The organism is Nonomuraea sp. NPDC026600 (genome assembly GCF_040638335.1).
Classification (GTDB): Bacteria; Actinomycetota; Actinomycetes; order Streptosporangiales; family Streptosporangiaceae; genus Nonomuraea.
Genome location: NZ_JBEZYD010000036.1, coordinates 56,139 through 113,809 on the forward strand (window position 1 = coordinate 56,139; position 57,671 = coordinate 113,809).

Here is a 57,671-nt window from a genome sequence, read left to right on the forward strand (position 1 = left end):
ATCTGCCGCAGGGCCCGCGATCCGGCGGGGTCGCGCGGCGTGAAGAAGTGCCAGAAGGCGGGCGGCGGTATGAGCCGCGTCCCGGCGGCCACCGGGTCGGGCTCGTTGTCCGTCCAGCCGTCGTTCTTCAGTTCGGCCTGCCAGTAGAGCTCACCCGTTTCGGCGTCGCGGGCGAGCACCGGGCGGTAACGGCCGACACCGCCGCTGAGCACCAGCCGCTTCTCGGCGCCCGGTACGTCGAGCAGACCCCAGATGGCGGTGATTCCAGCCCTGTCGAGCACGCCGTGGACGCCGTCGATACGGTGATAGCGGACCTGTCCGGTCGCCCTGTCCTCGGCGACCCGCAGGCCCACATGCGTGCCATCGCTGCCCAGCGGTGACCCCTTGACGCCGTACGGCAGCGGCGCCAGAGACGAGGACTCGAAGTCCCAACACTCGTCCTCGCCGAGCAGGGACAGGTCGAAGAACTCCGGCAGGTCGTCCTCGGCGAGCTCGCCGGTCGCCAGGTCGACGCGGTGGACCTGTGATTCCAGACCGTCATTGGTGTGCCACCAGAAGTCTCGGCCGTCGTGGAACATATGGCCGTTCGGGCCGACCCGCTCCTCGCGCGGGTCGAGGACTCGGTGGCCCATGAACCGCCGACCGCTCGGCGCCATGAACGTGTATCCGGGCCGAGCCGGTTCGTAGTAGAGCGACTCCCACATCCGAGGCCGTACGTTGAAGATCTCGTTCGGTGTGTCCGACCAGTAGTGCTGCTGCCTGCCGTTGACGTAGTGCAGGACGAGGAACTGTCCGTCGGAGAAGTAGACCTCGGGTGTGTAGTGGAATTGGGCGGCTTCGCTCGGCACCCGCAGCCGGTGCTCCGCGATACGGCCGCCGGGCCCTATCGCGATGGCCTTCTTGCGGTCGTGGACGGTCAGGATGGGCCAACTCGCCCGGCACCAGAAGTTTTGGCCCTTGAGTTCAGCGGCGGCCTCGTCCAGGGCGGCCCAGCCCAGCTCGTCCAGGATGCCCGCGCGCAGCGTCCGGGTCAGCGGCGTCACCATGTCGAGCTCCGCGATCCGGGCAGGCAGGTCGAGCGTCTCTTTCAGCATGTCCGCCCGGATGTTGTCCTCCATCCAGCGGAGCGCGAGGGTCGCGTCCGCCAGGCCGCCCGACCGTGCGCCCCGGACCTCGGTGTCGACGATCGCGTGCAGGACGGGCCGGAGGGCTTTCTCCCCCCACAGCCTGCGGAACTCGTCCCCTTCATGAGGCACGGACCGGACCAGCACCGGCCCGAACCGTTCGTCATCGATCAGCGCCTGCGGATCGACATGAGCAGACCCCTGCCAGTTCCTCAGCGACGCCTTCAGTCCGGGGTCCGCCACCGGGATTCCCGTGTCCAGGCAGCGGACCAGCGCGATGGCGTCGATGCGGCAGTAATCCTCGGGCGCGCCGGTGCCGAACCGTACCGGCGTCCCCGCTGCCCGGATACGGTCCGCCAGCAGGGGCAGCAGCCGTAGCAACTCCTCGGGAACCGGAGGGGAGGAGACCCCGCTGTACCGGCCGAGCATCGCGGACAGCCACTTCCCCGCATCACCGGTGAGCTCGTCAAGCGCCCCGGTCTCTTCGAGCAGGCCGCACCACCAGGTGTCCATCGCTGAGGGCGGCACCTCGGTCAGCCGCCACAGCAGCCGTTTCTTCAGCGCTACGGAAGCGGCGACCGCGGGCACCAGCAGCTTGCGCTGCGTCGTCCAGAAACCGTCCGCCGACCGCCACAGAGCCGGCGTGTCCACGAGGCTCTCCAGCAGCAGCCGGTGCTCGGTGACGACGTCCAGCCCCGCGGCCGTGGCGAGCTCGCCGATCTGCTTGAGCATCTCGGGCCATGGCGCGAGCCCGCCCGTCGTCCGCCGTACGGCCAGCTCCCGCAGCTCGCTGTACGCCGCCACGAGGTCGGTCCCCTGGGACAGCTCGCCGACGTACGCCTTGATGTCCTTGGCCGACAAGGCTCCGGCCAGCGCGAACTCCAGGAACACCGCGCGCCGCCGGGCCGGATCGATGCCCTTGGTGGCGTGCCGGTCGGCGGCCCGCGCCCTGCCGAACAGCATCGCGCCCTGTTTGTCCCGCCCGGCAGCGACGAACATCCGGCCGACCTCTTCCCAGAACACCGGCAGGTGGTCATCGGGGAGCGTCGCCGCGATCCGCTGGAACTCCTCCAGCGCCGGACCCGGCCGGGGGCCGACCAGCCGTCCGGCCCGCGCCATCTCGACGCCCGCGGACAGCGCGACCCCGGTGTGTGCGAGGTCATGGACCATCGCCCAAGCCGGATAGCGGAGCGGGTCGGGGCGGTGCCCGGCCGCCACCGGATCCCCGGCGTCCGGCCCGGTATACCCGGCGTCGGCCAGGAGCCGGTCCTGGACGGGCGCCATGGTCCACCCCGTCAGCCGGACCATGGGCCGTGCGCCCAGCAACGGATGGCTGTAGCGGCGGGCGGTGATCTCCTCCCCACCCGGCGTCCCGGCCGGCGCCAGCCCCGCCGTCAGCGCCGACGACACATCGGTGGCCGCCGCCGCGGCGTACGCGCTGAATCCGCCCCGCACCTCAAAGCCGTTGGCAACGGCGCGCGGCCGGGCGTCGGTGTGCCCGTCTCCGTACGCGTCGATACCGGTGGCCTCGGGATCACTTTCCTCCCGCCGACGATGAACCCAACGGCTCAATTGCTCGACCCCCTGGGTGGCCCCATGCTCCTCCAGAAGCCGCCGCCACGGCCCGAGATCGTCCAGCAGGACGGGGTGTACCAGCGTCACGAGCGACCCGATCGGCGGCTCGTACAGCACGCCGTCCGCCTCCTGTATGCGCACCCGCCCGTCCTCGGACACCTCCTCCAACAGCCCGACCCGCTCATCGACATACACCACCAGCTGCTGCAAGCTGGTCCGCCAGCTGGGATCCGGCCACACCCGCGCGAGGAGCCCGGCGGGGACCGGTATCCCGCTCACCAACCACGACTCCACGGTGGCCCGGCACTCCTTCTCGTGCCGAGCCAGCTGCTCCTGCAGCGCCGCGAACTGCTCACCGACCGGACTTCTCCGTACGGCACTGGGGACGGATTTCAAGACCTGGCCATTGGTCTTCCGGCATCTCAGGTCCGTCCCGTCCAATGCCAACTCATGGCCGTGAATCGCGGGCACCCACGCGAGTGGAGTTGTCATGCCGTCGACTATGGCAGCATTCACCGACAATCAACTGGGACGCCCGATGCCGCGTCAACTCGGAGGTCAACTAGTGCCGGCTCCGTGGCGCACGGTGATTCTCACAAATGAGTATGTTCTCAAGACCAGAGACCCCGCCGGGCAATGTCCGGTTTGCGCAACCGGCGGCCAACGCGCTCTACACAGAGAACGCCCTGGTCCTGGAGCTGGATGACCTGGACAGGCGCTCGGGAACCCAGAGCACCGACTCCTACCGCCTGGCGCAGACTCGGGCCCGAACGCAGTCGGAAGGGACGGGTTAAGGGCTGGAGACCGGTGGCATGCCATGACCATCGATCATGCACGCCTAGACGAGGCCTCACGCGGTTATGATGGCGCCGAAATGCCGCCCGGGGGACGTTCCATCGGTGTGGCCGTAGTGGGTGACTGCCATCCGTGGCGCCTCGGTGACCGGGTGCCCGGGCGGCAGTGGTTCGCCCGTCAGTGTCAAAGACGGGAGCGAGTCGGCCGTCCAATCGATGTGCGGCGATCCGTCATCCCCGATCTGCAGGTGCGGTGTGAGATCAATGTTGGCCACTAGCTCGCCTCGCTCGAACAGCGCCAATTCGACTGATCCGCAGTCCCCATCACCATCCTGGAGGACTGCTTTGAGACGAGCAGCGAGATGACGATCACAGACCCAGCGCAGGACATCGAGATCGCCGGTGACCACCGTGTCCGTTACGACGTCCCCATGCAGGGGATCGGACTCGTATTCGATCTCCAGCAGGTACCAGCTGAACCGGCCGTGGGCGGCCCGATCGTGACCCCTTTCCGCAGGTGGTTCTCCGTCCCAGCGGATCTCGGTGCGTAATGCCTGAAACCGCCTCGACCACTCCATGGCCTGCGGGTCCTCCTGCCATCGCAACGCGGTGGCGAGCAACCCCACGGCTAGGGAATCGGCCGGATCGATCGAGACTGCCTGCCGCGCTGCGGCGACCATCTCCTCCAGCAGTCGGCGTCCTTCGGAATCGGAGGCCGGCAGCGGAGGCTGGTAGATCGAGTGCTCGATGAGGTGGCATGTCCAGTCAGCTTCCCGGACCGCCAACAGGCCGACCGCAGCCGACGCGTCCGCCGGATCGGTCCGCAACACATGCTCCAGCAGTCGCACGGCCTCGTCGTGCCGGGCTTGGATCGCCGTCTCCCAGATCTCCTCGGGTTCTTCCTCTTCGTCATCGACCTCGTCGATCCAGTCACCGTCATACGGGTCGTGGGCCCGCATCTCGCGCACCTGCCACAGCAACAGCGCGGCCAGCAGCCTAGCTGTGCCGCGATCGTCGGGGTCCAGTTCCCACGCACGCCGGAGCCAGGACTCGGCCGGTGATCGCCATCCCGAGCGGGGGCCGTCAAAGAGATCGGCGCTGTTCCACTCGGGGATGAAGCAGTGCAGCCATCCCAATTGAGCAGCGGCTGCCGCGTGACCGTCATCAGCGGCAGCACAGAGTAGCTCGCGATATTCGTCGATACGTCCTTGGCTCTTGAGATGTCCGGCCTGGTTGATGACGGCTTGAATGTCCTGATCCAGCGGCATGCCAGGATAGTAATGATCGGCTTCGGATCACGCGACGAGAACGACCTGGTCGCTCGCGCCAGACTTGCAGGAGTTTGCTCTGGACGCCGGCCGCCACAAGCTCCGGGTGGCGCTCAAGATGCTGCACGCGGCCGGTGGCGACGGCAGCCGAGATAGTGCCGATGGCAGCATGCTGTACTACTCGGCCGACGGCGACATCCTGGAGATCCTTTGGGCCAGGTCAGGTTGACTCAGTGGGGCGGAAGACGGCTTTTCCTTCCCATAGGCGGGAGAAGAGTGCACCCTGGTTCAGCCGTTCTTCGTCATCGTCGTCCTTGATGAACACCTCGTCCACCAGGATGGCGCGCAGGATCTCCTGGACGTCCTTGTTGTCTCCCTGGTCGTACTCGCCTATGTCGAAGTGGTGCTCCGCTTGCACGATGGCGTCCACATAGTGCTCGTCCTGGATGACCAGGCGCCCCGTGATCCAGTCCGCCGTCAGGGTGTGGTCGTTGTAGTAGCCATAGACGATGTCCGCTTCAAGTTCGCCGCGGACATACATCTCCCCGTCGGTGTACACCGCGTGGGCGTCCAGGTCGCCGACGGCAACGCACGAGGCGGGGCGCGAGTCCGCCAGGCAGCCCTCGACACTCACAGAGCCGGTGACCACGAAGGAGCGCATCACCTGAAGGTTTCCCTTGACCACGAGATCTCCGTGGTGGAAGAAGGGCGCACGCAGTTCCTGCTCGCCCACCAGGGTCCAGGTCGTGGCGGTGTCGCCGAGGGCTCTGCGGCACAGCTCCAGCATCCACGGCCAATGGGTGGGGCCACAGCTGCGGTTCAGCTCTGTGGTGAAGTGCTGGTAACTGTCGTACGTCTGCTCCACGAACCGTTGCAGGCTGGGGCTGTCTTCGCCCTCGGCGCGTAGTTCCGTCGCGGCTTGGCGTACGGCGTCCATGTCGATGGGCAGGGGTCCGCCCTCGGTGAGGGGGTAGCGGACGTGTGCGGGTGCCCCTGCCGCTTCCAGCATGGGCACGATCTGCGACCGGGCGTGTCGTTGATGGTCGTTGTACTGGTCCAGGCGCAGTGCGATGCCCAGCGGTGTCTGTCCGAGTTGGTTGACGGCAGCGGTGTCGGCGCCGTGCCGGAGCAGGAGTTCCACCAGTTGGGGCCGGGCCGAGCTCACGGTGGCGTGCAGGGGTGTGTTGCCGAGTTCGTCGGTGACCGCTGTCGGCGCGCCGTGGTCGAGCAGGAACGCGTAGACCGGGGCAGCGGTGGTGCTGTGGTGCGCGTACGAACCGCCCATGACGTCCCCGCAGGGTCCGTCCAGCCGGGCGCCGTGCTCGACCAGGAGCTCCAGCATCGCCACCGACCGGTCGACGGCGGCCTCCGGCGCGGTGTCATTGAGCAGGACGGCCCGGCCGGCGGGCGTGACGCCGTTCCGGTCGCGGGCGTGCACATCCGCACCCGACTCCAGCAGAGCACGCACCACCTCCAGCGCGGGCAGCGGGTCCCTGTCGTTGTAAGGGGCCTGGACCGCCCGGTGCAACGGGGTGGCGCCCTGCTCATCACGCGCTGACACATGGGCGCCTTCGGCCAGCAGGGTGCGGATCCTCGCGATCTGCTTGAGGGGCTGAGCGCCGTGCGCAGGGTTGACCGCGTCGAAGAGAGCATCGTCTGTTCCAGACATGACACCGGACCGTAGCCTATGCCTACGACGCCCACGGCCTCAGCCGCAGGCGACGACATCGAGCTCGCATGCGCCGTCAGCCCACCGGAGGCGTGGGTAGTTGTCCTTGTAGTAGAGCGTGTGCGCGGGCACACCTGAGATGTTCAACGCCGGGTCGGCCAGATCGGCTCGATCCGGCAGCAAGGCGCACATCAACCGATGCCATGAATCGGCGGCTGAATGTCAGTGTGGCAGCCGTACGTGCTCCAAGCCGTCAGGTGTCGAAGCGGCGGCGGGCACCCTCGATGTGACCGAAGTACTGGTGGGTCCAGCCGCAGATCAGATCGACCGTTGCTCGCAGGGCTTGGCCCGGCTCGGTGAGGGTGTACTCGACCCGCGGCGGCACGGTGGGGTACACCTTTCGCTCGGCCAGGCCGTTGCGCTCCAGCATACGCAGGTTCTGGGTGAGCATCTTGTGGCTGATGCCCTCGACCTCGTCCCGCAGCTCGCTGAAGCGCAGGGTGCGCTCACCGAGGACCTCGATGATCAGCAACGCCCACTTGTTGGCGACATCCGAGAAGATCTCCCGCGCCAAGGAGTCCGCGCGCCTCAGGTCCGCTTCGTCGGACGAGCCTCTGAGCTGCTTGGTCACCATCAGGTTCCCCAGTCACTGAAAAGTGCGTTCTTCCACGTCAGCGAACACTCTCCTATGGTTCCTGAGTAACTGCAAGAGAGTCAGATAGCTCTTGGCCGCTGAGCGCTGAAGTGGCCCATGACGGCGCTCAGTCGCCTGCGCGCTCACCCGACCAGATGAAAGACTGAGTAGGAGATCTCGTGGCTGTTTCGCTGATCAACCCTGATAGGCATGTCCAGGTCCCGATCTATCATCACGTCGCGGTGGCGACGGGGAGCAGGCAGGTTCATATTGCGGGACAGGTCGCCTGGGAAGAGAACGGCGAGCTTGTGGCACCGGGCGACCTCGCCGGACAGGTTGCCCAGGTCTACCGCAACATCGCCAAGGCGCTCGACGCGGCAGGGGCGACGTTCCACGACGTCGTCCGCTTCACGTGGTACGCCGCAGGCTGGAAGAGAGAAATGTACGACGCCTTCAACGCGGGCATTGAACAGGCGGCCCGCGAGTTCGATATCGCTACGCCGCCGGCGGCGCTGATCGGGGTCGACATCCTCTTTGATCCCGACATTCTCATTGAGGCTGAAGTCACCGCAATCATCGATTAGAGATGGTCGGCGTGGTGGAGGTGATCTCTCCGGGTCATCGCCACCATGGCGGCGGGCTTGCCCTGCGGGAAGTCGCATCTCTTCGCAGGGAAGGCCCCAGGAAAATGAAGTCGGTCATGAGATTGCGAAAGCAAAGATTACGGTGGATCACTTGGGTGGTGCCGATGCTGTCGCTCCTGGCGGTGGCCGGGTGCACCGAGGCGGCATCGCCGAAGTCGGCGGCCAGGACGGCGACCGTCGATTGCGACCGGATCGCAGGTAACGGCCGGACGTTCTATGAGAGCAATCCGACGTACCCGGATCCCCGGGGCGGCGGTGCGGCCTTGTCGCCGACCCCGCCGGAGGAGCAGGGGTTGGATTCCACCATGTTGCGTACGGGGCTGACCAAGCTCGGGAACAACGCGTCGTTGTTCAGCGCGCTGGTCATCCGGCACGACCGTCTCGTGGCCGAGCGGTACTACCACGGTAGTGACGCGCAGCGGAGCAATAACGTCCACTCGGCGTCGAAGAGTATTCTGCAGGCGCTGGTCCACATCGCTGTGGCGAAGGGCTACATCGGAAGCCTGGACGACCCGGTGGCCGACTATCTGCCGGAGTACTTCGGCAATGCGTCGCCGGACAAGAAAAAGATCACCATCCGCCACATGTTGACCATGACATCGGGTCTCGACTGGACGGAGGATTCGACCGAAAGCCAGGTCGAGAAGGCGTCGGACTGGGTCAAGGCGATTCTCGGCCGTTCGCTCGTGTCCGTCCCCGGCACGGCGTTCAACTACAGCACCGGCAATACGCACGTGGTCTCGGCCGTGCTGCAGAAGGCCACTCGCATGAGCACCTGCCAGTTCGCTCACCAGTACCTGTTCGGACCGATGGGCATCACGGCCGAGCATTGGGGCCGTGACCCGCGAGGCATCTTCTCCGGCGGGTACAACGTCTACCTGACGCCACGGGAGCTGGCCAAGTTCGGCCTGCTCTACCTGCACGACGGCAAGTGGGGTGGCCAGTCGCTCGTGCCCCATAGTGCGGTGCGGGCGGCGCAGGCCCGGACCTCACAGGTCGACGACTTGGCCTATTCCGAGGGTTGGTGGATGGACACCATCTCCGGACGCTCGATGTACTTCGCCTGGGGATACGGCGGGCAGTTCGTCTACGTGATCCCCAGCGCGGACATCGTGCTCGTGACCAGCGAGAACACCAGCGAGAACACCAGCAACAAGGAGATCGACTCAAGGGCGTTCATCCGCGACTACCTGCTGCCCTCCATGACCGGACCCTGATCTCGGCGCCCCCCGTAGCACGCAGCGCCGACTTGACGACCGGCCACTCAGCAGCGATCACGGAGAACATGGCCGAATCTCGCAACATCCCCGTTTCGCCGGGCGCCCAACTGCGCAACACGCCCTCGAAGCGCGCGCCGAGGCGCTCAATGGCCCGACGTGACGTCGCATTCAACCTACTGGTAGGTCTGCGGATCCACGCTGCGCCACTTGCCGTCGTCGGGGTTGGCTACTCCGCCGATGTACATCTTCTGGTACGAGGAATAGTCGCTGTTTCTGGCGCTGACTTTGAACGGCTTGCCGTGATCGTCGATGCTCTGACCGATCAGTTTGCCGTTGCTGAGAACATCGAGCGCGATCGAGAACTCACAGTAGTGCTTCTGTGTTTTCGCGATCACCTGAAAAGTGATCTCTTCATCGCGCTTGAGGGAGATCGTCTTCTGCTGGAAGTAATCTCCACCCCACTCCAAGTCGTTGATCAGCGTCTTGCCTCGGGGGTCTGGTTTGTCGAGGTCAAGGCCGATTTTTACGCTTTCCTCATTACCCGCGCTCGGGCTCTCGAACAATGTGCCGGTGAGCGGCGGACCGCAGCGCGGGACCGCCTTCATGCCGACGATGCGCACGGGCCGATCCACGTTGCCGTGAACGACGATCTTGAGGTTGGTGCTGCTCGGGTCGACTCCACCTTGTTGCCGAAACCATCGATGTTGGGCACCTGAATATTCCGGCAGGGCATTGAGCTGGGCAAGCTGATCGTCTGAGAGGGTCACCGCCTGGGGAAAGATCCAGTTGTTGTGCAGGTCCGAATGTTCCACCTGGACGAGATCGACGGACACCGGCGGCCCCGCGGGGCGTGTCGGGGTCGGCGAGGGCGTACGAGACTCCGGCGTGGCACTTGGGCGGGCTGACGGGGTGAACGGCTGTTGTATCGCCCAGATCAGCACGCCGACAAGCACCGGGGTGGCAATGGCAGTTCCGGCCCATTTTGCGGCAGGCCGATTCCACCAACGCCGCTGCTTAATCGGATGTCGGATTCGTGGGTATTTCGAATGGTTTGCCAACTCGGCACCGGCTCTCATCGGGATTCCGGGTCCATATTGAGTGCCGCTTTGCTCATATGCAATCGGATTCGACAAGAACGCCGCCGTCATTGCTGGGGCAGGGCGGGCCGACCACCCCGATGCCCGTCGTCATCGGGACGGACTCAGCCCAAACAGGGCACCGCTAGGCTTTCGACGGGCCACAGCGCGTGGGGAGGTCAGCCTTGGATCGCACGGGAACGAACCTTCCCGCCGTCGGTGAGTACAACCAGACGGTCGTTCTCGACGCCATTCGCCGGCGCCCCGAGGGGATCACCCGGTCCGAGCTCGCCGCCCTGACCGGCCTGAGCGGGATGACGGTGACGAAGGTCTGCCGGCGTCTTCTCGATGCCGGTCTCGTCGACGAGCACGGCACGCGTACGAGCGGCCCCGGCAAGCCGCCGGCGGTCGTCAAGCTGAACCCGAGCGGTGGTTTCGCGATCGGGGTGCACATCGATCCCGCAGCGGTGACGTACGTGCTCGTCGACCTGTCCGGCACGGTTCGGGACCACTCGCGCACCGGCACACCGACCGCGGGCGACCCGAGCGCGGTCATCGACGAGATGGCGAACGCGATCGAAGCGCTCATCGTGGGTTCCGCCGTCGACAGGTCGCGGATTCTCGGGATCGGCATCGCGTCGCCCGGCCCGGTGAACGTCGACGAAGGTGTGCTCCTGAACCCGCCGATGATGCCCAACTGGTATCGGGTGGCCCTGCGGCGCTCGCTCGCCGAGGCGACCGGGCTGCCCGTGCTGCTGGAGAAGGACGCGACGGCCGCGGTCGTCGCCGAGCTGTGGTTCGCGGTCCCGGGCAGCAGCCGCGACTTCGCGTTCATGTACTACGGCACCGGTCTCGGCACCGGCCTGTCGGTAGCGGGTGAGGTCGTTCGTGGCGTCAGCTCCAATGCGGGCGATGCCGGTCACATCACCGTCGATCCCGACGGTCCGGTGTGCGCGTGCGGGCGACGCGGCTGCGTCGGGTACATCACCGTTCCGCGCGCGCTCGTCGAACGCGCGGTGCTCGACGGCGTGCTCTCGGCGGCCGAGGCCGGCGACCTCGACGACACGGTCGATGTGGACGCGGCGTTCAGCAGGCTGGCGGCCCTCGCCGCGGCCGGGAGGCCCGAGGCGAGGGCGATTCTGATCGACGTCGCGCGTTCCCTGGCGCGCGCGATCGTCGTGATCGTGAACCTGCTCGACATCGACGAGGTCATCTTCGGCGGGCCGTTCTGGGCGCGCATCTCCCCGGTGATCCTCGACGCGCTGCCGGACGCGGTGCGCGATGATCCCGCACTCGTCCCGCCGCACCCCATCCGGTTCGCCCAGTCCGCGATCCCCGTCGATGTCGCCGCCGTCGGAGCCGCGACTCTCGTGCTCGACAACACCTTCTCGCCCCGGCCGTCGGCCCTGCTGCTCACGGCGGAGTGACCGCGCCCCTTTGGCCTCACAACGTGTTGACGAGCAATTTGAAAATATGATTTGCTAACCCGCCATGGCGCTCGGTGCTCGAACCGACACCATCGCCGGCCCGTCCAGCGCCGTCGCCAGTCGTTCTCTGGAAAGAAAATATGAGCAACACAGTCACGCGCATCCGCCTCGCGGGCGCCGTCGTCGCCGCAGCCGCCGTACTCGCCGCGTGCTCGTCGCCCGCTCCGTCGGGTGGCACGTCCGCGGCCTCCTGCGAGCCCGCGAAGGGCAAAGTCACCCTCCAGTACTGGAACACCGTTCCGGGCATGGACCAGGTCGTCGCCCTGTGGAACACGAAGAACCCGAACATCCAGGTTCAGATGAAGAACATCTCCAACGACCAGTACGGCACCATCGGCAACGCCCTCAAGGCGGGCAAGGCGCCGGAGCTCGCTCAGGTCGGTTACGACGAGCTCCCCAACATGCGCACCCAGGACGCCTTCGTGGACGCCTCGGCCTGCTCGGCGGCCACCGCGGCCAAGTCGAAGTTCGTGCCGTGGACCTGGTCGCAGTCCAGCTTCGGCGGCACCGGCGTGTTCGCCTTCCCGCAGGACACCGGCCCGATGGCCCTCTACGTGCGCAGCGACCTCTTCAAGAAGCACGGCCTCGCGATCCCGAAGACCTGGGACGAGTACGCGGCGGATGCGAAGAAGCTGCACGACGCGGACCCCAAGCTCAGCATCACGTTCTTCGACCCGAACAACGCCGAGTGGTTCAACGGACTCCTCTGGCAGAACAACGCCGAGATGTACGGCTACTCCGGCGACAAGTGGCACGTCACCGTGGAGTCCGACCAGAGCAAGCAGGTCGCCGCGTACTGGCAGAAGCTGATCGACGCCAAGCTCGTTCGCACCGACCTCGCCCACGGCTCGACCCCGATGTACGCCGCTTACCAGCAGAACCAGATCGCCAGCTACGTCGGCGCCGCCTGGGGCTACAGCATGTTCCGCGACAACCTGCCCGACCAGGCCGGCAAGTGGTCGATCGTCCCGATGCCGACGTGGGGTTCGAGCGCCGCATCCGGCGACTGGGGCGGATCCACCGTCGCGTTCATGAAGGGCAACACGCACCTGTACGAGTCGGTCATGTTCAACTCCTGGCTGAACACCGACCCGGAAGCCCTCGCACTGGAGAACAAGCTGGGCGGCCTCTACCCGGCGGCCACCGCCGGTTCGGAGCTGCCCGCACTCTCGCAGGGCGTCCCGTACTACAACAACGAGAAGATCTTCGACGTCTTCGCCGACTCGTCCAAGAACATCGACACCAGCTTCACCTGGGGCCCCACCCAGAAGACGGTGAACCTGGCGCTTCAGGACGCGATGGCCAAGGCGGCAGGCGGCAGCGGCACGCTCACCGACGCGATCACGGCCGCCCAGGCGGCCGCGCTGAAGTCGATGAAGGATCAAGCGATCCCCGCGGTGGCGGGCAACTGACCGCGGCATGACTGACATCGCAACCCGCGCAGTGACACGGGCCGGGAGCCGTCGTCGTCCCAACGGCGGCGGCCCCCGGGCGGGCACCATCGTCGCGTTCCTGGCCCCGTTCTTCCTCCCGTTCGTGCTGTTCTACCTGGTGCCGATCGCGTACGCGATCTGGCAGAGCTTCCTCGTCGTGCGCCGTACCGGCGGCCAGTACGGCACGTCGTACACGACCTTCGGCGGTTTCGAGCAGTACGGGCAGGTGTTCCAGAACACCGAGTTCTGGGCCAGCATCGGGCGCATCGCGCTGTTCGGCGTCGTGCAGGTGCCGGTCATGCTGTTCGTCGCGTTGATCATGGCGCTGCTGCTCGACACGCCCCTGCTGAAGCTCAAGGCGTTCTTCCGCGTCGCGGCGTTCATGCCGTACGCCGTGCCCGGCGTCATCGCCGCGATCATGTGGTCGTTCCTCTACTCGCCGCAGCTCAGCCCCCTGGTCGACCTGCTGAAAGGCCTCGGCCTCCAGCCTGACTTCCTCGGCCCGGGAGCAGTGCTGTGGTCGGCGGCGAACGTCTCCACCTGGCTCTGGACCGGCTACAACATGCTGATCATGTTCTCGGCGCTGCAGGCGATCCCGCAGGAGCTCTACGAAGCCGCCAAGCTCGACGGTGCGAGCAACTGGGCGATCGCGTGGCGGATCAAAGTCCCGATCATCGCCCCGTCGATCATCCTCACCACGGTGTTCTCGATCATCGGCACGCTGCAGCTCTACGCCGAGCCGGCCGTGCTGCGCCAGATCTCCTCGAACATCTCCAGCACGTTCACCCCGAACATGCTCGCGTACGCGGTGGCCTCCGGAAACAACTACCAACTGGCAGCGGCGATCTCCGTGGTCATCGCCGTCATCACCTTCGTCTTGAGCTTCGGGTTCATGCGACTGACCGCGAAGAGGGCCGGACTGTGAGCGACCAGAGCCTGATCCGCGAAAGCCGCGTCAGCCGCACGGCCGCCATGGCGCTGATGTTCCTGCTGGCGATCTACTTCCTGCTGCCGGTCTACTTTCTGATCGTCGCGGCGACGAAACCGCAGGGCGACCTCGCCTCCACCTTCGGGCTGGCGTTCTCGCACTTCGACCTGTTCGAGAACCTGGGCACCCTGTTCGGCCGCAGCGACGGCATCTTCGGGCGGTGGGCGCTGAACAGCGTGATCTACGCGGTGCTGGGCGCGGCCGTCGGCACTTTGATCTCCGCGCTGTGCGGCTACGCGCTCGCCAAGTTCAAGTTCCGGGGCCGGGAGTTCCTGTTCTCGGTCGTCCTCGGCGGTGTCCTCGTTCCCACCACGGCGCTCGCGCTCCCGCTGTTCCTGCTGTTCTCGGCGACCGGGCTCGTCAACACCTACCTCGCGGTGTTCCTGCCCAGCATCGTCAGCCCGTTCGGCGTCTACCTCGCCCGCGTCTTCACCGCCGCCGCCGTCCCCGAGGAGATCATCGAGTCGGCGCGCCTGGACGGTGCGGGAGAGTTCCGCACGTTCTTCTCGGTGGCGTTCAGGCTGATGACGCCGTCGCTGGTGACCATTTTCCTGTTCCAGTTCGTCGGCATCTGGAATAACTTCTTCCTGCCGATGGTGATGCTGCAGAAGGAGTCGCTCTTTCCGATCACGCTCGGCCTCTACCAGTGGAACGGTCAGACCGCCCGGGTCTCGCTCCTTCAGGGATCCGTGATCACCGGCTCGCTGGTCTCGATCGTGCCGGTGATCATCCTGTTCATCCTCCTCCAGCGGTTCTGGCGCACCGGGCTCGCCTCCGGCTCCCTCAAGTAGAAGGTCTCTCTTCCTATGCAGAACTCCGCCGTCTTCGTGCCCCATTTCCATTGGGACCGGGAATGGTACGAGCCTTTCCAGGTGTTCCGGCACCGCCTTGTCGCCGCCCTCGACACCGTGCTGGAGACGGCCGAGGCGGACGTGGACTTCCGGTTCACCGTCGACGGGCAGATGGCCGCGATCGAGGACTACCTGGAGATGCGACCGGAGAACCGCTATCGCGTCATGGCCCTGGTCGCCCGTGGTCAGCTCGCCATCGGGCCGTGGCTCATCCTGCTCGACGAGTTCCTCTGCTCCGGCGAGACCATCGTGCGCAACCTGCGGATGGGATGGGCGGCCGCGGCGGAGCTCGGCGGCTCGATGCCCATCGGCTACCTGCCGGACATGTTCGGCCACGTCGCGCAGATGCCCCAGATCCTGGCTCGCGCCGGGATCGAGCACGCGGCGCTGTGGCGCGGTGTTCCCGGCTCCGTCGACGGCCACGCCTTCCGCTGGCGCGCTCCTGACGGCTCCGAAGTGCGTACCGAATTCCTCTTCGACGGCTACGACAACGGCCTCGACGTCCTGCTGGTGCCCGACCAGATCGGGCGCGCGCTCGGCGAGTACGCGCAGATGACGGCCGAGCGGTGGGGCGACGACCCGGTGCTCGCGATGGCCGGCACCGACCACAACCCGCCCGACCCGCGCCTCGCGGCCTGGCTGCGGCGCGCGTCCAGCGACGAGCGCGCCATCACCATCGCGACGCTCGAGGAGTACATCCGCGAGCACGTGCGCGACGAGGTCGCCGCCGTGGTCACCGGTGAGCTGCGCAGCCACGTGCGCGGCAACATCCTCCCGGGCGTGCTCTCCGTGCGGCTCGGGCTCAAGCAGCGGATGTCCGTCGCCGAGCGCACCATCGACCACGCCGAGCGGGTGAACGCCCTGTGGTCCCAGCGCGACGACTCGCCGTTCCTCTCGCTCGCGTGGCACAAGATCATCGAGTCGAGCGCGCACGACTCGGTCGTCGGCTCCGGCACTGACGAGACCTCCGATCAGGTCGAAGCGCGCCTCGCCGAAGCCACGCACATCGCGCGGGCGGTCCGGGACGCGGCCCTCGCCGAGCCCGCCGCCCTGGTGCCGAGCGACGGCTACCTGGCCGCCAACCCGCTGCCGTTTCCGCGTACGGCATTGGTCGAGGTGGATGTCGTGGCCCCGCCCCAGGGAACCGTCCTGGTCGCGACCGCCGCCGACGGCTCGGCGCATCCCGTGCAACTGACCTCGGCGGCCCCGACCGTGCTCAGCGACGAGCGCATGGACGCCGCGCAGCTCGAACGAGTGCTGCGCCGCATCCACCGCCGCGAGCTCTTCGGCCGCCTGATCGACCACTACGAACTCACCCCGGGGTCACTCGTCTTCCACCTCGCCGAGGTGCCCGCCAGCGGCCCGTTCGACCTGCTGATCCTGCGCCGGGAGGTCGCCGCCGCGGCCGCCGCGCATCCGGGGGAGTGGACGGTGCTGACGCTGGCGGAGGCTCGGGCGACCGCGCTCGTGCCCGTGAACGTGCCCGCCTCCGGGCTGGCGAGTTTCCGGGTCGAACCGAGCGACCGGGCCGCCGTGCGGCCGGCGACGTTCGCACCCGCGACGGCGACGGCCCGCACGCTTTCGAACGGGCTGGTCGAGGTCGTGATCGCCGCCGACGGAACCCTGGACGTGACCGGGACCGACGGCACCGTGCTGTGCGGAGTCGGCCGCCTCGTCGACGGCGGTGACCGCGGCGACAGCTACAACTACGCCCCACCGGCCCAGGACGTGCTCGCGTCGGAGCCGGCGGAGGTGGCCATCGAACTCCTCGAGAACGGCCCGCTGCGTTCGAGGGTGCGTGTCACCCGCGTCTACGCATGGCCTGCCGCGCTCTCCTCCGACCGCGACCTGCGCAGCGGCCAGACCGTGCCGACCCCGGTGGAGACGCTCGTGGAGGTGCGTGCGGGTGAGCCGTTCGTGCGCGTCTCCACGTCGTTCCTGAACCAGTCCGCCGACCACCGGCTCCGCTTCCACGTGCCGCTGCCCGAGCCGGTGGCCGGGTCCGCCTCCGCCGGGCAGTTCGCCGTCACCGAGCGTGGGCTCACCGCCGAGGGCGGCTGGGGTGAATACCCGATCCCGACCTTCCCCGCGAGCTCGTTCGTGTCGGCCGGCGCCGCCAACGTCCTGCTCGACCACGCCACCGAGTACGAACTCGTCGACGACGGCGCCGAACTCGCCATCACCCTGCTGCGCGCGATCGGCTCGATCAGCGTCAACATCCATCCACTCCGTGACGAGCCCGCGGCGACCGAGATCCCCGCACCGGGCGCCCAGGATCTCGGCGTACGCATCGGGAACCGTCTGGCCGTCGTACCCTCGGCGACCGGCTGGCAGGGCGCGAACGCGGTCGCCCTCGCCGAGGACTTCCGCAACGACGTGCTGGTCACTCGCGGGACCGCGCCCGCCGAAGGCCAACTGCCGCCCGACGCGATCGGCGTGCGGGTCGACGGTGCGGACGTCCTCGTCTCGAGCATCCGTCGCGTCGCCGACGACGATCGCGGTCCCGGCATCGAGGTGCGGCTGGCCGCGATGAGCGACACGGGATCGACCGCCTATGTGACCGGCGCCTTCACCGAAGCCACCACGGTCGACCTGCTCGGCCGGCCGCTGTCGGCGACACCGGTCGCGGACGTACTCGAACTCGCCCTCGGCCCGTGGGAGATCCGAACGATCGTGGTCCGATAACGCTGCCGCGCTCTAGAGTGGGCGTGACTAGGAGCTCGTGGTTGGCGGGTGACATGGCGCGTCCGGTGGCACGCAAGGCGAACTCTCCCCTGAAGCCAGTACCGATGTGGGGGCAGCTCGGCTACTCAAGGTATGTGTACCGGGGCGGCCATGGCCCGGATGCCGTCGAAACGCCTACCGCGCTGCCGATGCTCCTCGCACCGCTGGCGCAGGATCCTGAATTCACGCATCAGGGTGTGTCACAGTGCGGCCGTTGTGGCGTACTGGTCACGGTGAAGAAGCGGCGTACCCCTTCCAAGCTTTCGCGTCTTGCGGCGAAGAAATATTGGGTCGCCGGTTTTTCGGGTGGCCTGTTGCTCTCGATCATGGGAGTCATGGTGTTCTTCGCGCAGATGCGGGGCGCCACGGACGGGACGCCCGGCATGCTGACAACGGCGTTCACCCTGTCGGGGCTGTTTTTCCTTTGGCTGCTGACCGGCGTCATTGGCGAAATAGTAAGAGATTGGGGTTTTGCCTGCGAAGCAGGAAATTCAGGAGATGTCGACTGCACTCATGTCGCAAGGATGGTGGATGCCCCTAAGGGGAGCTGACGTCAACCGCCGAAGCCGCTGGACCGCTCCGGCGCCAGGTCAAGGCCGCCGCGGCGGCGAAGGTAAGGGCCGCGCAGCCGATCTGGGCGAGGGCTGTGGGGGCGGATGAGAACGGCACGTCTCCGAGGTTGCCGAGGGCCGCTGCGGGCAGGAACAGCAGCAGCGCCGCCCGTCGCCCCACGGCCGATCGGCACGCGTATCCGGCCGCCAATGCCACCACGACGAGCCATGGCACGGGTTTCCAGGTCACGATGTCGTGGTAGACCATCACATTCACCCAGAGCACTATGGCCTGGCCAGCGGTCAGTCCTACCAGCGCGAGCGGTCCCCACAGTAGGAAGGCGCGCCAGGGGATGAGCGTGATCGCACGGTGCGCCGTGGGGAAGAAGGCGATGACGACCGCGGACACCTCGGCCAGCAGGACGGGGCCGGGGTTCGGGAACATCAGCACGTCCTGCTCCAGCAAGTACGGGTGACCGGCCTTATAGAGATAGAGCGAGAACGCGACTGCGCCTGCCATGGCGATCCAACGACGGCCGAGGAGCACGGCCAGCACGGGCAGGGCCGCGACGACGACCGTCTCGGCTACGAACGGGATCCAAGTCGGCCGTTGCAGCACGCCCGCGAGGCCGCGATTGCGCAGGGACTCGGCGGCCAGCACGAACTCGGTCGACAGCGCGCTGGCCAGTATCAGGAACGGCCACAGCGCCAGGGCGAGGGCCAGACCGGCCCGCCAGGCGGGCGCGGAGACCAGGCCGAAGGCCCGCCGCCCGTGTACGCGCAGCGCGCCCCACAGCAGATCGGCCGTGTCGGACGGATCCGGGCGGGTTTGGCCAGGCCGTGCCCCGGCCAGCAGCACGCTGATCATCTCCTCCTCGTGCCGCGCTCGGTGGTCGCGTGGGTAGCAGGTCAGGAGGCGGCGATAACGGGCTTCCAGCGGGCTCATGCCGTGCCTCCCGAGCCGGCGGCACGCAGGCGTACGGTGGCCGCTCGCGCATGTCGGCGCATCCGCTCGGCCTCCGCCGCCAGCCTGGCCATGCCGTCGCCGGTCAGCCGGTAGTAGCGCCGGATCCTGCCGTCCACGATCTCCTCCCGGTCCTCGGCGATGAGTCCTTCCGCCTGGAGGCGGTCGAAAGCGGCGTACAGGGTGCCGGCGCGCAGGCGGACCTGACCGTCGGAGATGCGCTCCACGTCGGTGATGACGCCGTACCCATGCTGTGGACCGGCGGCGAGCGCGGTCAGGATCAGGAAGCTGGGCTCCTGCATTTGCCTCATGTGATCAATATATACTGATCATCTTTATATCAGAGGCTCTCGAGTGGCCACAGCTCCCATAACCGGACGGTCTTGTCCTCGCCGGCCGTCGCGAGCAGGGATCCGTCGGGGCTGAAGGCCGCGGTGGTGGCCCGCCGGCCGTGCGCTGTCCGTAGGATCTCGCGGGCTTCTGGGCCGGCGCCTACGTCCCAGAGCACGACGTCGGGTCCGGGACCGGCGGTGGCGAGCAGGGTGCCGTCAGGGCTGAGCGCGACGTGTCCGGATTTCTCGGGCACCGTCACGAGGGCGGCGCCGGAGCCGGCGTCCCAGATGTAGGTGACGTGGTGGCCCGCGGTGGCCAGTCGGGCGCCGTCGGTGCTGAACGCGACGTCACGCGCCCCGAAGACCCACGGAGGGCCGGGGACCGGTTCGTACAGCCTCTGGAGCGCCACGCCGGTCCGGGCGTCCCAGATCTCGGCCTCCCAGCGCCGGTCCTGTGACCATCCGCCGGAGGTGGCGGTGGCCAGGCAGGTCCCGTCGGGGCTGAACGCGATGCCGGTCGGGGCGGCCGGGTGGGCGATGCGCAGGAGTTCGGCGCCGTTCGCCGCGTCCCAGATCCGGGTGGTGCTTCCGTTGCCGCTCGACGCTATGTTGGCGCCGTCAGGGCTGAAGGCCACCGCCCGCACGCCGCCGTCGTGGGTGATCTCCAGGAGTTCGGCGCCGGTGGAGGCGTCGACGATCCAGATCTTCCCGGCGGTGAGATCCCTGGTCCTGAGGTCGAGGCGTTCTCCGGTGATGGCGAGCCGCCGGCCGTCGGGGCTGATCGCGGCCGTCCAGCCCATGCTGGACAGGCGGCCGAGGGCGGCGGTCAGACCGCTGCCGTGGCGGAAGACGCGCTGGGGCCGGCCGGTCAGGTCCGCCAGCGTGGTCTTACCTTTCCCGGTCCACGCCAGGCCGGCGCCGTCCGGACCGAACGTGACGCCCGAGACCATTCGGGCGGTCTCGATCGTTCGCAAGAGCACTGGGCTGAGCTCCAGGTCCATGCGGCGGGGCACGGGGAGGCGGGCGCCGATGACAGGCTGGGCCGCCGGGATGCGGGCGCCGATGACGGGCTGGGCCGCGCCGGTGGGCGAGGGTGCGTGGCGGGCGGCGAGGCGCGTGTGGCGGGTGGCGAGGTGGTCGTGGAACTCGGCGTGCCGGAACTGGTAGAGCGGGCCGACCGCGCGCAGCAGCCCGAGGCGGTGGGCGTCGTCCAGGAACGCCATCAGCCGGCGTGGCAGCCGACGCCCGCGTGCCAGGCTAAAGGTGGCCAGAACGTAGACCGGCCACGCGTGCTGCTTGCCCGACACGGCTCCGTACGCCGCTCCGGCCGTGGCCAGGACCAGGATTCCCACCGCCACCTCGCTCGGGGACGCGCCCGCCGCCCCGATCGCGACCGCGCCGATGAGCGCGCCGAGGAACCCCCCGACGAGCAGCCGCACGAGGTTGAGCCTCCGGTCCGCACGCCAGCTCGTGAGCGGCGTGCTGGCCCGTCCGTCCACGGCCGGCGCCTCGGCCCACCGCACCACGGCGTCTGTCAGAGAGGTGAGCAGGAACGCGGGTCCGAACAGCAGCACCACGACGACCGTGGCGGTCAGCGCGTCCGTGAGTGGCTTGCCGGTGATGAGGTCGAACACCGCATACCCGGCGGCGAGTACCAGCGCCGTCCAGATCACTATTCCGAGCGTGAGGGAGAGCGTTGACAGCAGCCGGCTGAGCAGCGAGAAGGTTCGCCGTCTGAGACGGAGGTCGACGTAACCCGGCTGGTCGTACGCCCACGTCCCGTGGTCGCTGTGGCTGGCCCCCTCCCGGTAGGCGATCACGATCCCCATGCCGCCGACGACGAACCACCAGCTGAAGTCCTTGAGCAGGACCGTCGCCAGGATCAGGCCCCACGCCCCGCTCACCAGCAGCAGCGCGAGCATGACCCCGGGGCCGGGGGGCGGCCGGCGGAGGGTCGTGGCCGCGAGCCGCCACCAGGCGAAGTCTCTGACTCCTATGCTCTTGCCGCCCACCTGCACGCTGTCGGTCTCGACGGGGGTGCGATCGAGCAGCCCGGCCAGGTGGCTGAGCCATTGGGTGACCTGTTCGGGCTGGTAGAGGCGGTGCGGCCGGAACAGGTCGGCGTCGGACCCCTGCGCGGGCGGCCGAGCCTCGATGAGGGCGGGGATGAGCCGGTCGAACAAGTGGGCGCGCAGCGCGGCCGCGGTGGCGAAGCGGGCGGGATTCAGCAGCGGGGACGGGTCGGTGGCCGGGGTGGCGGCGTAGACGGTACGCAGCAGCCACAATCCCAGAGGGCTGGAGACCGTCTCCGACAGCGGCGTCACCTGCCCGTCCCGCAGCCGGTCGAGAAGGCGCTGCCAGCCAGGATGAGGCACGGTCCGGGCGAGGATCTTGTTGAGATAGCCGGCGGCGGCCGCGGCCGACAGGGGCTCGGCCTTGACCACGGCCGCGCGGTCCAGCGCCTGCGCCGCATCGGCGTACTCGGCGGTGCGGCTGGTGATGACGAGCCGCGTCTCCGCGGGCAGTGCCTGGTTGAGCTCGGTCAGCACCGCCGGCAACGAGGCGGTGGGCATCTCGTCGAGCCCGTCCAGGACCGGCACGATCTTGCCGTCGCGGAAGAGCAGGCGCACCGTGTCGGTGCCGAACGCGCGCAGCGCCGGATAGCCCTGCTCCATCCGATCGGCCAGCCAGTCGTCGAAGTGCGCGAACTCCTTGACGTCCCAGCTGTTCATCGACAGCAGCACCGGCACCGGCTCCTGGGCGCCGGAGTCCCGTACCAGTTCGCGGACGAGCTGGATCGCCAGCGTCGTCTTGCCCGCTCCCGCGCCGCCCAGCACCACCAGGCGGCGGCCTGATCCCCGGAAGCGGCCGGCCAGACCTTCGATCTGGTCGCTCGATCCCGACCAGGTCACCTCTCCGCCGACGGCGACGCCATCAGGACCGTCGAGGAAGCGCGGCTCGTCGATCATGTTCCACCGGACGGGCATCGGGTCCGTCTCCAGCGCCAGCACCCGAACCGCCTCGTTGTGCCACTGGTCCTTCACCATGGTCCGGAGGGCCGTGAGCGCGGGCTCCAGCTGTGCGACTTGGCCGGTGTCCCGCTCGCGCAGCGCGGGTAGCACGATGACCAGGCCGAACAGGCCGGTCAGCAGCCAGTTGAGCGGGCTCCACCACCACGCGTCCACTTCGACGGTGCTGGTCGCCATGTTCCCCACCAGGCTGATCGCGACGCTCGCCGCCGCGATCGTGACCGGTGGCACCTTCCGACGACCCCTGCCCCTGGCGCGCATGCGCTCAGCATCGTGGTTGCGGCACGCCGGGTTCAACACCCAGGAGCGAGGTTAGGCCGGACATATCGGGGCAGGACCCGCAATATGTCCGGTGGGGGATGGTTCTCCCGGTGGCCGGTGGTTCGGCAGCTCAAGGGAGAGGACGGCAGGGGCGACGCCGTGCGCTCCGCCCGTACCGACGCGCTGACTCCCCGCATCCAGGAGGCGGACAAGGTCGCGCGGTCGGTCTGTCCCTATTGCGCGGTCGGTTGCGGGCAGCTCGTGTACGTCAAGGACGGCCGGGTCACGCAGATCGAGGGGGACCCCGACTCGCCCATCTCGCGTGGGCGGCTGTGTCCCAAGGGGTCGGCGAGCAAGCAGCTCGTCACGCATCCCGGCCGCCAGACCCAGGTGCTGTACCGGAGGCCGCACGGCACCGGTTGGGAGCGGCTCGACCTCAGCACCGCGATGGAGATGATCGCCGACCGGGTGGTGCGGACCCGGCGGGAGACGTGGCAGCAGACCCATGAGGGCAAGGTCGTGCGCCGCACGATGGGCATCGCCGGGTTGGGCGGGGCGACGCTCGACGACGAAGAGAACTACCTGATGAAGAAGCTGTACACGGCCCTCGGCGCGATCCAGGTGGAGAACCAGGCGCGTATTTGACACTCCTCCACCGTCCCCGGTCTGGGGATCAGCTTCGGGCGTGGTGGCGCGACCACCTTCCAGCAGGACCTGGCGGGTGCGGACTGCATCGTCATCCAGGGCTCCAACATGGCCGAATGCCATCCGGTGGGGTTCCAGTGGGTGGTGGAGGCCAGGGCGCGGGGGGCGAAGGTGTTTCACGTGGATCCGCGCTTCACCCGGACCAGCGCGCTGGCCGACCGCCACCTGCCGATCCGCGCGGGCAGCGACATCGTGCTGCTCGGGGCGCTGATCAGCCACGTGCTCCGCAATGAGCTGGACTTCCGCGAGTACGTGCTGGCCTACACCAACGCCGCCACGATCGTGTCCGAGGACTTTCGGGACACCGAGGACCTCGACGGGCTGTTCTCCGGCTTCGACCCGGAGACGCGTACGTACGACCCGAGTAGCTGGGCGTACGAGGGGACGGGCGAGCAGGCGCCGGGCGAGCACCTGGAGGGCGGCCGGCACCACGCCGCAGCCGCCGGGGCGGACACCTACGGCTCCGGCGGTGCCGCCGCGCATCCCAGCGCGGCGACGGATCCGACGCTGCGCCATCCGCGCTGCGTCTACCAGATCCTCCGGCGGCACTTCGCCCGCTATACGCCGGAGCTGGTCGAGCGGCTGTGCGGCATCTCGCGCCAGGACTTCGCCGAGCTCGCCGACGCGATCACCGCGAACTCCGGCCGGGAGCGCACCACGGCCTGGGTGTACTCGGTCGGCTGGACCCAGCACACGGTGGGCGCGCAGTACATCCGCACCGCCTCGATCCTCCAACTGCTGCTGGGCAACATGGGCCGGCCCGGTGGCGGCATCCTGGCGCTGCGCGGGCACGCCAGCATCCAGGGCTCGACCGACATCCCGACGCTGTTCAACCTCCTGCCCGGGTACCTGGCCATGCCCCACGCCCACCGGCACGAGGGTCTGGACGACTATCTGGCCCGTGAGGGCGGCGAGAAGGGCTTCTGGGGCCACCGGCGCTCCTACCTGGTGAGCCTGCTCAAGGCGTGGTGGGGGGAGGCGGCGACCGAGGAGAACGACTTCTGCTTCGACCACCTGCCGCGCCTCACCGGCGACCACGGTCACTACACCACCGTGATGGGTCAGATCGACGGGACGGTGAAGGGCTACTTCGTGATCGGGGAGAACCCCGCCGTAGGCTCCTCCGGCGGCCGGGCGCAGCGCCTCGGCCTGGCCAACCTCGACTGGCTGGTGGTACGCGACCTGACACTGGTGGAGACGGCCACCTTCTGGCAGGACGGTCCGGAACTGGAGACCGGGGAAATGCGTACCGAGGACATCGCCACCGAGGTGTTCTTCCTGCCTGCCGCGAGCCACGTGGAGAAGGAAGGGACGTTCACCAACACCCAGCGGCTGCTGCAGTGGCGGGAGAAGGCGCTCGACCCGCCGGGCGAGTGCCGCAGCGACCTGTGGTTCTACTACCACCTCGGCAGGCTGGTCAGGCGACGGCTGTCCGGCGACGAGATCGACCGGCCGCTGCGCGAGCTGACCTGGGACTATCCCGAGCTGGGGGAGCACCGGGATCCTTCGGCGTCGGCGGTGCTCCGCGAGATCAACGGGGTCGGCCCGGACGGGCGGGCGCTGTCGGCCTACACCCAGCTCAAGCCGGACGGGTCCACGAGCTGCGGCTGCTGGATCTACTGCGGGGTCTACGCCGACGAGGTCAACCAGGCGGCCCGGCGCCGGCCGGGGCGGGAGCAGTCCCCCGTGGCACCCGAATGGGGCTGGGCCTGGCCGGCCAACCGGCGGATCCTCTACAACCGGGCCTCCGCCGACCCGCAGGGCCGCCCGTGGAGCGAGCGCAAGGCCTACGTCTGGTGGGACGCCGAACGCGGTGAGTGGACCGGCCACGACGTGCCCGACTTCGAGAAGGGCAAGCCGCCGGACTACGTGCCGCCCGAAGGCGCCAAGGCCGAGGCGGCGCTGGCCGGGATCGACCCGTTCATCATGCAGTCCGACGGGAAGGGCTGGCTGTACGCGCCGGCGGGGCTGGCCGACGGCCCGCTGCCCGCGCACTACGAGCCGCACGAGTCGCCGGTCGGCAACCCGCTGTACGCCCAGCAGGCCAACCCCGCCCGCGAGATCTACGCGCGGCCGGAGAGCCCCTACAACCCGCCGGAGTCGCCGCGCTTCCCCTATGTGCTGACCACGTACCGGCTCACCGAGCACCACACGGCGGGCGGCATGAGCCGGCCGCTGGCCTACCTGGCCGAGCTGCAGCCGGAGTTGTTCTGCGAGGTGTCCCCGCGGCTCGCCGCCGAGGTGGGGCTGGTCAACGGCGGCTGGGCGACGATCGTCACCACCCGCACCGTGATCGAGGCCAGGGTGCTGGTCACCGGCCGGGTCCGGCCGCTGCGCATCCAGGGCAGGGTGATCCATCAGATCGGCCTGCCGTACCACTGGGGCTGGGGCGGTGGCGGCCTGGTGACCGGCGACGTCGCCAACGACCTGCTGCCGCTGGTGCTCGACCCGAACGTGCACATTCAGGAGAGCAAGGCCATGACCTGCGACGTCCGGCCCGGCAGGCGGCCGAGAGGCCGGGCGATGCTCGATCTGCTGGAGGGTTACCGCCATGGCTGAGCGGATGGGCTTCTTCACCGACACGAGCGTCTGCATCGGCTGCAAGGCCTGCGAGGTGGCCTGCAAGGAGTGGAACCAGCTGCCCGACGACGGGTTCGTGTTCGAGGCGACGTCGTACGACAACACCGGGGCGCTCGGGGCGAGCACCTGGCGGCACGTGGCCTTCATCGAGCAGTCGCGTCCGGTGCGGGCGCCTGACGACGGCGCTGATGAGGGCATCGAGCGGTGGCTGATGTCGTCGGACGTGTGCAAGCACTGCACGCACGCCGCCTGCCTGGACGTCTGCCCGACCGGTGCGTTGTTCCGCACGGAGTTCGGCACGGTGGTGATCCAGGAGGACATCTGCAACGGCTGCGGCTACTGCGTCTCGGCCTGCCCGTACGGCGTGATCGACCGCAGGGAGGGCGACGGACGGGCGTGGAAGTGCACCATGTGCTACGACCGGCAACGCGGCGGCCTCGAACCGGCGTGCGCCAAGGCGTGCCCGACCGACTCGATCCAGTTCGGCCCGCTCGACGAGCTCCGCGAGCGGGCAGAGGAGCGGGTGGAACGGCTGCGCGCCGACGGGCACACCGAGGCCCGGCTGTACGGCGAGAGCCCGGACGACGGGGTGGGCGGCGCGGGCGCGTTCTTCCTCCTGCTGGACGAGCCCGAGGTGTACGGGCTGCCGCCCGATCCCGTGGTGACCACCCGCGACCTGCCGTACATGTGGCGCTGGGCGGGGGCGGCGGCGCTGTCCCTGGCCGGGGCGGTGGCGGTGGCCTTCGCGGGGTCGCGTAGGGGAGTGCGGCGGTGACGCGGGAGCGGGCGATGGTGCCGGAGGCGGAGTTCCGGTCCTACTACGGGCGGCCGGTGCTCAAGGCCCCCGTCTGGCACGAACCCCATATGCCGGCATATCTCTACTCGGGGGGTCTGTCGGGGGCTTCGTCGGTGATGGCGGTCATGGCCGGATTCACCGGGCACGACCGGCTGGCGCGCACCGCCCGGGTCGCGGCGGCGGTCGGCGCTGCCGCCGGCACCGGGTTCCTCATCGCCGAACTGGGCAGGCCTGAACGTTTCCTCAACATGTTCCGGGTGTTCAAGCCCACCTCTGCGATGAGCCTGGGCTCCTGGCTCCTGGCCGCCCAGGGCGGGCTGTCGGCGGTCGCCGCCGCGACCGAGCTGACCGGGATCCTGCCCGCCGTGGGAGACGCGGCAGTCCTCGCCACGGGCCTGACCGGCCCGCTGACCGCCACCTACACCGCCGTCGTGGTCGCCGACACCGCCGTACCCGCCTGGCACGAGGCCTATCGGGAGCTGCCGTTCCTGTTCGCCGGGAGCGCGCTGGCCAGCGCCGGGGCGGTGGGCATGCTGGCGACCCCTCGGGCGGAGGCGGGGCCTGCTCGGGTGGTGGCGGTGGTCGGGGCCGCCGTGGAGAGTGTCGCGGGCGTGGTGATGGAACGGCGGCTCGGGCTGGCCGGGGAGCCGTACCGGGTGGGGAAGGCGGGGCGCCTGATGCTTTCGGCCCGCGTGCTGACGGCCGGTGGCGGGCTGCTCGCCGTGGTCTCCGGGCGCAGCCGTGCCCTCACCGCGCTTTCCGGTCTCGCGCTGACGGCGGGTGCGCTGTGCACCCGGTTCGGCATCCTGGAGGCGGGAAGAGCGTCGGCCGCCGACCCGAAGTACACCGTCGTTCCGCAGCGGCAGCGCCTCAACACCTGAGGTGGCAGTTGCCCGGCGAGACCGCGGCGGCGAAGGACGGGCCGGGGCAGTCGGCGAGAAACGCGTCCCTCTGGGCGATGGCTTCCGTCAGTGGATGTCGGGGTGGTCGGGTGGGGAGCACCTGATGTTAGCGATCGCGTGGCGGCGGATGATGCGTGCAGCAAGGCACGCCCGTTTCGACCCCCCACGATAGGAAGGCTTGTCCATGCGACCTCCCCGCCGGTTACGGCGATGGCGGCTGGGCCTGATGGCGTTTGTGGCCGCCCTCGTCACGATCATGCTGGCCAGCGCTCCGGCGCTTGCCGGGCCGCCTATTGTGGCGCCACCGCCGGTCAAGCCGACGCTCAAGCCCGTCCCGACGTTCCCCACGCCCCCTCCGACCATCGACCCGACACCCACACCCACGCCGACACCTACGCCGACCAAGCGGAAGTTCAAAATGGCGGTGGTCGGCGACAGCTACACGAGTGGTGAGGGCGCGAGCCATGACAGCGTCTACGTTGGGTACCCGGGCCCCGAGGACTGGCGGCATCAGTCCGGCTACGCGCCGGCTCACCTGGCATGGGCCTATCTGGAGCAGGGCCGCTATCCCTTCGGAACGTACACGATTCGGCCCGTCGAGATCCGCTCCACCTGGGCTTCCGACGAGCTGCACTTCAACGCGTCGTCGGGGGCCGAGACCAAACATCTCATGAGCCAGCATTGCGAAAACAACAATTGCACCGTGGTGCGTAACCCGCCCCAGATCAATGGCGTTCCCGCGGACTCCGACATCGTCTATTTCGGGCTCGGCGGCAACGACGCCGGCTTCGGGTCGATGCTGTCGACCGCGATCGCGGCCCACTACGTAGGCGGCATGGATGAGGACATCCACGACCCGGAGGCATACAAGCACCAGGCGCGCGATGTCCGGCTTGAGGTGAAAAAGCTGACGAAGCGGATGCCGCAGGTCTCGGCGAACGTCGAACAGGCCCTGGTGGACACGAGCGCGAAGGCGACCAAGGCGGAGATCGTCGTGGCGCTCTACCCGTTGGCCCTCAAGGCGTCCGGCAACGCCGACACGAAGCAGATCACCGGCGCCGCCCTGGACGAGATGTATCCGTTCGCGGTCGCGGTGAACAAGGCGATCACAGACGCGGTCGAGCGGTTCCGCGTCAGGTTTCCGAACATCAAGGTCCACGTGTTCAACCCGAACGCGCCGGGACCGAACATCCCCAGCGCGGTGGCCGGTCATGAGCTCGGCCAGCCGGATGCGTACTTCAACGGGCTGAAGACCCGGTACACGCTCTTGGGGGTGAACAAGGTCTTCAAGCTCAACCAGGAGAGCTTCCACCCCAACGAGCCGGGCGCCGTGGCGATCGGCAAGGCGCTGGCGGGCTTCATGGCCCGCGAGTTCCCCGACCTCTTCCCGGACGGGCCCGACTTCACTCACGTCAACACCAATCCGCAGGCCTGGGTGGAGGACCCGGAGGGCGAGCGGGCGTTCGAAGAATGGGCACACGCTCACCCGGAGGAGATGTGTGACGGGACCGACGTGGACAGCGTCTGCCATTACATCGGCCCGAACGGTACGACCAACTTCCCGGTGACCGTGGTGACCGATCCGATCCCGTGGCCGGCGATTCCGGGGGCACCGGTGGTGAGCGGCGGCAGCGGCGGCGGATATGGCAGTGATCCGGGGTACAGCTGGATTCCCGCCACGTACACCTACCCGACCGGCGAGACGAGCGGAACGGGCGGCACGGGCGGTTCGGGCGGCACAGGCGGTTCGGGCGGCACAGGCGGTACCGGTGGCACGGGCGGCACCGGCGGTACCGGTGGCACGGGCGGCACCGGCGGTACCGGTGGCACCGGCGAATCGGGTGGCACGGGCGAATCGGGTGGCACCGGCGGGGCCACGAACACCCCCAACAGCGATCCTTGCGCTCCCATAACAGCGGTTCCGACCGATACGGCCATGCAGGCCTCGACGTCCGTGGTGAGCGGGGGCGGCCTGCGAGCGCCCATCACGCTCATCTGGATTCAGTTCGGGAAGATCGTGCCCAAGGCGGACCCCTGCATGCCCAACATCAACGTCAACGACGACGTCACCGAGATAACAGACGAGGAGTGGGCCTAGACCACAGCCGGAGCCGCCGGGCGGGCGCATGCCGTCCGGCCGCTCCAGCCGTCATCCGATCGCGGGGAGGTCGCCCTGACCCGCCAGCCGTCTGGCCAGCGCCACCCGGGAACGCACGTCGAACTTGCTGAAAATGCGCGCGACATGGGTTTCCACCGTCTTCTGACTGACCTGGAGCCGCTCGGCCACCTCCCGGTTGGTCAACCCTTGACTGACGAGTTCGGCCACCTGCCGCTCCCGCGCTGTCAGCGCTGTTTCCCGCGCCGCGTGCCGGGGGCCGCGTGCGGCGAGTTGCCGCTCCACCCGGGCCAGCCGGCCGGCAAGCCAGTCCGCGCCCGATTCCTTGTAAGCGGCCTTGGCCCGGCCGATTTCGGCGCGGCACGGCGCCACGTCTCCCATGCGGCCGTAGACGGTGGCGAGAAGCTGATGCGCCAGGCCGCGTTCGACGACGGCGCCGCTCTCGCCGAACCGCTCGGCGGCGATCTGGGCGGCGGCCGCGGCTCCAGCCAGGTCGTCGTGGCCGGACAATGCGCGGGCGCGGGCGTCGTACGCGGTGCCGAGGTGGTAGGCGAGTCCGTCGGCGGTCTCGACCGCTGCCGCCGACCGGGCGAGCGCGGTAGCGACGTCGCCCTCGGCTCCGGCGCGGATCGACTGCACCGCCAGCCGTTCCACCTCGGTGTCGCGGGTAAGGACCGATGGCAGTGGATGACCCGGCTCGGCACGGCCCGCGGCGAGGCGGACCCGGGCCACGGACACGTACGCCATCGCCTGCCACCACGGCGACCCGGGACCGGCGGCGACGATCTGGTCGGCGAGCGTCATGGCGGGACGAACGCCGTCCCGCCACAGCACCGGCAACAGCATGACGCACCGGGCCATCGCCAGCGTCTCGCTGCTCTGGACGTACTCGGATGCCGCGACGGCGTGCTCCGCGATGTCGATGGCCTCCGTCAGGCGGCCGGCCCTGGCCTCGTGGCGGGCTTGGACGATCAAGAGGTACGGCATCGCGTAGCTGCGGCCGGACATCGTCGCGAGGTCGATGCCCCGGGCCAGGTGGCGCGCGGCGTCGGCGGGCCGCTGGAAGCTGATCTCGCTCCAGGCCAACGGCGCGACGAGTTCGACATGCGGCACCAGAGTGGTGTCCGATGCGCTGTCCATCAGCCACCCGGCACGCCTGCTGTGCGTTCGTGCCGCGGTGATGTCGCCGTCCTGCAGGCACGCCACGGCCAGCAGGGCGTACGCCGCGGCGGCGAGCGCCGGATCGGTGGTTTTCGAGACGAGCCCGAGGGCTTCGAGCGCATGCTGGCGGGCACCGTCAGGATCGGCCCGCAACATCGCCACGGCGGCCAACTCCGCCAGGAGTTGCGCCCGCACCCGCCGGTCCTGCCCGGCCCGGTGGGTCTGTGCGCTCACCAGGGCCCGGGCCTCGTCCAACTGGCCGAGCATGCGGGATATCACGGAGGAGAAGGCCACCGCCGCCGAGGCCACGTCGTGCGGCAGGTGGATGACCTCATGGAGGATGCGCCGGCTTTCCGCCAAGGAGCCCATCACACCGGTGCCTCGCGCCAGCCCGGTGAGCAGCCCGCCGCGATACGGCACGAGGTCGTCGCGTTCGGGCAGCACGCGCAGCGCCTCGCGGAGCAGCCGCACCGCGGTCGCCGGCGCCGAGTTCAGATACGCGATGCCCGCGTCGGCCAGCGTCCTGGCGGCCTGCTCGTCACCGTGCTCGGCGCACCGCTCGGTGTGGTGGGCGAGCAACGCCAGCGATCCGTCGTTGCGGCGCAAGTAGTCGGCGACCCGGGCATGGGCGGCGACGCGCCAGCTCGCTCCACACGTGTCGTACGCGGCGGCGCGTACCAGCGGATGGCGGAACGCGAACCGCGCGCCCGCCAACGTGCCGAGACCCTGCCCGCACAGCTCGTCCACGGCGGCAGCGGCGGTCTCGGCGCCGAGCTCGGCGACATGGGAGATGACGACGAGCGATGCCAGCTCGCCGGCGACCGCGGCCGCGTGGGCCGCCCGCCGGCCGGTCGGGGTGAGCTGGTCCAGCTCACTGCGCAGCACCGCCAGCAGTGTCTGCTCAAGGGCGAGTGTCGCCCCGGGCCGGCCGTCGGCCAGTTCCGCCAGGGTCGTGTCGCCGGCGTCCAGCAACGCGCGCAGGAACAGGGGATTGCCACCGCTGACCCGGTACATCAACCGCCGCCGGCGCGGGTCCACATCGGACGGCATCAGTGACGCCGCCGCGTCCTCGTCGAGCGGAGCCACACTCAGCCGGGTGACGCTCGGATCATGCCGGGCGACGGCATCGCACACCACCGGCGGGATCACGCTCGACCGGCAGGCGATCGCGAGCAGGAACCCGGCGGCCGGCGGGCGGCGGAGCAGGAACTCGGTCAGTTCGAGTGACGGCGTGTCCGCCCAGTGCAGGTCGTCGAGTGCCAGAACGGCGCCGCGGCCGGCGGCCAGGTGGGTCAGGAGCGCTCGGATGCCGCGATAGGTGTGGTAGCGATCCAGCTGCCCCTGATCGGCCTCGCCTGCCGACAGCAGAGTACGCAGCGCCGCCTCCGCGAGATCATCGGCGCCGGGAGTGCCGTCGGACAGCCGGGTGAAGGCATCCACGTACATGCCGAACGGGACGAGCCGCTCGAACTCGGTGGCACTGCCGGCGAGCACGGTCCGCCCGGCCGCGTGCGCTCGCTTGACCAGGTGCTCCAGCAGCCGGGTCTTGCCCACCCCCGGCTCACCGTCGATGAGGACCAAGCGGCATCCCGCATCGGTGACGGCCGCCTCGATCCGGGCCAGCTCACCGGCCCGCCCGACCAGCTCAGGCCACAGCGGCCGGACAGATCCCACCCTCGCCTCGGTCACGCGTCCTCCGGTCACCTTGAGTGCCGGTGCGCAAGCCGGCGATCACGCCAGGATCGGTCGCACGGTCAACAGACAGATGATCTTACAGATACACGCCGATGTCCATGGAGGGTCTACTCGCCCTGCAACGACCCAGGTGAATGGCGGGAAAGTTCGCCGCTCGGCCGCCCTGTCGTCGCGGCTGGCGCCTGGCAGGGCGACACGTTCGTCGCCGAGCTTTATGTCATCACCACCCCGCACCGGGTTCGGCTGGTGGTCGACGCCGACGCGAGGACAGCGGTGGCGACGTGGAGCACCGTGCCCCTGACCAGCCCCAGTCTGGCGTTGCATGTGCGGTCGCCGCTGATGACACGGCCCGACGTCGCGTAGGTGATGTTGGCTACGGGATGTCTTGTCACCCGGCGTTGGTCTGGTTCGGACCGTGGTTGATCATCGATGGATGCGGGTGTTCTCGGCCTCTCGTCCGGAGTTCATCCACCCGTTCACCGGGCTGCAGCCGTCGGGTCGTAGTCCGGCCAGCGTGAGCGTGACGAGCCGGTCGATCGCGTCCGTAGACGGCAGGTCGGCGGCCGCGGCGAGGGAGTGCAGGCAGTAGGTCGCCAGTTCGCCGGGGGCGACGTCGGCGCGGATGACGCCCGCGTTGGCGGCCTCGGTCAGTACGTCGCGGACCAGGTCGTGCAGGTGCCGTTGAGCTTGCGCGACGCGCTCGTCGCGGTGCAGCAGCGCACTCAGCTCGGTGCCGGGGTGCCGGTGTGACATCTCGTGGGCGATGTGCGCGTAGACGGACAGCACAGCGTGCAGTTGTGCGGCGGGGTCCACGGCGGACGCCCTGGCGTCGGCCAGTTGCTGGAGGTGGCCGGTGACGTGCTGGTCGTGCCAGGCGACGAGGATCGCCTCGACCTCCGGAAAGTACTTGTAGAGCGTCGCCCGCCCGATGCCGGTCCGCTCGGCGATCCGCGCCATCGTCACGGACCGCAGCCCGTACTCGGCCACGAGCTCGGCGGTGGTGTCGAGGATCGCCTGACGCACGTCGCGGCGGTGCGTCTCGATGGTCTCGTTCCACAGCCTCGGCATGAACTCGATGATACACCGTGACAAGCATCAAGACACGCTGCAATTGACAGAGACACTATGTACAGCAAAACTGAGCCTCGCTGACATCGGCTAGCGACCAAGATCTTCAAGATCGGGGAAGACAGATGAGTTATCTCGATGTGCCCGGGGCTCGGCTCTACTACGAGACCCACGGCAGCGGCCCGACCATGGTCATGATCGCGGGGGCGGGCGGCACGGCCGACGTCTTCCGGAGGGTGACCGAACACCTCATGGCGCGGTACACGGTCGTCATCTATGACAGGCGCGGCTTCTCACGCAGCCGTTTGGACGGACCGCAGGATTACGGCCGCCGGTTGGCGACCGACGCCGACGACGTCCGGCGGCTGATCGCGCACATCGGCGACGACCCCGCGATCGTCTTCGGCGCCAGTTCCGGTGCGATCGTGGCGCTGGCCCTGCTCACCTGGCATCCGGACGTCGTCAGCACGCTCGTCCCGTTCGAGCCGCCGGTCATGCGGTACCTGCCCGACGGGCAGAAATGGATCGACGTTTTCGCGGAGCTGTACGAGATGTACCGCCGTGCCGGCATCGGGCCGGCGCTGGACGCATTCCGCGACCGTACCTTCCCTCCGTCGGACCGGGAGGTCATGGCCGGCGCGCCACGCAACGACGCCAACGCCGCCCACTGGTTCGAGCATGAGCTGCGCCAGTACCCGGCGGTCGAGCTGGACCTGGCCGCGCTCCGGACGTACGCCGACCGGATCGTGTTCGCGGCCGGCCGCGATGGACACGGCTACCCGGCGCACGACGTCACCGAGCTACTGGGCCAGACGCTCGGCCGGACCGCGGTCGAACTGCCGGGTGGGCATGTCGGTTGCGTTTCGCACCCCGAGGGGTTCGCCCTTGGGCTCGTCACGGCGCTTGAACGGACCGGCGCACCGATCCCGCAGAGTCCGACGAACCCCGCAGGCAACGGCCACGGCGATTCGGGCCCACCAGCCGGGTCATAACGGTAGCTACCATGCGATCTGCTGATGGCGCGGACGAGAATCCAGCCGCGTACCCACGATTGCGGGTCTCCTCACTTGATGATCATCTGATAGCGCAACTCGCGACCGTGGGCCACCATCGTCATCACGCTGACCTCGATCGGCGTTCCGTCGTCAGTTCGAACGATGCGGGTCAGGAGCAGAACCCAGTCCTCTGGTCGAAGGCCGAGAGCCTGTCGCTCTGTCTCGGTCGCAGGGCGGGCTCCCACGGCTTCTTCCGCGCTGTGCGGGTAGTAGCCGAGCTGGGCGAGAAGGGTGGGAGCCCCGCCAGGGATCTTCCGCATCTCGGCGAGCCGAGTGCCACGGGCGATGGCCGCCGGGTAGTAGGAATCGGCGAGTTCCGTTGGCCGGCCGTCCGCGAGCACGAGACGGCGGCGGACGAAGGCGGTCTGATCTGCGGCCAGTCCGAAGGCCCGCACGACTTCCTTCGGCGGTTGGACCTCTTCCACGGCCTGAAGGAGGTGGGTCCCGACCTTGCCGTGCTGGGCGGCTTCCTCTGCCCATGCATCAGGCTCTCCGGGACGCCGCGGCCGCACGTAGGGCGCGGAAACGCTGACCCAGCCCGCGTCTTCCATGCGCTCCTCCTTCGGTGGCGGAAAGCTGTTCAGGATTTCTCGCCAACCGAGAAATATTCTTGAATTCCTCAGGGTCTTTTCGGCCTCCATAGCCGCAGGACCTGGGCTTATCTGCTGACGTTCCGACTGCTGCGGATGTTGACAAGATTTCAGTCGTTCGTCGGTGGTCGGCTATCGCGCAGGGGCCTCAGCGCGCCGCCCCAGGCGATGACGTCTTCCAGCATGGCGCTTACCGCGTCGTTCTGGTGGACCTGTGGCTTGAGCTCCTTGAAGTCGATGAAGTCGTGGTGCATCTGCAGCGCCACGTGGTGGCGGACGTCGGCGATTCCGAGTGCGGCCATGGTGCTGCGCAGGTGCTGAATGGCCCGGCCCGCGCCCTCCATGCCATATCCGACGAAGCCCGCCGCCTTGTTCCCCCACTCGTGATAGACGAAGTCGAGTGCGTTCTTCAGAACGCCGGGAAAGCTGTGGTTGTACTCCGGAGTGACGAAGACGAAGGCGTCCAGCGAGGCGACCTTCTCGGCCCAGCGGCGGGTATGCGGCCGGGTGTAGTCCGCCCCCATCAGCGCGGGCACCGGCTCGTCGAGCTGCGGCAGGTCGTAGTCCATAAGGTCCACCAGTTCGAACCGCGCACCGCCCTGTCTCTTCGCCTCGTCGAGGACCCAGCGGCCCACCGCATGGCCGACGCGTCCGGGGCGAGTGCTCGCGACGATGATGCCAACCTTGATCATTGGATTGCCCTTCGCTTCATGTTCAGGGCCGGCTGTCTGACGCCGGCGGCAGCCAGCGTACGTAAGAGCCAATGAGATGATCCATGCGTCAGAATCCCCCATAGATACGTCATCGTCCTCGACTGCCGCCTGACGGAGGACTGAAGTACCCTGCGGCGATGGACGTGCTGAGTCAAGTGATCGATTCCATGCGCTCAGGCCGGCCCCGGTTCGCCCGCATCGCAGGGCATGCTCCGTGGGGAGGCCGGCTCCAGCCCGTCGCAGGCGTGGCGTTCCACGTGATGCTGCGGGGGGCCTGCACACTGATTCCCCATGCGGGCGATCCCGTCGCGCTGAGCATGGGCGACGTCGTGCTGCTCCCCAACGGGCACGCTCACGAGTTGGCCGACACTCCCGGTGCAGAGCCGCAAGACGTTCCACTCACGAGGGGAGAGGAATTCCGGCTCGAACCGCAGGCCGTGTCGCTGGGACTCTCCGGCAGGCCGGTCTCCGCAGTGGTGCTGAGCGGAATGTTCCCCGTTGACGAAAACCGCTGCCATCCGATCATCAACGACCTGCCGGACCTCATCCACCTGTCGGCCCAGTTGGGCCACGAGCCGCCGTTGCGCCATGTGATCGATCTTCTGGCCGCGGAGTTGGACAAGCCGGGCATCGGTACGGAGTCGGCGATCGGCTCACTGCTCGACGCACTGCTGCTGTTCGCGCTACGCGCCTGGTACGGGGAACATGGCGCCGTGGTCGGCTGGGGACCGGCATTGAACGATCGGGCGATCAGTCACGTGCTGTGCCGCATCAACAACGACCCTGGCCGACCGTGGACGGTCCACGACCTCGGCGCGGAGGCGGGGCTGTCGCGATCCGCGTTCGCCCGCCGCTTCACCGCGCTCGTCGGCCGGCCGCCACTCAGCTATCTCACCTGGGTACGGATGAACACGGCGGCTCAGACGCTCCGTGCGTCCGATGAGCCGCTGGAGACGGTGGCACGGAAAATCGGCTATGGCTCGGAGTACGCGTTCGCCACCGCCTTCAAACGGCATTTCGGCACCGCTCCCGGCGCTTACCGCCGACAGAACCCGGCGACCTCGAAAAGGCCGCAACGCCCACCCTTCGAGCGAAAGCCCTGACAGAGGCGGAAGCCGTCCCCAGGGTTATCCCTCGAGGAAAATACGGATCTTGAACGGTTGGAGCAGCGTGCCGGAGTATCGAGCCGCCCCCATCTGTCCATTGCGGGCTGATGACGGCTACCACGGGATACGGTCAGCGGAGTCGCAGGTGGGGGCCGTCCAGGGGGACCAGTTCGCCGATGACCGGCGCGCCGGGGATCTCTCCGGCCACCAGCAGGCCGCCGGAGGTCTGGGCGTCGGCGAGCAGGAGCAGGTCGTCCTCGCCGAAGCCATCGGGATCGAGCCAGGGACGCACCCAGTCGAGGTTGCGGCGGGTGCCGCCGCTGACGTGGCCGTCGCGTACCGCCTCGCGGGCCCCTTCCAGGTACGGTACGGCCGCCACGTCCACGACGGCCGTGACGCCGCTCGCCCGGGCCAGCTTGTACAGGTGGCCGAGCAGGCCGAAGCCGGTCACGTCCGTGGCGCATCCCGCTCCGGCGCCCAGGGCTGCCCGGGAGGCGTCGCGGTTCAGGGCGGTCATGGCTGCGACTGCCTGCGGGAACACCTCGCCGGTCGCCTTGTGCCGGGTGTTGAGCACCCCGATGCCGAGCGGCTTGGTGAGGGAGAGCGGCAGGCCGGGGCGGCCGCCGTCGATGCGCAGTAGCCGCGCGGGATCGGCCAGGCCGGTGACGGCCATGCCGTACTTCGGCTCCGGGTCGTCGACGCTGTGGCCGCCCGCGACGTGGCAGGCCGCGGTCCGGGCCACGTCCAGGCCGCCGCGCAGTACCTCTTTCGCCAGGTCCAAGGGCAGTTTCTCACGGGGCCAGCCGAGCAGGTTGACCGCCACCAGCGGCTCTCCGCCGACCGCGTAGACGTCTGACAGGGCGTTGGCCGCCGCGATGCGGCCCCAGTCGTAGGGGTCGTCCACGACGGGAGTGAAGAAGTCGGCGGTGGCCACGATCGCCCGGCCGCCGTCGATGCGGACCACGGCGGCATCGTCCCCGTCGTCCAGCCCGATGATCAGCTCACCCGTGGCGCCGGGGTCATGCGTGTGGAGGTCCGCCACCACGGCCTCCAGTTCGCCGGGTGGGATTTTGCAGGCGCAGCCGCCACCGTGCGCGTACTGCGTCAGCCGGACCGTCTTGGTGGTGCTTGTCATGGCGTCCTCAGGTGTCGGGTGTGGCGCTTCAGCTCATACCCCGCTGAACGAGTAGGTTTCCCCTTGGAGGCGTCTGGGTGCCTGGTGGCCCCCGCGGTCTTCAAAACCGACGAGGCCGAGGTCCTCGGCCTGGCGGGTTCGATTCCCGTCCGCCTCCGCTTTATTTTCGAAGGGTGGACCCACGAAGGCACGTACCGCGTACCGATGTCGTACTCGCCGATCCGCGGCTGGTCGCGGCGGGTGGGCGGCTGGGGCCGTCGGTCGTCAAGGAGGCCGTGACGCGGGCGCAGCAGCGGGCGCGGAGCGGTGAGATCGGGCCCGAGGAGGTCGCCGATGCGGCGGTGGCGGCGCTTCCGCCGCAGGCGGCGAGCCTGCGGGCGGTGATCAACGCGACCGGTGTGCTGGTTCACACGAACCTCGGGCGGGCGCCCCTGTCTCCTGCCGCGATCGAGGCGGTGGCCGCCGCGGCCGGTGCGGCCGACGTGGAGTTCGACCTGGAGACCGGTGCGCGGGCCCGTCGCGGGCGGGGCGCGCTGGACGCGCTCGCCCGGGCCGTGCCGGCCGCCGAGGATGTGCACGTCGTCAACAACAACGCGGCCGCGCTCGTGCTGGTGGCGACCGTACTGGCCGCTGGGCGGGAGATCGTGATCAGCCGGGGCGAGCTCGTGGAGATCGGTGACGGGTTCCGCATCCCCGACCTGCTCGGCTCCACCGGGGCACGGCTGCGCGAGGTGGGCACCACCAACCGCACCTCCTACCGCGACTACGCGGCGGCCGTGGGGCCGGAGACCGGATGCGTGCTCAAGGTCCATCCGTCGAACTTCCGGATCGAGGGTTTCACCGGCTCCGTCGAGGTAGGGGAGCTGACCGGGCTTGGCGTGCCCGTTGTCGCCGACATCGGTTCCGGTCTGCTCGTTCGCGAACCGTTGCTGCCCGCCGAGCCGGACGCGACGACCGTACTGGCGGCCGGGGCGGATCTGGTGACGGCGAGCGGCGACAAGCTGCTCGGCGGGCCGCAGGCGGGTCTCCTCCTCGGCCGCCGTGACCTGGTCGAACGGTGCAGGCGGCACCCCCTCGCCCGCGCCCTGCGGGTCGACAAGCTGACGCTGGCCGCGCTGGAGGCCACGCTGCGCGGTCCCGCCGTGCCCGTTCGGCTGGCGCTGCATGCCGATCCGGCCGCACTCGGTGACCGTGCCGCGGTGCTCGCCCGGCGGCTCGCCGACGCGGGTGTTGACGCGCGGGCGGTGCCGAGCCGGGCCGCCGTCGGGGGTGGCGGGGCGCCCGGCGTGACGCTGCCGAGCGCCGCCGTGAGCCTGCCCGAACGGCTCGCCGCGCCGCTGCGTACCGGTGAGCCGCCGGTGGTCGGACGGATCGAGGATGGGCGGTTGCTGCTCGACCTCCGTACCGTCCCTGGTGAGCGCGACGAGGACGTGGTACGGGCGATTCTCGGGGCGGGTGGCTGATGTATGTGGTGGCCACGGCGGGGCACGTCGACCACGGCAAGTCCACGCTGGTACGGGCGCTCACCGGGATGGAGCCCGATCGGCTGGCGGAGGAGCGGCGGCGCGGGCTGACGATCGAGCTGGGGTACGCGTGGACGACGCTGCCCTCGGGGCGGCGGCTTGCCTTTGTGGATGTTCCGGGGCATGAGCGGTTTCTCGGGACGATGCTGGCTGGGGTTGGGCCGGTGCCGGCGGTGATGTTCGTGGTGGCCGCGGATGAGGGGTGGATGCCGCAGTCGGAGGAGCATCTGGTGGCGTTGGAGGCTCTCGGCGTACGGCATTGCCTGCTTGTGGTGACCCGAGCCGATCTCGCCGACCCGGGACCGGCCCTTGAACAGGCACGTACTCGGCTGGTCGCAGCCGGGGTGGGTGGTGTGCTTGAGGCTGTGGTGGTGAGTGGGCGGACCGGGCAGGGGCTCGGGGAGCTGCGGGAGGCGCTGGATCGGCTGGTCGCCGGGCTTCCGCTGCCTGATCCGGAGGCGCCGGTGCGGCTGTGGATCGACCGGGCGTTCAGTGTGACCGGTAGTGGGACGGTTGTGACCGGGACGCTGCCTGCGGGCACCATTTCGGTGGGTGACGAGCTGGCGCTTGGTGGGGAGCCGGTACGGGTGCGGGCGCTGGAGGCCCTTAAGGAGCCGCTGTCCTCGGTGGCCGGTGTCGCCAGGGTGGCGGTCAACCTGCGTGGTCACGGGCTGCCTGAGCGAGGCCAGGCGCTGGTCACACCCGGTCGGTGGACGTACACCGACCTGGTCGACGTCCGGATCTCTCCCGTCGGGGACTTCCGGGACTCCGGCCCCGGGCTGGGAGGGGGTGCTGTTCCGGCGTGTGGTCCGGGAGGTGAGGGGGAGCTTGGCCCGGGAGGGGGCGCTGTTTCGGCGTGCGGTCCGGGAGATGAGGAGTGGCGGCTGCCTCGGCGGCTGATCGCGCACATCGGGTCGGCGGCGGTGGGGTGTGAGGTGCGGATGCTCGGCGGGCGCGTCGTACGGCTGCGTCTGGGCCGTCCGCTCCCGCTGCACCTCGGAGACGTGCTGCTGCTGCGCGATCCCGGCCGCGACCGGGCAGAGGTACGGGTGCTGGCGGGGGCGAGCGTGCTCGACGTACGCCCGCCGGCGCTCGGTCGCCGGGGCGCGGCGCGGGCGCAAGCCGCCCTGCTGGAGTCGGCCGCACCGGACGCCGCCTCCGCCCTGCGCATCCACCGGCTGCTGCGCGCAGCCGACCTGATCGCGATGGTCGGCACGTCCGGCGCGGACGTGGACCTGGACGGGGACGGGGACACGGACGCGGTGGTCGGCGCGTCTGGCGAGGGCGCGACCGCCAAGGCCAGTGCGCTCGGCGTGGGACCGGTCTGCGGGGACTGGTACGCCGATCCCGAGCACTGGGCCGAGCTGGCCGAGCGGCTGACGGCCACGGCGCGGCGGTACGCCGTGGAACACCCGCTGGAGCCCGGCATGCCACTCGAAGCCGCCCGCCACGACCTCGGCCTGCCCGACCGGCAACTGGTCGCCGCGCTGGTACGGCCGCCACTCACTCTCGCCGGTGGGCGGATCATGACCGGGCCCGCCGGCCTGCCCGCGCCGGTGGCTCAGGCGGTCGAGCGGCTGAGGGTGGAGCTGTCGGCGCACCCGTTCCAGGCGCCGGAGGCCGGGCGGCTGGCCGAGCTCGGGCTGGGCTCGCGGGAGGTGGCGGCGGCCGTACGGGCCGGGCGGCTGCTGCGCGTGACCGACGGGATCGTGCTGCTGCCCGGCGCGGACGTCCGGGCGGCGGAGGTGCTGAGCCGCCTGCCGCAGCCCTTCACGGTCAGCCAGGCCAGGAACGCCCTCGACACCAGCCGGCGGGTCGCGGTGCCGCTGCTCGAACACCTCGACCGGAGCAGGCTCACCCAGCGCGTGGACGAGGTCCATCACCGCTGTCTCTGACGAAGCTCCTTTTCAAGATGTCAGGTATATATTCGAATTTGGGGATAAACCATCGTCATCGGGGGGTTGCGATGGTTGGAGACCTGCCGCGGCGTCTCGTCGCGGAAGCGATCGGAACGATGTTGCTGGTTCTCTTCGGTGCCGGCTCCGTGGTGGCCGCGCTGGTCATGGGGAACAACCGGCTGGACTATGCCGCGCTCGGCATCATCTCGCTGTCGTTCGCCATCGTGGTCGCGCTCGTCATCTACGCGTTCGGCACCACGTCGGGCGCGCACATCAACCCGGCGGTCACCATCGCGCTGGCCGCGGGACGCAGGTTCCCGTGGGCTGAGGTGCCGTTCTACATCGTCGCCCAGCTCGTCGGCGCGTTCGCCGGTGGCCTGCTGATCGTGGCTGGGTTCGGCCGGCGGGCTGTCACCCAGGGCGTCGGGTTGACCGCGCTCGCCCCGGGCGTGAGCTACGGGCAGGGCATCCTGCTGGAGGCAATGGGGACGTTCCTGCTGCTGCTCACGATCATGGCGATGGCGGTCGACCGGCGGGCGCCGTCCGGCTGGGCCGGTTGGATGATCGGACTGGCCGTGGCGTGCGAGATCTTCGTGCTCGGCCCGCTGACGGGCGGCTCCGTCAACCCGGCCCGCACGTTCGGGCCGTACCTGACGACCAGCCTGTTCGGCGGTAGTGCGCCATGGGCGCTGTACGGCGTCTACGTCGCCGGCCCGATCATCGGCGCGGTGCTGGCTGTCGTGGTGTACGACCTGGTGGCGCGCCCGGTGCGCGAGGTGCCGGAGATGGTCGAACAGGGCACCGCCGGAGAGATCGTCGGCGCGCGGGAGCCGCAGAGAGAGATGGCCGAGGCCGCGCAGGGTGACATTCCGGCGGCCCGGCAGCCGCACGACGAAGAGATCCGTGACCGGGTGGGGCACGGGGGCCGCCGCCGCTGGCACCTCGGACACAGGAGGTGATCTGTGACCAAGTGAGCGAACGAACATCCGTCACTTTCGTACAAGGGAGGGATCGTCATGCCCGGCAACAGGGGCGTGTCGTACGACGGTCCAGGCAAGGTCGAGGTACGCGAGACCGACTATCCCGAATTCGAGCTCAAAGACGGCCCGGGCGTCAACCCGGCCAACGTAGGGCGCAAACTACCGCACGCCGCCATCCTCAAAACGGTGGCGACGAACATCTGCGGCAGTGACCAGCACATGGTTCGCGGCCGCACCACGGCCCCACAGGGCCTCATCCTCGGTCACGAGATCACCGGTGAGGTGATCGAAACCGGTTCCGACGTGGAGTTCACCAAGGTCGGCGACCTCGTGTCCGTACCGTTCAACATCGCCTGCGGCCGTTGCCGCAACTGTAAGGAGGGCAAGACCGGCGTCTGCGAGAACGTCAACCCTGACCGGCCCGGTTCGGCGTACGGCTACGTCGACATGGGCGGCTGGGTAGGCGGGCAGGCGGACTACGTCCTGGTGCCGTACGCCGACTGGAACCTGCTCAAGTTCCCGGACAAGGACCGGGCCATGGAGAAGATCCTCGACCTGGCCATGCTCGCGGACATCTTCCCGACGGGGTTCCACGGCTGCGTGAGCGCGGGGGTGAAGCCGGGATCGACCGTCTACATCGCCGGTGCCGGCCCGGTCGGGCTCGCCGCGGCGACCTCGGCGTTCCTGCTCGGTGCCGCCGTGGTCATCGTCGCCGACCTGAACAAGGAGCGGCTGGACCAGGCGCACACCTTCGGCTGCGAGACCATCAACGTGGCCCTGGGTGAGCCGAAGGACCAGATCGAGCACATTCTCGGCGAGCCGGTGGTGGACTGCGCCGTCGACGCCGTCGGGTTCGAGGCGCGCGGTCACGGACACGAGTCGGAGGAGGAGCACCCCGCCACCGTGCTCAACACGCTGATGGACGTCACCCGGGCGGGTGGCGCGCTCGGCATCCCAGGCCTGTACGTCACCGGCGACCCCGGTGCGCGCGAGGAGTCGGCCAAGCACGGTTCGCTGTCCATCCGGATCGGCCTCGGCTGGGCGAAGTCGCACTCCTTCGTCACTGGCCAGTGCCCGGTCATGAAGTACAACCGGCAGCTCATGATGGCGATCCTGAACGACCGGGTGCAGATCGCGAAGAACGTCAACGCCACGGCGATCCCGCTGGACGACGCGCCGCGGGGCTACCACGAGTTCGACGAGGGGGCCGCGCGCAAGTACGTGCTCGACCCGCACGGCATGCTCGCCAGGTCGTCCTAGCGAACGGGTTTCCACTGCGAGCGGTGCGAAGCGCCGCTCGCAGCGCGTCGCCTCAGTCCTCCTGTGTTGACCGCCGGTAAGTAAATTTTTCCCCACATTCGTTGGCGCGGAGGCCGGACGCAACTTACAGTTTCCCGCATGCGTTTTGTCCCCTTTGTCCTAATTCCTCTGGCGTTTATGGTGGGTATGGCCACGCCCGTGTCCGCTGCCATCATGCATGGCTCCGCTGACGGAAGCGGCCATCCGGAGGTGGGGGCCCTCCTCGCCGACAAGCCGCACAGCGACGGTACGTGGAGCTACTGCACCGGCACGCTCATCTCGCCCACCGTCTTCCTCACCGCCGCCCACTGCGGAGAGCGCGGCCAGAAGACCGCCCAGGTCTCCTTCGCCAGCCAGTACCAGCGTGGGGCCAAGACCTACATCGGTCGCTACGTGCCGGATGCGCGCTTCAAGGACAGCTCTGAGCTTCATGACATGGCCGTCGTCATCTTCAAGACGGCCATCCCGGGCATCGAGCCGGCTTCCTTGCCGACCGCGGGGATGCTCAGCCGTCTCAAGGCCGAGAACAAGCTGAAGACGGCGCAGTTCACCCCCGTCGGGTACGGCGCGGTGGGTCGGAAAGAGCGGCATTTCGACTACTCCGACGTCCGCCAGCAGACCTCCATCTCCTTCGAAGCCCTCTCCCGCAAGTGGCTCGACCTGTCGGTGAACCGCTCCAAGGGCGACGGAAGCACCTGCTTCGGCGACTCGGGCGGCCCGAACTTCCTGGGCGGTCCCACCTCGCACCTCCTCATCGCCACCACCGTCAGCGGAGCCGACGACGCCTGCAAGGCGACCAACTTCGACTACCGTCTGGACACCGTCACGGCCCGGCAGTTCCTCGCCAAGTTCGTCACGCTTCCCTGAGGTACGTCGTCGGCTCCGCACTACGTCAGGCGATGGCGCAGGTCGTGCCGCCGAGGGTGAAGGCGGCGGGTTTGCCGGTGTTGCCGCTGTGGGTGGCTTGGAAGCCGAAGTTGGTGGAGGCCCCGGCCGCGATGGTGGCGTTGTAGCTGACGTTCCTGGCGGTGACCTGGCCGCTGGAGGGGGAGATGGTGGCGTTCCAGGCGGAGGTGACCGTCTGTCCGCTGGGGAGGGTGAAGGTCAGGGCCCAGGTGTTGATCGGGGACGCGCTGGTGTTGGTGATGGTGACGGACGTGGTGAAGCCGGTGTTCCAGGTGTTCATGGTGTAGGTGACGCGGCAGGCCCCGGCGGGCGTCGGGGTGGGCGTCGGCGTCGGGGTGCCGGGGGATCCGGCGTCCAGGCCGAAGAACTGGATGACCGCCGCGGCCATGCCGCCCTGCGGAAGGCTGTGCCCGATGCCCTGGAGGCTGACGCCCTCGACGGCGACGTTGGTGCCGGTGCCGCCGTAACGGGTCCGGGTCCAGGTCGACTGCGGGTGGTCGGTGAAGGCAGGGGTCTGGCTGAGCCCGTGGACGTTGGTCCACTGCTTGATCTCTTCCTGGAAGTTCGGGTAGCGGAGCGTGGCGTCTTCGGTGCCGTGCCACAGTTGCATGCGCGGACGCGCTCCGGTGTAGCCGGGGAATGCCCCGCGTACCAGGTCACCCCACTCCTGCGGGGTCTTGATGATGGTGCCGTTGGCGCAGGCGCTGTTCCAGCCGGAGCCGTCGGTGGTGGCGAAGCAGCCGAACGGCACTCCCATGAACGCCGCCCCGGCCTTGAAGACGTCGGGGTAGTCGCCCAGCAGGACGTTCGTCATCATGCCGCCCGAGGACGCGCCGGTCACGTAGACCTGGGCGGGGTCGCCGTTGTTGTGCTGCTCGACATACTTGACCATGGACACGATCCCCACCGGGTCGCTGCCGCCGTCGTGCTTGAGCGCCTGCGGCGAGGAGACGTCGAAGCAGGCTCCGCTCCTGGTCGCGGAGGGGTAGATGACGATGAATCCGTACCTGTCGGCCAGCGAGGCGAACTCGGTGCCGGAGTAGAAGGCGGGCCCGGAGCCCGTGCAGTAGTGCACGGCCACCAGGATCGGCGGCCGGGCCGCGACGTTGTCCGGCACGTACAGGTGCATGCGCAGGCCGCTGGGGTTGGTGCCGAAGTTGGTCACCTCGGTGAGCGAGGCCGGCGACGCCGGCGAGGCCATGGTCAGCCAGGCGATGACGAACATCGCGGCGGCGATCGAGGCGCCGAGCACCCTGGTGGTTATCCTCATCCGCTTCCCGTTCTCTCGATGCGGCCCGAAATATTCGGAGTATTCGCAAAAATATTTCGATCGGCAAGAGTCCACGTGGACCGTAAGATTGGGCGGGCAAGTGACCTGGGAGAGCTCCGTCGGCGAGGTTCTGAAGCTTGAAACTTTCGGAGCGATGGCGGTGCTCGTGACCTCCCTTTAGGACGGTTTGGGATGGAATGCGATGATCAGAGTCGTCCATTGCCGAGCGGATGGGTGAAAGCATGACGGACGATCACGGCCGGAAGGCTCTGCTGGTGAGGGGCGGCTGGGAAGGGCACGCTCCGGTCGCCGCCACCGAGCTGTTTGTTCCCTTCCTGGAAAAGCAGGGGTTCGAGGTGCACCGGGCGGAGTCGCCGGCGCCGTACGCGGATGCCGGGTTCATGGCCGATGTCGATCTCATCGTGCAGTGCTACACGATGGGCACGATCGAGCCGGCGGAGTTCAACGGCCTGCGGGCCGCGATCGAGTCGGGCACCGGGATGGCGGGCTGGCACGGCGGCATCGCCGACTCCTACCGCAACTCCTCCGACTATCTGCATCTCATCGGCGGGCAGTTCGCCTGCCATCCGGGCAAGGATCCGGCCGAGCGGGAAGGCTCGCAGGCCGACAACTTCGTCCCGTACACCGTGAACCTGCTTCCCGAGGCGGGCGATCACCCCATCACGGCGGGCATCGCGGACTTCGGCCTGGTGACCGAGCAGTACTGGGTGCTGACGGACGACTACATCGACGTGCTGGCGACCACGACGCAGAAGGTCCGCCCCTGGGACCCCTGGCATCGGGAGGTCACCTCGCCGGCGATCTGGACCCGGCAATGGGGGAGCGGGCGGATCTTCGTCGCGACCCCCGGGCACAGCATCGACGTCCTGCAGGACGAGAACGTACGCACCATTATCGAAAGGGGCATGCTGTGGGCCAGCCGGTGAACGTGGGCATCGTGGGCTGCGGTGCCATCTCGGCGCAGTATTTCCAGACCATCGACCGGCTGCCGCAGTTGCGGCTGGTGGCCGTGGCCGATCTGGACCTTGACCGGGCACGGGCGGCGGTTCGGCCCTATGCGGGGGTCGACGTGCTGAGCGTGGCGGAGATGATGGCGGACCCGCGCGTCGGCGTCGTGCTCAACCTCACCATTCCCGCCGCCCACGCCGAGATCGCGCTCCAGGCCATCGCGGCCGGCAAGGACGTCTACTGCGAGAAGCCCCTTGCCGCGACGGCCGTGGAGGCCGCGGGGATGCTGCGGGCGGCCGATGCCGCTCAGGTCCGGGTGGGGTGCGCGCCGGACACCGTACTGGGCACCGGTACGCAGACGGCGCGCAAGGCGATCGACGACGGCCTGATCGGCAGACCCGTCGCGGCGACCGCCACGATGATGACGCCCGGCCATGAACGCTGGCATCCGAACCCCGACTTCTACTACGCCCCCGGCGGCGGCCCGCTCCTGGACATGGGCCCCTACTACATCACCAGCCTGGTGACGCTGCTCGGGCCGGTGGCGACGGTCATCGGCGCCGCCAGCCGTACGCGGGCCAAGCGCACCATCGGCTCGGGCTCCCGCCAGGGCGAGGAGATCCCGGTGACGGTGGACACGCACGTCTCCGGAGTGCTCGTCCACACCTCGGGAGCGCTGTCCACGCTGGTGATGAGCTTCGACGGGACGGCGACCAAGGCGCCCAACATCGAAGTACACGGTGAGGCGGGCTCGCTCGTCGTCCCCGACCCCAACTATTTCGAGGGATCCGTCCTGTTCTCGAAGGGGCGGGAGGACGGCTGGCAGACGCTTCCGGCGGCGGCCGGTTACGTCGGGGCCGGGCGCGGAGTGGGCCTGGCCGACTTCGCGTCGACCCCCGCGGGCGAGGAGCCTCGTACGAGTGGAACGCTGGCGTACCACGTGCTCGACGTCATGGAGTCGCTGCTGACCTCGGCACATTCCGGCGCGGCGGCGAACATCACCAGCACCTGCGAACGGCCCCCGCCGGTGGACCTGACCGAGCCTTCGCAGAATATCGACTCGATGTAAAGGTCCGTTGTCGGCGAACTTTTCCGAGTAAATTAAGCAAGATCTGCTTCTGCGTTAGGCGGCATTTCGCTTCATCGTTGGACCGTCAGGTGAACCTTGGCAAGAGAAGAGGTCCTCATGGTCAGACGATTACTCGTGCCGTTAGCCTCCGCCGTCCTCTCCCTGATCGCCGTCCTCGGATTCGCCCTACCAGCCTACGCGGTGACTCTGGAGCAGAAGCTCGCCGCACTCTCCGGATTCTCCCAGCCCACCGCCGCCAGCGCCGCCTCCTGGCGGGCCGCCTGGCAGAACCAGGCGGCATGGGCCGACTACGCCTTCGACTGGTCCACCGACCTGTGCTCCAGCAGCCCCGACCAGCCACTCGGCTTCGATTTCCGGATGCCCTGCCGGCGACACGATTTCGGTTATCGAAACTACAAGGCCGTGAGCCAATTCCCGGCGAACAAGGATCGCATCGACAGCGCATTCTATTTCGATATGAAGCAGGTGTGCGCCGGATACTCGGGTCTGTCCAAGTCCACCTGTGACGGTCTCGCCTGGACGTACTACCAGGCGGTCAAGCAGTTCGGTGACCTCGTCGTCACGGACGCGCAGATCCAGCGAGTGAAGCGGGACGCCGAGCTGAACGCCCAGAACGCCGGCGCGTGAACTGAACGAACAAGGCGGGGATGTATTCAATGCATCCCCGCCTTGTTCGTTTTTATGGTGGAGGTTCTGCTGGTGACAGGAGCCATCGTCTGGGCCCGGCTCGGCCGGTTCCGGTACACGCTCACGCTGCGGCGTGGGCCCGGAAGCCGGCCTTTCGCCACACCTTGAACAGGCGTCTGGCGGAGCCGCCTATCGGGCCGACCGCCTCGTAGAGCACCTCTCGCGAGACGGGTTCGGCCGTTTCCACGGCGGTCACCGCGTCGTCCGCGGAGCTGATCGTGTGCGTGCAGACGCTCAACAGGTAATCGGGGATCTGCAGGCGCGGGTCCGTGCAGCCGACCAGCGGGACGCCCACCGCGGCGACGACCGGGAAAACGGTCCCGGGTATGCCGATGGCGGCTTCGGCCCGTGCCGACGCCTGGACCGACGGGACCGCGCTGATCTCGTACCGTTCCCACAGCGAGCGGTCCTCGCGCGGGTGCAGCCCGACCAGGATGTGCTTGCCGGCCGCCGCGAGACGTTCCGCGGCGGCGAGCAGCAGGTCCGTGCCGGGGGCGGAACCGCCGGTGCCGCTGGACTTGGTCACGCTGGTGAGCACCAGTACGGTGCCCTCCTCCGGAACATGCCTGGGCAGGTCGTCGGTCTGCGGCGTGCCCACGACCGTGATCGGGCGGCGCGTGCCCAGGTAGTCGTCGAACACCTTCGCCTCGGCCGGCGACGACGCGGTGATCGCCCGAAGCCGCTCGCGGAACTCCTTCGCGCGGGGCGCCTCGACGGGCAGTTGGTAGGCCAGCGAGCCGGCGACCAGCGGCAGGTGGCGCAGCCGCGCGGCGCAGTCGGCGGGCCAGTCCCCGGCGCCGGTCACCACGAGCAGGTCGCCGCGCGGGTTCTCGTCAGGTGTCGCGACCGGGACTGGATCACCCGGCTTTATCCCCGATCGGTCGGGCACCAGCTGCACGACCTCCCATCCCAGGCGCCGCGCCTCGGGCAGCAGTGGTGCCGCGTGATAGGTGCCCCACGGCTCGTTCGTGGCGATCAGTACCCGGCCGGCTGGCCGAGCCGCCGCTTGGGCGGCGGTACCGCCCAATACGGTGAGCCCGACCCCGGACAGCGCACCGGCGAGCAGGGACCGCCGGGACAGGTCATTGAATCCCATGGTCTCGAAATCTATGGGGCGGTTGTGAACGGAGGTGGTCGTTGAGGAGAACGAAGCGCCGGGCCGAGGCGCTCGGATAGCTTTTATCGTTGAAGTAGCAGAAAGGCGAGGAACGGGTGGCGGGAGCGGAGCGGCCCAGCGCGATCGGGCAGGCGCTGCTGGCGATCAGTGACCAGTGGACCTTGCTGATCCTGCAGCGGGCCTTCCTCCTGCACGTCCGGCGCTTCGCCGACTGGCGGGACGAGCTGGGCATGTCCGAGTCGGTGCTGGCCAACCGGCTCAAGGAGCTGGTCGCGGGGGAGCTGCTGCGGCCGGTCCCCTACCGTGAGCAAGGCCGTACCCGCACCGAATACCTCCTGACCGAGCGCGCGGTCGAGCTGTGGCCGATGCTGGTGGAGATCTGGTCATGGGAACGCAGGTGGGTGCCGCGCCGCCAAGGGCTGCCGGAGTTGACGCACGACACGTGCGGCAACCGTACCGACGTGGAGCTGGGCTGTGCGAGCTGTGGCCAGGCGCCGGTCGCCGCCCGTGACACCGGGACCGTGCGGGGCGCGGCCACCTTCGCCCAGGTGACGGTGCCGCGCCATCACCGCAGAACCGTTCGTGGTGATGGCGAGCGCGATCCGCTGTCGTACTTCCCCGAGACGTTCGAGCTGCTGGGCGACCGCTGGAGCACGGTGATCCTCGCGGCCGCCTTCCTCGGTACGCGGCGCTTCGCCGACTTCCAGGCGGAGCTCGGCGTGGCCCCGTCGGTGCTGTCCAACCGGCTGCGTCTCTTCACGGAGCTGGGAGTGCTGGCCGTGGAAGAGCCCGGGACGCGGCCCCGGTACCGGCTGACCGACAAGGGCCTGGACTTCTTCGGGGTCTTCGCGTTCATCGTCGACTGGGCGCAGACGTGGTACACCGGCCCGCCGGACACCGACCTGCGCGTCACCCATCGCGCGTGCGGTCAGCCGTTCCGCCCGCATCTACGGTGCCGGTCGTGCGGGCAGGCGCTCAACCGTACGGAGGTGCACTTCGTCATCCCCGAGCGGGCGCGGATCACAGCTTCAACTCCCTCTTGAGCACCTTGCCGACGGGGTTCCGGGGCAGTGCCTCGACGATCTCCAGCCGCTCCGGGAGCTTGTACGAGGCGATGCCCTTGTCCCTGAGGAAGGCGACGACCGACTCGAGGTCGATCTCCCCGTTGGAGACGGGGACCACGACCGCGCAGACCTTCTCGCCGAGCACGTCGTCGGGGTAGCCGGCGACCGCCGCCTCGGCGACCGAAGGGTGCCCGGCGAGCAGGGCTTCCAGCTCGGCGGGGGCGATGTTCATGCCGCCGCGGATGATGATGTCCCTGGCGCGGTCGACATAGCGCAGGTACTGGCCCCGGTCGCCGGCGATCTCGAAGATGTCGCCGGTCTTGAGGTAGCCGTCCTCGTCGAACGGGTCCGCCTCGGCCGTGCCGGGCAGGTAGCCCGCGAAGACCGTGGGACCGGTCAGCCGCAGCTCGCCGGGGATCCCCGGCTCGGTGATCTCCTCCCCGCCCGGAGTGACCAGCTTGGTGCGCACGGGGTCGAGTAACTCCGGCGCTCCTGGCGCTCCGGGGCGGGGGAAGAAGCGGGCGCGTACCTCCGGGTCGGGCATGTGCGCGGGGTCCGACAGCAGGGCGATGCCCTCGTTGGAGCCGAAGAAGTTGATGATCGCGATGCCGTGCCGGTCCTGCCAGCCGCGCACCATCGGCGGTGGCAGCGGGACGGAGCCCGAGCCGATGCGGGTGAGCGAGGAGATGTCGGCCTTGGCGAGGATCGCCTCCTGGTGCAGCAGCAGGGTGAGCAGCGCGGGCGGGGCCAGGGTGTAGGTGACCCGCTCGGCCGCGATCTGGGCCAGGTAGGTGGGCAGGTCGAAGGGGTGGTGCTGGACCAGCACCGCGCCGACCCGCAGCCATGGCAGGAAGACGCCGCCGATCCCGGCCATGTTCACCATCGGGAAGGGGTTGAGGATCACGTCCTGGCCGGTGAGCGCGGGCGCCGCCGTGCAGATCGCCTCGACCGCGAGCCAGTCGTAGTGGCACCTCGGCACGCCCTTGGGAGTGGCCTCGGTGCCGGAGGTCCAGCAGATCGTCACCCGCTCGGCGGGGTCGGCCACCCGCTGCGGCGCCTCGGCGCCGGTCACGCCCTCCAGGTCGCCCGGCCACGACAGCGTGGGCGTGCCCTCCGGCGCTCTGGACTCCCGGCCGGTGATGAGCAGCCCGGCGCCGGACAGGGGCAGCAACTGGGCCAGCTCGTACTCGCGGTACTGCACGGGGAAGGGCGTGACGGTCGCGCCGAGCCGGACGATCGCCAGGAAGCTCACCGCCAGCTCGACGCTGTTGGGCAGCTGTACGGCCACCACGTCGCCGGGGCCGATCCCACGCGCGCGCAGCACGCCGGCGACCCGGTCCACCTCTGCGCCGAGCTGCCTCCAGGTCAGCCGCTTCACCGGACCGTCGAGCTTGTTGAGGGGGTCCACGATCGCTGTGTCGCCCGGCCGGGCTGCCACCTGCGTCGTGAGGAGCTGGTCAATCGTGTCACCGGTCCACCAGCCCTTGGCGGTGTAGCGGGCGATCCGGTCGGCGGAATGCGTCATCGCGACTCCCGTGGGGGTGATGGCCCCAACAATACGCCGTCAATTGACTCCTGACTTCGCTTATCGTAGCTTCCAGATATGGCCGAAAGTATCGTGATGGCGGATGAATCCGGCGAGTTAAACCCGTACCTGCTGGGCATCTACGCACCGGTCCAGGACGAGGTCACCGCGGACGAGCTCACGGTGATCGGGCAGATCCCCGCGGACCTCAACGGCGTCTACCTGCGCAACGGGCCCAACGCCCGCTTCCCGGTCAAGGGGCGCTACCACTGGTTCGACGGCGACGGCATGGTGCACGCCGTGCACTTCGAGAACGGCCGGGCCCGCTACCGCAACCGCTGGGTGCGTACCAGGGCCTTCGAGGCCGAGTCCGCCGCCGGCCAGGCGCTCTGGACCGGCGTGATGGAGAACCCGAAGGGCAACCCGTTCGGCAACGCGCGCGGCCTGCCCTTCAAGGACACGGCCAACACCGATGTGATCTTCCATCGGGGCAAGGTGCTGGCCTCGTGGTATCTGTGCGGCGCGCCGTACAGTCTGGACCCGCTCTCACTGGAGACGCTCGGCGCCGGCACCTTCCTCGACACGCTCAACGGTGACTTCATGGCGCATCCCAAGGTGGACGAGCGCACCGGTGAGCTGTTCTGGTTCGACTACGGGCCGCGCCCGCCGTACCTGCGCTACGGCGTGGTCGGACCCGGTGGCGGCGTGGAGCACTGCGTGGAGCTGGACCTGCCGGGGGCGCGGCTGCCGCACGACATGGCGATCACGCGCGACCACGCGATCCTCATGGACCTGCCGCTCTACCAGGACCCCGACGCCGCCCGGCAGGGGCGCTACAAGCTGACCTTCGACCGGGAGCTGCCCGCGCGCTTCGGTGTGATCCCGCGGCGCGGTCGGGCGGACGAGATCCGCTGGTTCGAGGCGAAGCCGTGCTACATCTACCACGTCGTCAACGCCTGGGAGGAGGGCGATGAGATCACCCTGGACGTCTGCCGGGTCTCGCGCCCGACGCCTTCCACGACCGGCTCGCCGCTGGCGCGGATGATCTCCTATCTCAAGCTCGACGCGCGGATGTACCGCTACCGCTTCGACCTGCGGACGGGACGCACGTCGGAGGGGTACGTGGACGCCGACCAGAACACCGAGTTCCCCTCGATCGACGCGCGCTCCACCGGATACCCCACGCGGTACGCCTACAACGTCACCGTCGCCGACGCCGAGACCAATCTCTTCGACGGCCTGGTCCGCTACGACAACGTCACCGGCGCCAAGGAGACCTACCGCTACGGCCCCGGCCGATACGGCAGCGAGGCGCCCTTCGCCCCGCGCGACGGCTCGACCGCCGAGGACGACGGCTACCTGGTCAGCTTCGTCACCGACGAGCGGGAAGGCCGCTCCGAGGTGCAGGTCCTGCACGCCGCCCGGCTCTCGGACGGTCCGATCGCCCGGGTGCTGCTGCCGCAGCGGGTCCCGCTCGGCTTCCACGCCACCTGGGTACGGGCGGAGCAACTGCGGTGAGCCCTTCGCTCAGCGTGTCTCTTGGGTTGTGGCAGGACCGGCCCGCGGAGGAGGCCCTGCTGACGGCCCGGGCCGCTGACGAATTGGGCTATCCGTCGCTGTGGATCGGGGAGATGGCCACGTACGACGCCTTCGCGCTGGCCACCGCCATCGGGCTGGCCACCACGCGGATCCGGCTCACCATCGGGCCGCTGGCGGTGGCCGTACGCGATCCGATGATGATCGCCATGGGGGCGGCCTCGGTCGCCGGGCTGACCGGGCGGCAGGTGGATGTCGCCGTGGGCACCTCCAGCCCGCTCGTCGTGGAGGGGTGGCACGGGCGGTCGCGCGCTCGATCCGCGACCGCGTTGCGTGAGGCCGTCGAGGCCCTCCGCCCGTTGCTGGACGGCGAGCGCTCCGACTTCGCCGGCTCGTCCGTGGCGAGCAGCGGCTACCGGCTCCGCCTGCCCGCCCCGCGGTCGCGGCTGTCCGTCGCGGCCTTCGGGCCGACGGCCGTCCGGACCGCCGCCTTGGCCGATCGCATGGTGCTCAACCTGATCACGCCCGCCTCTGCCGGGCGGCTGGTCGCTCAGTTGCGTGCGGTGAACCCGGCCACGTCCGTGACCGCCTGGGTCACCGCTGCGGTGGACCCCGACCGCGAGGCCATCGATCGGATCCGCCGGGCCGTCGTCGGGTATCTGCCCGCTCCGGGGTACGGCGAAATGTTCGCCGAGGCCGGGTTTGCCGACGTCGTCGAATTCGCGCGTACCCGGCCGCATCCGCGGGAGTTGCTCGCCGCCGTGCCTGATGAGCTGGTCGCCTCGGTCGCGCTGCTCGGCGATGTGGATACGGTCGGCGCGCGGTTGCCCGCTTATGCCGAGGCCGGGGTGGATGAGGTCGCTCTGGTACCGGTGAGCACGGACCGCGACCCCGGCGGCGCTGTCACGCTAAAGGCTTTGGGCGGCTGATTCACCGCACGGACGCACCTAGGCGATCGGGCCGGGTTCTTCTATGTTCGGTCTGACCGTACGCCTCCCAAGGAGATGTTCACTGTGAAGAGACTTCTCGAAGGAACTCCGTTACGCGCCGGTGTCGTCGCGGCCGTCGCGCTGGCCGGTGGGCTGCTGGGCGCTGCCCCCGCTGCCGCAGTGGCCGGCGAGCGTACCGTCGTTTCGGTGGTGCAGACGGCCGCCGTGGCGCGCCCGAGTAACGGCAAGATCCTTTACCACGGCCTCGGTGGCGGGCTGGGGACTCTCAAGATCAAGAACGGCACGTCGAGGGACGGCGTCGTCACGCTGGTCAAGGGCAAGACCAAGGCGGTCAGCATCTACGTTCGCGCCAGATCCACTGCTAGCGTCAAGGACGTCAGGGACGGGACGTACCGGGTCTACTTCACCACCGGCTCCCGGTTCAGCACGTCGAAGGGCCGGTTCAGCCGGAGCGCCGTTTACCAGCGTTTCAACGATCGGCTGAAGTTCACCACGACCGCTACCTCGGCGCGCGTCTGGACCCTGACCCTCAATCCGGTCAGGGGAGGCAACGCGCGGACCAGTTCCATCAATCCCAAGGATTTCCCGGCTTAACTGCGGTAGATAGTCAGGGACCGTAACTTGCCCCCGGTTTTGATGTGAAAAGTCACTGCTGGGGGCAAAGAGTTTCCAGCGAGTGTTCTCCTGTTCCTGCTGCCGGCGGAAGGGTGACCGTTATGGGGGATATCGGAGCCAGGAACCATGTGGTGGTGAGCGGCCGTACGGACGGGCCGACGGTGATGTTGTCCCACGGGTTCGGCTGTGATCAGAACCTGTGGCGTCTGGTGGCGCCGGCGCTGGCCCGTGATTTCCGGGTGGTGCTGTTCGATCACGTGGGGGCGGGCCGGTCCGATCTGTCGGCCTGGGGGCCGGAGCGCTACGCCACGCTGGACGACTACGCCGACGACATCCTGCGGATCTGCCGGGAGCTGGACCTTTCGGACGTGGTCTTCGTCGGCCACTCGGTCAGCGCGATGATGGGCGTGCTGGCCGCGATCCAGGAGCCGCAGCGGTTCGCCAAGCTGGTGCTGCTGGTCCCCTCGCCCTGCTACATCGACGACGAGGGTTACCGGGGCGGGTTCAGCCGGGACGACATCGACGAGCTGCTGGAGTCGCTGGACAGCAACTATCTGGGCTGGTCCGCGGCGATGGCGCCGGTGATCATGGGCAATCCGGACCGTCCCGAGCTGGGTGCGGAGCTGGCCAACAGCTTCTGCCGTACCGATCCGCTGATCGCGCGGGCGTTCGCCCGGCTGACGTTCCTGTCGGATCACCGGGCCGAGCTGGCCAAGGTGAGTGTGCCGACGCTGGTGGTCGAGTGCGTGGCGGACGTGATCGCGCCCCGCGAGGTCGGCGCGTTCGTCCATGCCCAGATCGAGGGGAGCCGGCTCGTCACGCTGCCCGCGACCGGTCACTGCCCGCAGCTCAGCGCCCCGGAGGTCACGATCGAGGCGATCGCCTCCTTCGCCGCTCGGTGATGAACGCGCCCGGACCCGGCGATCGGAGGGAGGTGGTGGTGTTCCCCTCGCTGCTGGAGGACAGCGCCGAAGACCTGTACGAGAACGCGCCCTGCGGTTACCTGTCCACGCTCCTGGACGGCCAGATCGCCAAGGTCAACGCCACGCTGCTGGGCTGGCTCGGCTACGCCCGCGAGGACCTCGTCGGCCGCCGAACCTTCTCCGACCTGCTCACCGTCGGCGGCCGGTTGTACCACGAGACCCATTTCGCGCCGCTGCTGAGGATGCAGGGCGAGATCGGCGGCGTGGCCCTGGAGCTGCGGACCGCCGACGGCAGCAGACTGCCGGTGCTGGTCACCTCCAAGGTCAAGCCCGGCGCCGACGGACGGCCCCAGCTCATCCGCACCACGATCTTCGACGCCTCCGACCGCCGCGCCTACGAACGCGAGCTGCTGCGGGCCCGTCAGGAGGCCGAGCTGGACCGCGAACGGCTCCAACGGCTGGTCAGGACCCTGCAGCACAGCCTGTTGCCGTCCTCGCTGCCGCAGGTGCCCGGCCTGCGGGCCGCCGCCCACTACCACGTCGCCTCCCGAGACGAGGTCGGCGGCGACTTCTACGACCTGTTCCCGCTGGCATCCGAGCGGTGGGGCTTCTTCCTGGGGGATGTGTGCGGCAAAGGCGCTGGGGCCGCGACGGTGACCTCGTTGATCCGCTACACCCTGCGCGCGGCCGCGGTCTACGACTCCGACCCGGTGACCGTACTGGACACTCTCAACACCGCCCTGCACCAGGAATACCACGCTGACGACCCCCGCTACTGCACCGCGATCTTCGGCATTCTCGCCCCCGACGGCGACGGCTTCTCCATCACGCTGGCCAGCGGCGGCCACCCTCCGTGCCTGCTGCTGCGCGCCGACGGCACCGCCGACTACCAGACCACCCCGAACGGCCTGCTCATCGGCATCCTGCCCAGCGCCACGTTCACCTCCAGAGTGATCCACCTGGGACCGGGTGACACGCTGCTGCTGTACACCGACGGTTTGACCGAGGCCCGTACCGGCACCACCGGCACCCCCGACGGCCGCTACGGAGACGAAGCCCTGCGTGCCTTCGCC

Annotated in this window: 47 protein-coding genes and 1 tRNA gene (2 of these 48 cut by a window edge); 31 read left to right on the forward strand and 17 right to left on the reverse strand. The window is 69.0% G+C overall.

The genetic code is table 11. The features are described from left to right. Both AB0F17_RS50640 and AB0F17_RS50645 read right to left on the reverse strand, forming a co-directional pair. Positions 1 to 3,191, reverse strand: the 5' portion of a protein-coding gene (locus AB0F17_RS50640; RefSeq protein ID WP_358039278.1) for a DUF4132 domain-containing protein. The gene continues 1,084 nt to the left of window position 1, outside the view; 3,191 of the gene's 4,275 nt are visible here — the first part of the coding sequence; it begins with the start codon at positions 3,189 to 3,191; its stop codon lies off the left edge, out of view. A gap of 358 nt (positions 3,192 to 3,549) precedes the next feature. Continuing rightward, the gene (locus tag AB0F17_RS50645) at positions 3,550 to 4,761 is read right to left on the reverse strand and encodes a hypothetical protein (RefSeq protein ID WP_358039281.1); all 1,212 of its coding nucleotides are present in this window, start codon (positions 4,759 to 4,761) and stop codon (positions 3,550 to 3,552) included. 64 nt (positions 4,762 to 4,825) lie between these two features. Between AB0F17_RS50645 and AB0F17_RS50650 the strand changes: the two genes are divergently transcribed. Then, positions 4,826 to 4,990, forward strand: coding sequence for a hypothetical protein (locus AB0F17_RS50650; RefSeq protein WP_358039284.1), 165 nt, complete (start codon positions 4,826 to 4,828; stop codon positions 4,988 to 4,990). Here AB0F17_RS50650 and AB0F17_RS50655 read toward each other — a convergent pair. The 3 genes from AB0F17_RS50655 to AB0F17_RS50665 all read right to left on the reverse strand — a co-directional run bounded on the left by AB0F17_RS50655 (position 4,982) and on the right by AB0F17_RS50665 (position 7,064). Continuing rightward, positions 4,982 to 6,430, reverse strand: coding sequence for an ankyrin repeat domain-containing protein (locus AB0F17_RS50655; protein WP_358039287.1), 1,449 nt, complete (start codon positions 6,428 to 6,430; stop codon positions 4,982 to 4,984). The two genes, AB0F17_RS50650 and AB0F17_RS50655, sit on opposite strands and share 9 nt — an antisense overlap. Positions 6,431 to 6,469: 39 nt before the next feature. Further along, positions 6,470 to 6,622, reverse strand: a complete 153-nt coding sequence (locus AB0F17_RS50660; RefSeq protein WP_358039290.1) for a hypothetical protein — start codon at positions 6,620 to 6,622, stop codon at positions 6,470 to 6,472. Positions 6,623 to 6,683: 61 nt separating this feature from the next. Beyond that, positions 6,684 to 7,064 (reverse strand): helix-turn-helix domain-containing protein, encoded by a 381-nt coding sequence (locus tag AB0F17_RS50665; protein ID WP_358039293.1) that lies wholly within the window; start codon positions 7,062 to 7,064, stop codon positions 6,684 to 6,686. A gap of 179 nt (positions 7,065 to 7,243) precedes the next feature. On the opposite strand from AB0F17_RS50665, the gene AB0F17_RS50670 reads away from it, so the two are divergent. Together AB0F17_RS50670 and AB0F17_RS50675 are read left to right on the forward strand one after the other, a co-directional pair. Beyond that, entirely contained in the window at positions 7,244 to 7,648 is a 405-nt protein-coding gene (locus AB0F17_RS50670; RefSeq protein WP_358039296.1) for a RidA family protein, read from the forward strand. A gap of 2 nt (positions 7,649 to 7,650) precedes the next feature. Beyond that, positions 7,651 to 8,925, forward strand: a complete 1,275-nt coding sequence (locus AB0F17_RS50675) for a serine hydrolase (RefSeq protein ID WP_358039299.1) — start codon at positions 7,651 to 7,653, stop codon at positions 8,923 to 8,925. A gap of 176 nt (positions 8,926 to 9,101) precedes the next feature. Here the strand turns inward: AB0F17_RS50675 and AB0F17_RS50680 are convergent, their stop codons facing one another. Beyond that, positions 9,102 to 10,004 carry a hypothetical protein gene (locus AB0F17_RS50680; RefSeq protein WP_358039302.1) on the reverse strand — a complete coding sequence of 301 codons (903 nt, stop codon included), beginning with the start codon at positions 10,002 to 10,004 and terminating at the stop codon, positions 9,102 to 9,104. 185 nt (positions 10,005 to 10,189) lie between these two features. On the opposite strand from AB0F17_RS50680, the gene AB0F17_RS50685 reads away from it, so the two are divergent. The 6 genes from AB0F17_RS50685 to AB0F17_RS50710 all read left to right on the forward strand — a co-directional run bounded on the left by AB0F17_RS50685 (position 10,190) and on the right by AB0F17_RS50710 (position 18,038). Further along, positions 10,190 to 11,431 carry an ROK family transcriptional regulator gene (locus AB0F17_RS50685; RefSeq protein WP_358039305.1) on the forward strand — a complete coding sequence of 414 codons (1,242 nt, stop codon included), beginning with the start codon at positions 10,190 to 10,192 and terminating at the stop codon, positions 11,429 to 11,431. Between the two features lie 140 nt (positions 11,432 to 11,571). Next, on the forward strand, positions 11,572 to 12,903 hold the full coding sequence (locus AB0F17_RS50690; RefSeq protein ID WP_358039308.1) for a hypothetical protein: 1,332 nt from the start codon (positions 11,572 to 11,574) through the stop codon (positions 12,901 to 12,903). Between the two features lie 7 nt (positions 12,904 to 12,910). Beyond that, positions 12,911 to 13,849: a sugar ABC transporter permease gene (locus AB0F17_RS50695; protein WP_358039309.1), complete on the forward strand. Its 939-nt coding sequence runs from the start codon at positions 12,911 to 12,913 to the stop codon at positions 13,847 to 13,849. Beyond that, positions 13,846 to 14,703 (forward strand): carbohydrate ABC transporter permease, encoded by an 858-nt coding sequence (locus tag AB0F17_RS50700; RefSeq protein ID WP_358039312.1) that lies wholly within the window; start codon positions 13,846 to 13,848, stop codon positions 14,701 to 14,703. The genes AB0F17_RS50695 and AB0F17_RS50700 overlap by 4 nt, the downstream gene beginning before the upstream one ends. Positions 14,704 to 14,718: 15 nt before the next feature. Beyond that, complete coding sequence (locus AB0F17_RS50705) at positions 14,719 to 17,448, forward strand: alpha-mannosidase (protein ID WP_358039315.1); 2,730 nt, start codon at positions 14,719 to 14,721, stop codon at positions 17,446 to 17,448. 41 nt (positions 17,449 to 17,489) lie between these two features. Next, on the forward strand, positions 17,490 to 18,038 hold the full coding sequence (locus AB0F17_RS50710; RefSeq protein ID WP_358039318.1) for a hypothetical protein: 549 nt from the start codon (positions 17,490 to 17,492) through the stop codon (positions 18,036 to 18,038). Here the strand turns inward: AB0F17_RS50710 and AB0F17_RS50715 are convergent. The 3 genes from AB0F17_RS50715 to AB0F17_RS50725 are packed head-to-tail and all read right to left on the reverse strand — an operon-like array spanning position 18,025 to position 22,540. Next, positions 18,025 to 18,984 carry a hypothetical protein gene (locus AB0F17_RS50715; protein WP_358039321.1) on the reverse strand — a complete coding sequence of 320 codons (960 nt, stop codon included), beginning with the start codon at positions 18,982 to 18,984 and terminating at the stop codon, positions 18,025 to 18,027. The genes AB0F17_RS50710 and AB0F17_RS50715 overlap by 14 nt on opposite strands. Further along, positions 18,981 to 19,313 (reverse strand): helix-turn-helix transcriptional regulator, encoded by a 333-nt coding sequence (locus AB0F17_RS50720; protein ID WP_358039324.1) that lies wholly within the window; start codon positions 19,311 to 19,313, stop codon positions 18,981 to 18,983. Before AB0F17_RS50720 ends, AB0F17_RS50715 begins: the two co-directional genes overlap by 4 nt. A gap of 29 nt (positions 19,314 to 19,342) precedes the next feature. Beyond that, positions 19,343 to 22,540 carry an NACHT domain-containing protein gene (locus AB0F17_RS50725; RefSeq protein WP_358039327.1) on the reverse strand — a complete coding sequence of 1,066 codons (3,198 nt, stop codon included), beginning with the start codon at positions 22,538 to 22,540 and terminating at the stop codon, positions 19,343 to 19,345. On the opposite strand from AB0F17_RS50725, the gene AB0F17_RS50730 reads away from it, so the two are divergent. From AB0F17_RS50730 to AB0F17_RS50750, 5 genes are all read left to right on the forward strand, one after another. Then, positions 22,527 to 22,679: a hypothetical protein gene (locus AB0F17_RS50730; protein ID WP_358039330.1), complete on the forward strand. Its 153-nt coding sequence runs from the start codon at positions 22,527 to 22,529 to the stop codon at positions 22,677 to 22,679. The genes AB0F17_RS50725 and AB0F17_RS50730 overlap by 14 nt on opposite strands. A 29-nt stretch (positions 22,680 to 22,708) precedes the next feature. Further along, positions 22,709 to 25,888: a formate dehydrogenase gene (gene fdh, locus AB0F17_RS50735; RefSeq protein WP_358039333.1), complete on the forward strand. Its 3,180-nt coding sequence runs from the start codon at positions 22,709 to 22,711 to the stop codon at positions 25,886 to 25,888. Next, a complete protein-coding gene (locus tag AB0F17_RS50740; protein WP_358039336.1) occupies positions 25,881 to 26,684 on the forward strand; it encodes a 4Fe-4S dicluster domain-containing protein in 804 nt (267 codons plus the stop codon). The genes fdh and AB0F17_RS50740 overlap by 8 nt, the downstream gene beginning before the upstream one ends. Beyond that, the gene (nrfD, locus tag AB0F17_RS50745; protein WP_358039338.1) at positions 26,681 to 27,586 is read left to right on the forward strand and encodes an NrfD/PsrC family molybdoenzyme membrane anchor subunit; all 906 of its coding nucleotides are present in this window, start codon (positions 26,681 to 26,683) and stop codon (positions 27,584 to 27,586) included. The genes AB0F17_RS50740 and nrfD overlap by 4 nt, the downstream gene beginning before the upstream one ends. Before the next feature lie 205 nt (positions 27,587 to 27,791). Further along, the gene (locus AB0F17_RS50750; protein ID WP_358039341.1) at positions 27,792 to 29,705 is read left to right on the forward strand and encodes a hypothetical protein; all 1,914 of its coding nucleotides are present in this window, start codon (positions 27,792 to 27,794) and stop codon (positions 29,703 to 29,705) included. Positions 29,706 to 29,756: 51 nt separating this feature from the next. Here AB0F17_RS50750 and AB0F17_RS50755 read toward each other — a convergent pair whose 3' ends face one another. Both AB0F17_RS50755 and AB0F17_RS50760 read right to left on the reverse strand, forming a co-directional pair. Beyond that, positions 29,757 to 32,573, reverse strand: a complete 2,817-nt coding sequence (locus AB0F17_RS50755; RefSeq protein WP_358039344.1) for an AAA family ATPase — start codon at positions 32,571 to 32,573, stop codon at positions 29,757 to 29,759. Positions 32,574 to 33,002: 429 nt separating this feature from the next. Next, positions 33,003 to 33,647, reverse strand: a complete 645-nt coding sequence (locus tag AB0F17_RS50760) for a TetR/AcrR family transcriptional regulator (protein WP_358039347.1) — start codon at positions 33,645 to 33,647, stop codon at positions 33,003 to 33,005. Positions 33,648 to 33,772: 125 nt separating this feature from the next. Here AB0F17_RS50760 and AB0F17_RS50765 point away from each other — a divergent pair, with 125 nt between their 5' ends. Next, a complete protein-coding gene (locus AB0F17_RS50765) occupies positions 33,773 to 34,639 on the forward strand; it encodes an alpha/beta hydrolase (RefSeq protein ID WP_358039350.1) in 867 nt (288 codons plus the stop codon). Positions 34,640 to 34,710: 71 nt separating this feature from the next. On the opposite strand, the gene AB0F17_RS50770 is transcribed toward AB0F17_RS50765, so the two are convergent. Both AB0F17_RS50770 and AB0F17_RS50775 read right to left on the reverse strand, forming a co-directional pair. Next, positions 34,711 to 35,343, reverse strand: a complete 633-nt coding sequence (locus tag AB0F17_RS50770) for a UTRA domain-containing protein (protein WP_358039353.1) — start codon at positions 35,341 to 35,343, stop codon at positions 34,711 to 34,713. Positions 35,344 to 35,402: 59 nt separating this feature from the next. Further along, positions 35,403 to 35,984 (reverse strand): NAD(P)H-dependent oxidoreductase, encoded by a 582-nt coding sequence (locus AB0F17_RS50775; RefSeq protein ID WP_358039356.1) that lies wholly within the window; start codon positions 35,982 to 35,984, stop codon positions 35,403 to 35,405. 158 nt (positions 35,985 to 36,142) lie between these two features. Between AB0F17_RS50775 and AB0F17_RS50780 the strand changes: the two genes are divergently transcribed. Further along, positions 36,143 to 37,108, forward strand: coding sequence for an AraC family transcriptional regulator (locus AB0F17_RS50780; RefSeq protein ID WP_358039359.1), 966 nt, complete (start codon positions 36,143 to 36,145; stop codon positions 37,106 to 37,108). Between the two features lie 133 nt (positions 37,109 to 37,241). On the opposite strand, the gene selD is transcribed toward AB0F17_RS50780, so the two are convergent. Next, entirely contained in the window at positions 37,242 to 38,246 is a 1,005-nt protein-coding gene (gene selD / locus AB0F17_RS50785; protein WP_358039362.1) for a selenide, water dikinase SelD, read from the reverse strand. Between the two features lie 65 nt (positions 38,247 to 38,311). Between selD and AB0F17_RS50790 the strand changes: the two genes are divergently transcribed. From AB0F17_RS50790 to AB0F17_RS50815, 6 genes are all read left to right on the forward strand, one after another. After that, positions 38,312 to 38,405: transfer RNA gene (locus tag AB0F17_RS50790), tRNA-Sec, on the forward strand. 14 nt (positions 38,406 to 38,419) lie between these two features. Then, positions 38,420 to 39,709, forward strand: coding sequence for an L-seryl-tRNA(Sec) selenium transferase (selA, locus tag AB0F17_RS50795; protein ID WP_358039365.1), 1,290 nt, complete (start codon positions 38,420 to 38,422; stop codon positions 39,707 to 39,709). Continuing rightward, positions 39,709 to 41,664 carry a SelB C-terminal domain-containing protein gene (locus tag AB0F17_RS50800; RefSeq protein WP_358039368.1) on the forward strand — a complete coding sequence of 652 codons (1,956 nt, stop codon included), beginning with the start codon at positions 39,709 to 39,711 and terminating at the stop codon, positions 41,662 to 41,664. The genes selA and AB0F17_RS50800 overlap by 1 nt, the downstream gene beginning before the upstream one ends. A 71-nt stretch (positions 41,665 to 41,735) precedes the next feature. Next, complete coding sequence (locus tag AB0F17_RS50805; RefSeq protein ID WP_358039370.1) at positions 41,736 to 42,626, forward strand: MIP/aquaporin family protein; 891 nt, start codon at positions 41,736 to 41,738, stop codon at positions 42,624 to 42,626. Positions 42,627 to 42,683: 57 nt separating this feature from the next. Next, positions 42,684 to 43,907, forward strand: coding sequence for a formaldehyde dehydrogenase, glutathione-independent (gene fdhA, locus AB0F17_RS50810; protein ID WP_358039373.1), 1,224 nt, complete (start codon positions 42,684 to 42,686; stop codon positions 43,905 to 43,907). 213 nt (positions 43,908 to 44,120) lie between these two features. Continuing rightward, entirely contained in the window at positions 44,121 to 44,813 is a 693-nt protein-coding gene (locus tag AB0F17_RS50815) for a trypsin-like serine protease (RefSeq protein WP_358039376.1), read from the forward strand. A 25-nt stretch (positions 44,814 to 44,838) separates the two neighbouring features. Here the strand turns inward: AB0F17_RS50815 and AB0F17_RS50820 are convergent, their stop codons facing one another. Next, positions 44,839 to 46,122 (reverse strand): PHB depolymerase family esterase, encoded by a 1,284-nt coding sequence (locus AB0F17_RS50820; RefSeq protein WP_358039379.1) that lies wholly within the window; start codon positions 46,120 to 46,122, stop codon positions 44,839 to 44,841. Positions 46,123 to 46,364: 242 nt separating this feature from the next. On the opposite strand from AB0F17_RS50820, the gene AB0F17_RS50825 reads away from it, so the two are divergent. The 3 genes from AB0F17_RS50825 (at position 46,365) to AB0F17_RS50835 (ending at position 48,808) form a co-directional block, all read left to right on the forward strand. Then, positions 46,365 to 47,069 (forward strand): ThuA domain-containing protein, encoded by a 705-nt coding sequence (locus AB0F17_RS50825; protein WP_358039382.1) that lies wholly within the window; start codon positions 46,365 to 46,367, stop codon positions 47,067 to 47,069. Further along, positions 47,054 to 48,160: a Gfo/Idh/MocA family oxidoreductase gene (locus AB0F17_RS50830; RefSeq protein ID WP_358039385.1), complete on the forward strand. Its 1,107-nt coding sequence runs from the start codon at positions 47,054 to 47,056 to the stop codon at positions 48,158 to 48,160. The genes AB0F17_RS50825 and AB0F17_RS50830 overlap by 16 nt, the downstream gene beginning before the upstream one ends. A gap of 135 nt (positions 48,161 to 48,295) precedes the next feature. Next, positions 48,296 to 48,808 carry a phospholipase gene (locus AB0F17_RS50835; RefSeq protein WP_358039388.1) on the forward strand — a complete coding sequence of 171 codons (513 nt, stop codon included), beginning with the start codon at positions 48,296 to 48,298 and terminating at the stop codon, positions 48,806 to 48,808. A gap of 121 nt (positions 48,809 to 48,929) precedes the next feature. Here AB0F17_RS50835 and AB0F17_RS50840 read toward each other — a convergent pair whose 3' ends face one another. Then, positions 48,930 to 49,964 (reverse strand): hypothetical protein, encoded by a 1,035-nt coding sequence (locus AB0F17_RS50840; RefSeq protein ID WP_358039391.1) that lies wholly within the window; start codon positions 49,962 to 49,964, stop codon positions 48,930 to 48,932. A 116-nt stretch (positions 49,965 to 50,080) separates the two neighbouring features. Between AB0F17_RS50840 and AB0F17_RS50845 the strand changes: the two genes are divergently transcribed. After that, a complete protein-coding gene (locus AB0F17_RS50845; RefSeq protein ID WP_358039394.1) occupies positions 50,081 to 51,028 on the forward strand; it encodes a helix-turn-helix domain-containing protein in 948 nt (315 codons plus the stop codon). On the opposite strand, the gene AB0F17_RS50850 is transcribed toward AB0F17_RS50845, so the two are convergent. Then, positions 51,006 to 52,574 (reverse strand): class I adenylate-forming enzyme family protein, encoded by a 1,569-nt coding sequence (locus AB0F17_RS50850; protein ID WP_358039397.1) that lies wholly within the window; start codon positions 52,572 to 52,574, stop codon positions 51,006 to 51,008. The two genes, AB0F17_RS50845 and AB0F17_RS50850, sit on opposite strands and share 23 nt — an antisense overlap. Before the next feature lie 78 nt (positions 52,575 to 52,652). On the opposite strand from AB0F17_RS50850, the gene AB0F17_RS50855 reads away from it, so the two are divergent. The 5 genes from AB0F17_RS50855 to AB0F17_RS50875 form a co-directional block, all read left to right on the forward strand. Then, complete coding sequence (locus tag AB0F17_RS50855; RefSeq protein WP_358039399.1) at positions 52,653 to 54,092, forward strand: carotenoid oxygenase family protein; 1,440 nt, start codon at positions 52,653 to 52,655, stop codon at positions 54,090 to 54,092. Then, positions 54,089 to 55,039: an LLM class F420-dependent oxidoreductase gene (locus AB0F17_RS50860; RefSeq protein ID WP_358039402.1), complete on the forward strand. Its 951-nt coding sequence runs from the start codon at positions 54,089 to 54,091 to the stop codon at positions 55,037 to 55,039. The genes AB0F17_RS50855 and AB0F17_RS50860 overlap by 4 nt, the downstream gene beginning before the upstream one ends. A gap of 84 nt (positions 55,040 to 55,123) precedes the next feature. Continuing rightward, positions 55,124 to 55,654, forward strand: coding sequence for a hypothetical protein (locus tag AB0F17_RS50865; protein WP_358039405.1), 531 nt, complete (start codon positions 55,124 to 55,126; stop codon positions 55,652 to 55,654). A 122-nt stretch (positions 55,655 to 55,776) separates the two neighbouring features. Continuing rightward, the gene (locus AB0F17_RS50870; RefSeq protein ID WP_358039408.1) at positions 55,777 to 56,577 is read left to right on the forward strand and encodes an alpha/beta hydrolase; all 801 of its coding nucleotides are present in this window, start codon (positions 55,777 to 55,779) and stop codon (positions 56,575 to 56,577) included. 38 nt (positions 56,578 to 56,615) lie between these two features. Further along, a protein-coding gene (locus AB0F17_RS50875) for a SpoIIE family protein phosphatase (RefSeq protein WP_358039411.1) crosses the window boundary here: on the forward strand, positions 56,616 to 57,671 show its 5' portion. The gene runs 138 nt beyond the window's last position; 1,056 of the gene's 1,194 nt are visible here — the first part of the coding sequence; it begins with the start codon at positions 56,616 to 56,618; the stop codon falls past the right edge of the window.

Bases quoted from the DNA above. Each gene is read 5' to 3' on its own strand.
- AB0F17_RS50815 (WP_358039376.1), top strand. From the start codon at position 44,121: ATGCATGGCTCCGCTGACGGAAGCGGCCATCCGGAGGTGGGGGCCCTC.
- AB0F17_RS50690 (WP_358039308.1), top strand. From the start codon at position 11,572: ATGAGCAACACAGTCACGCGCATCCGCCTCGCGGGCGCCGTCGTCGCC.
- AB0F17_RS50715 (WP_358039321.1), bottom strand. From the start codon at position 18,984: ATGAGCCCGCTGGAAGCCCGTTATCGCCGCCTCCTGACCTGCTACCCA.
- AB0F17_RS50660 (WP_358039290.1), bottom strand. From the start codon at position 6,622: ATGTGCGCCTTGCTGCCGGATCGAGCCGATCTGGCCGACCCGGCGTTG.
- AB0F17_RS50645 (WP_358039281.1), bottom strand. From the start codon at position 4,761: ATGCCGCTGGATCAGGACATTCAAGCCGTCATCAACCAGGCCGGACAT.
- AB0F17_RS50675 (WP_358039299.1), top strand. From the start codon at position 7,651: ATGGTCGGCGTGGTGGAGGTGATCTCTCCGGGTCATCGCCACCATGGC.
- AB0F17_RS50775 (WP_358039356.1), bottom strand. From the start codon at position 35,984: ATGATCAAGGTTGGCATCATCGTCGCGAGCACTCGCCCCGGACGCGTC.
- AB0F17_RS50750 (WP_358039341.1), top strand. From the start codon at position 27,792: ATGCGACCTCCCCGCCGGTTACGGCGATGGCGGCTGGGCCTGATGGCG.
- AB0F17_RS50825 (WP_358039382.1), top strand. From the start codon at position 46,365: ATGACGGACGATCACGGCCGGAAGGCTCTGCTGGTGAGGGGCGGCTGG.
- selD (WP_358039362.1), bottom strand. From the start codon at position 38,246: ATGACAAGCACCACCAAGACGGTCCGGCTGACGCAGTACGCGCACGGT.
- AB0F17_RS50840 (WP_358039391.1), bottom strand. From the start codon at position 49,964: ATGGGATTCAATGACCTGTCCCGGCGGTCCCTGCTCGCCGGTGCGCTG.
- AB0F17_RS50800 (WP_358039368.1), top strand. From the start codon at position 39,709: ATGTATGTGGTGGCCACGGCGGGGCACGTCGACCACGGCAAGTCCACG.
- AB0F17_RS50765 (WP_358039350.1), top strand. From the start codon at position 33,773: ATGAGTTATCTCGATGTGCCCGGGGCTCGGCTCTACTACGAGACCCAC.
- AB0F17_RS50870 (WP_358039408.1), top strand. From the start codon at position 55,777: ATGGGGGATATCGGAGCCAGGAACCATGTGGTGGTGAGCGGCCGTACG.
- AB0F17_RS50705 (WP_358039315.1), top strand. From the start codon at position 14,719: ATGCAGAACTCCGCCGTCTTCGTGCCCCATTTCCATTGGGACCGGGAA.
- AB0F17_RS50655 (WP_358039287.1), bottom strand. From the start codon at position 6,430: ATGTCTGGAACAGACGATGCTCTCTTCGACGCGGTCAACCCTGCGCAC.
- AB0F17_RS50855 (WP_358039399.1), top strand. From the start codon at position 52,653: ATGGCCGAAAGTATCGTGATGGCGGATGAATCCGGCGAGTTAAACCCG.
- AB0F17_RS50805 (WP_358039370.1), top strand. From the start codon at position 41,736: ATGGTTGGAGACCTGCCGCGGCGTCTCGTCGCGGAAGCGATCGGAACG.
- AB0F17_RS50725 (WP_358039327.1), bottom strand. From the start codon at position 22,540: ATGGCGACCAGCACCGTCGAAGTGGACGCGTGGTGGTGGAGCCCGCTC.
- AB0F17_RS50850 (WP_358039397.1), bottom strand. From the start codon at position 52,574: ATGACGCATTCCGCCGACCGGATCGCCCGCTACACCGCCAAGGGCTGG.
- AB0F17_RS50680 (WP_358039302.1), bottom strand. From the start codon at position 10,004: ATGAGAGCCGGTGCCGAGTTGGCAAACCATTCGAAATACCCACGAATC.
- AB0F17_RS50695 (WP_358039309.1), top strand. From the start codon at position 12,911: ATGACTGACATCGCAACCCGCGCAGTGACACGGGCCGGGAGCCGTCGT.
- AB0F17_RS50780 (WP_358039359.1), top strand. From the start codon at position 36,143: ATGGACGTGCTGAGTCAAGTGATCGATTCCATGCGCTCAGGCCGGCCC.
- fdhA (WP_358039373.1), top strand. From the start codon at position 42,684: ATGCCCGGCAACAGGGGCGTGTCGTACGACGGTCCAGGCAAGGTCGAG.
- AB0F17_RS50665 (WP_358039293.1), bottom strand. From the start codon at position 7,064: ATGGTGACCAAGCAGCTCAGAGGCTCGTCCGACGAAGCGGACCTGAGG.
- AB0F17_RS50740 (WP_358039336.1), top strand. From the start codon at position 25,881: ATGGCTGAGCGGATGGGCTTCTTCACCGACACGAGCGTCTGCATCGGC.
- AB0F17_RS50760 (WP_358039347.1), bottom strand. From the start codon at position 33,647: ATGCCGAGGCTGTGGAACGAGACCATCGAGACGCACCGCCGCGACGTG.
- AB0F17_RS50770 (WP_358039353.1), bottom strand. From the start codon at position 35,343: ATGGAGGCCGAAAAGACCCTGAGGAATTCAAGAATATTTCTCGGTTGG.
- AB0F17_RS50820 (WP_358039379.1), bottom strand. From the start codon at position 46,122: ATGAGGATAACCACCAGGGTGCTCGGCGCCTCGATCGCCGCCGCGATG.
- AB0F17_RS50720 (WP_358039324.1), bottom strand. From the start codon at position 19,313: ATGAGGCAAATGCAGGAGCCCAGCTTCCTGATCCTGACCGCGCTCGCC.